General features: G+C 60.0%; 41 protein-coding genes and 1 pseudogene (1 of these 42 only partly in view). 12 read left to right on the forward strand and 30 right to left on the reverse strand.

Going from position 1 to position 57,671, the window contains the following annotated elements:
• Together AC0L17_RS16360 and AC0L17_RS16365 are read right to left on the reverse strand one after the other, a co-directional pair.
• A pseudogene (locus tag AC0L17_RS16360) lies at window positions 1-1,174 on the reverse strand (OmpA family protein); the annotation flags it as partial.
• Between the two features lie 7 nt (window positions 1,175-1,181).
• Window positions 1,182-1,844, reverse strand: coding sequence for a coiled-coil domain-containing protein (locus tag AC0L17_RS16365; RefSeq protein ID WP_091594751.1), 663 nt, complete (start codon window positions 1,842-1,844; stop codon window positions 1,182-1,184).
• Window positions 1,845-2,759: 915 nt separating this feature from the next.
• On the opposite strand from AC0L17_RS16365, the gene AC0L17_RS16370 reads away from it, so the two are divergent.
• The gene (locus tag AC0L17_RS16370; RefSeq protein ID WP_473516589.1) at window positions 2,760-5,726 is read left to right on the forward strand and encodes a trifunctional glycosyltransferase/class I SAM-dependent methyltransferase/polysaccharide deacetylase; all 2,967 of its coding nucleotides are present in this window, start codon (window positions 2,760-2,762) and stop codon (window positions 5,724-5,726) included.
• A 38-nt stretch (window positions 5,727-5,764) separates the two neighbouring features.
• On the opposite strand, the gene AC0L17_RS16375 is transcribed toward AC0L17_RS16370, so the two are convergent.
• The 5 genes from AC0L17_RS16375 to AC0L17_RS16395 form a co-directional block, all read right to left on the reverse strand.
• Window positions 5,765-6,445: a peroxiredoxin-like family protein gene (locus tag AC0L17_RS16375; protein WP_091594747.1), complete on the reverse strand. Its 681-nt coding sequence runs from the start codon at window positions 6,443-6,445 to the stop codon at window positions 5,765-5,767.
• Between the two features lie 19 nt (window positions 6,446-6,464).
• The gene (locus AC0L17_RS16380) at window positions 6,465-9,764 is read right to left on the reverse strand and encodes an ATP-binding protein (protein WP_473516649.1); all 3,300 of its coding nucleotides are present in this window, start codon (window positions 9,762-9,764) and stop codon (window positions 6,465-6,467) included.
• Between the two features lie 287 nt (window positions 9,765-10,051).
• Window positions 10,052-11,437, reverse strand: a complete 1,386-nt coding sequence (locus AC0L17_RS16385) for a hypothetical protein (RefSeq protein ID WP_473516590.1) — start codon at window positions 11,435-11,437, stop codon at window positions 10,052-10,054.
• A gap of 102 nt (window positions 11,438-11,539) precedes the next feature.
• Window positions 11,540-12,064, reverse strand: coding sequence for a GNAT family N-acetyltransferase (locus AC0L17_RS16390; protein WP_091594930.1), 525 nt, complete (start codon window positions 12,062-12,064; stop codon window positions 11,540-11,542).
• Between the two features lie 74 nt (window positions 12,065-12,138).
• Entirely contained in the window at window positions 12,139-12,963 is an 825-nt protein-coding gene (locus tag AC0L17_RS16395) for a hypothetical protein (RefSeq protein ID WP_473516591.1), read from the reverse strand.
• Between the two features lie 201 nt (window positions 12,964-13,164).
• Here AC0L17_RS16395 and AC0L17_RS16400 point away from each other — a divergent pair, with 201 nt between their 5' ends.
• Window positions 13,165-14,580, forward strand: coding sequence for a DUF5939 domain-containing protein (locus AC0L17_RS16400; RefSeq protein ID WP_473516592.1), 1,416 nt, complete (start codon window positions 13,165-13,167; stop codon window positions 14,578-14,580).
• A 51-nt stretch (window positions 14,581-14,631) separates the two neighbouring features.
• On the opposite strand, the gene AC0L17_RS16405 is transcribed toward AC0L17_RS16400, so the two are convergent.
• The 8 genes from AC0L17_RS16405 to AC0L17_RS16440 form a co-directional block, all read right to left on the reverse strand.
• On the reverse strand, window positions 14,632-15,111 hold the full coding sequence (locus tag AC0L17_RS16405; protein ID WP_473508182.1) for a class I SAM-dependent methyltransferase: 480 nt from the start codon (window positions 15,109-15,111) through the stop codon (window positions 14,632-14,634).
• A gap of 210 nt (window positions 15,112-15,321) precedes the next feature.
• Window positions 15,322-16,503, reverse strand: a complete 1,182-nt coding sequence (locus AC0L17_RS16410; protein WP_473516593.1) for an ABC transporter permease — start codon at window positions 16,501-16,503, stop codon at window positions 15,322-15,324.
• Entirely contained in the window at window positions 16,500-17,498 is a 999-nt protein-coding gene (locus AC0L17_RS16415; protein WP_023797971.1) for an ABC transporter permease, read from the reverse strand. The genes AC0L17_RS16410 and AC0L17_RS16415 overlap by 4 nt, the downstream gene beginning before the upstream one ends.
• 2 nt (window positions 17,499-17,500) lie before the next feature.
• Window positions 17,501-19,399, reverse strand: coding sequence for an ABC transporter substrate-binding protein (locus tag AC0L17_RS16420; protein WP_473516594.1), 1,899 nt, complete (start codon window positions 19,397-19,399; stop codon window positions 17,501-17,503).
• Entirely contained in the window at window positions 19,396-21,291 is a 1,896-nt protein-coding gene (locus AC0L17_RS16425) for an ABC transporter ATP-binding protein (RefSeq protein WP_473516595.1), read from the reverse strand. The genes AC0L17_RS16420 and AC0L17_RS16425 overlap by 4 nt, the downstream gene beginning before the upstream one ends.
• Window positions 21,292-21,456: 165 nt before the next feature.
• A complete protein-coding gene (locus AC0L17_RS16430) occupies window positions 21,457-22,797 on the reverse strand; it encodes an adenylate/guanylate cyclase domain-containing protein (protein ID WP_473516596.1) in 1,341 nt (446 codons plus the stop codon).
• Window positions 22,798-23,002: 205 nt separating this feature from the next.
• On the reverse strand, window positions 23,003-24,346 hold the full coding sequence (locus AC0L17_RS16435) for a nucleotide sugar dehydrogenase (protein WP_473516650.1): 1,344 nt from the start codon (window positions 24,344-24,346) through the stop codon (window positions 23,003-23,005).
• A gap of 111 nt (window positions 24,347-24,457) precedes the next feature.
• Entirely contained in the window at window positions 24,458-25,636 is a 1,179-nt protein-coding gene (locus AC0L17_RS16440) for a DUF3095 domain-containing protein (protein ID WP_473516597.1), read from the reverse strand.
• Between the two features lie 73 nt (window positions 25,637-25,709).
• On the opposite strand from AC0L17_RS16440, the gene AC0L17_RS16445 reads away from it, so the two are divergent.
• On the forward strand, window positions 25,710-26,798 hold the full coding sequence (locus AC0L17_RS16445; protein WP_473516599.1) for a glycosyltransferase family 4 protein: 1,089 nt from the start codon (window positions 25,710-25,712) through the stop codon (window positions 26,796-26,798).
• Window positions 26,795-27,559, forward strand: a complete 765-nt coding sequence (locus tag AC0L17_RS16450) for a polysaccharide deacetylase family protein (protein ID WP_473516601.1) — start codon at window positions 26,795-26,797, stop codon at window positions 27,557-27,559. Before AC0L17_RS16445 ends, AC0L17_RS16450 begins: the two co-directional genes overlap by 4 nt.
• 1 nt (window position 27,560) lies before the next feature.
• Here the strand turns inward: AC0L17_RS16450 and AC0L17_RS16455 are convergent, their stop codons facing one another.
• The 3 genes from AC0L17_RS16455 to AC0L17_RS16465 all read right to left on the reverse strand — a co-directional run bounded on the left by AC0L17_RS16455 (window position 27,561) and on the right by AC0L17_RS16465 (window position 32,017).
• A complete protein-coding gene (locus tag AC0L17_RS16455) occupies window positions 27,561-28,415 on the reverse strand; it encodes an MBL fold metallo-hydrolase (RefSeq protein ID WP_128168946.1) in 855 nt (284 codons plus the stop codon).
• Between the two features lie 135 nt (window positions 28,416-28,550).
• Window positions 28,551-29,000: a cyclic nucleotide-binding domain-containing protein gene (locus AC0L17_RS16460; protein ID WP_091594718.1), complete on the reverse strand. Its 450-nt coding sequence runs from the start codon at window positions 28,998-29,000 to the stop codon at window positions 28,551-28,553.
• A gap of 302 nt (window positions 29,001-29,302) precedes the next feature.
• On the reverse strand, window positions 29,303-32,017 hold the full coding sequence (locus AC0L17_RS16465; RefSeq protein WP_473516602.1) for an ABC transporter transmembrane domain-containing protein: 2,715 nt from the start codon (window positions 32,015-32,017) through the stop codon (window positions 29,303-29,305).
• A 29-nt stretch (window positions 32,018-32,046) separates the two neighbouring features.
• Between AC0L17_RS16465 and AC0L17_RS16470 the strand changes: the two genes are divergently transcribed.
• Together AC0L17_RS16470 and AC0L17_RS16475 are read left to right on the forward strand one after the other, a co-directional pair.
• On the forward strand, window positions 32,047-32,538 hold the full coding sequence (locus AC0L17_RS16470) for a hypothetical protein (RefSeq protein ID WP_473516603.1): 492 nt from the start codon (window positions 32,047-32,049) through the stop codon (window positions 32,536-32,538).
• Window positions 32,483-33,154 (forward strand): class I SAM-dependent methyltransferase, encoded by a 672-nt coding sequence (locus AC0L17_RS16475; RefSeq protein ID WP_128168964.1) that lies wholly within the window; start codon window positions 32,483-32,485, stop codon window positions 33,152-33,154. Before AC0L17_RS16470 ends, AC0L17_RS16475 begins: the two co-directional genes overlap by 56 nt.
• A gap of 142 nt (window positions 33,155-33,296) precedes the next feature.
• Here the strand turns inward: AC0L17_RS16475 and AC0L17_RS16480 are convergent, their stop codons facing one another.
• The 4 genes from AC0L17_RS16480 to AC0L17_RS16495 all read right to left on the reverse strand — a co-directional run bounded on the left by AC0L17_RS16480 (window position 33,297) and on the right by AC0L17_RS16495 (window position 38,216).
• Complete coding sequence (locus tag AC0L17_RS16480) at window positions 33,297-34,433, reverse strand: glycosyltransferase family protein (RefSeq protein ID WP_473516604.1); 1,137 nt, start codon at window positions 34,431-34,433, stop codon at window positions 33,297-33,299.
• Window positions 34,430-35,674, reverse strand: coding sequence for a glycosyltransferase (locus AC0L17_RS16485; protein WP_473516605.1), 1,245 nt, complete (start codon window positions 35,672-35,674; stop codon window positions 34,430-34,432). Before AC0L17_RS16485 ends, AC0L17_RS16480 begins: the two co-directional genes overlap by 4 nt.
• Window position 35,675: 1 nt before the next feature.
• Window positions 35,676-36,890, reverse strand: coding sequence for a glycosyltransferase family protein (locus AC0L17_RS16490; protein WP_473516606.1), 1,215 nt, complete (start codon window positions 36,888-36,890; stop codon window positions 35,676-35,678).
• A gap of 465 nt (window positions 36,891-37,355) precedes the next feature.
• A complete protein-coding gene (locus tag AC0L17_RS16495) occupies window positions 37,356-38,216 on the reverse strand; it encodes a helix-turn-helix domain-containing protein (RefSeq protein WP_473516607.1) in 861 nt (286 codons plus the stop codon).
• 236 nt (window positions 38,217-38,452) lie between these two features.
• On the opposite strand from AC0L17_RS16495, the gene melA (AC0L17_RS16500) reads away from it, so the two are divergent.
• The 6 genes from melA (AC0L17_RS16500) (at window position 38,453) to melA (AC0L17_RS16525) (ending at window position 47,526) form a co-directional block, all read left to right on the forward strand.
• Window positions 38,453-39,919: an alpha-galactosidase gene (melA, locus tag AC0L17_RS16500; RefSeq protein ID WP_473516608.1), complete on the forward strand. Its 1,467-nt coding sequence runs from the start codon at window positions 38,453-38,455 to the stop codon at window positions 39,917-39,919.
• 181 nt (window positions 39,920-40,100) lie between these two features.
• Window positions 40,101-42,185: an ABC transporter substrate-binding protein gene (locus AC0L17_RS16505; RefSeq protein WP_473516609.1), complete on the forward strand. Its 2,085-nt coding sequence runs from the start codon at window positions 40,101-40,103 to the stop codon at window positions 42,183-42,185.
• 122 nt (window positions 42,186-42,307) lie between these two features.
• Entirely contained in the window at window positions 42,308-43,321 is a 1,014-nt protein-coding gene (locus AC0L17_RS16510; RefSeq protein WP_236389258.1) for an ABC transporter permease, read from the forward strand.
• Window positions 43,318-44,445: an ABC transporter permease gene (locus tag AC0L17_RS16515; protein WP_287177770.1), complete on the forward strand. Its 1,128-nt coding sequence runs from the start codon at window positions 43,318-43,320 to the stop codon at window positions 44,443-44,445. The genes AC0L17_RS16510 and AC0L17_RS16515 overlap by 4 nt, the downstream gene beginning before the upstream one ends.
• A gap of 13 nt (window positions 44,446-44,458) precedes the next feature.
• Window positions 44,459-46,129, forward strand: coding sequence for an ABC transporter ATP-binding protein (locus tag AC0L17_RS16520; RefSeq protein ID WP_473516610.1), 1,671 nt, complete (start codon window positions 44,459-44,461; stop codon window positions 46,127-46,129).
• Window positions 46,130-46,152: 23 nt separating this feature from the next.
• Entirely contained in the window at window positions 46,153-47,526 is a 1,374-nt protein-coding gene (gene melA / locus AC0L17_RS16525; protein ID WP_473516611.1) for an alpha-galactosidase, read from the forward strand.
• Window positions 47,527-47,711: 185 nt separating this feature from the next.
• Here melA (AC0L17_RS16525) and AC0L17_RS16530 read toward each other — a convergent pair whose 3' ends face one another.
• From AC0L17_RS16530 to AC0L17_RS16565, 8 genes are all read right to left on the reverse strand, one after another.
• A complete protein-coding gene (locus AC0L17_RS16530) occupies window positions 47,712-48,050 on the reverse strand; it encodes a slr1659 superfamily regulator (RefSeq protein WP_023797948.1) in 339 nt (112 codons plus the stop codon).
• A gap of 20 nt (window positions 48,051-48,070) precedes the next feature.
• Window positions 48,071-48,634, reverse strand: coding sequence for a slr1658 superfamily regulator (locus tag AC0L17_RS16535; RefSeq protein WP_473508201.1), 564 nt, complete (start codon window positions 48,632-48,634; stop codon window positions 48,071-48,073).
• A 2-nt stretch (window positions 48,635-48,636) separates the two neighbouring features.
• Window positions 48,637-51,024: a SpoIIE family protein phosphatase gene (locus tag AC0L17_RS16540; protein ID WP_473516612.1), complete on the reverse strand. Its 2,388-nt coding sequence runs from the start codon at window positions 51,022-51,024 to the stop codon at window positions 48,637-48,639.
• Complete coding sequence (locus tag AC0L17_RS16545; RefSeq protein ID WP_091594694.1) at window positions 51,021-52,199, reverse strand: class I SAM-dependent methyltransferase; 1,179 nt, start codon at window positions 52,197-52,199, stop codon at window positions 51,021-51,023. Before AC0L17_RS16545 ends, AC0L17_RS16540 begins: the two co-directional genes overlap by 4 nt.
• Entirely contained in the window at window positions 52,196-52,717 is a 522-nt protein-coding gene (locus AC0L17_RS16550) for a ubiquinone biosynthesis methyltransferase UbiE (protein WP_473516613.1), read from the reverse strand. Before AC0L17_RS16550 ends, AC0L17_RS16545 begins: the two co-directional genes overlap by 4 nt.
• Window positions 52,718-52,846: 129 nt before the next feature.
• Window positions 52,847-54,541 carry a putative bifunctional diguanylate cyclase/phosphodiesterase gene (locus tag AC0L17_RS16555; protein WP_473516651.1) on the reverse strand — a complete coding sequence of 565 codons (1,695 nt, stop codon included), beginning with the start codon at window positions 54,539-54,541 and terminating at the stop codon, window positions 52,847-52,849.
• Between the two features lie 500 nt (window positions 54,542-55,041).
• A complete protein-coding gene (locus AC0L17_RS16560; RefSeq protein WP_473516614.1) occupies window positions 55,042-56,097 on the reverse strand; it encodes a lipocalin-like domain-containing protein in 1,056 nt (351 codons plus the stop codon).
• Window positions 56,087-57,671, reverse strand: the 3' portion of a protein-coding gene (locus AC0L17_RS16565) for an ABC transporter permease (protein WP_473516615.1). Its footprint extends 824 nt past the window's final position; the window shows 1,585 of its 2,409 coding nt (coding positions 825-2,409); its start codon lies beyond the right edge, outside the window — the gene reads right to left on this strand; it ends in the stop codon at window positions 56,087-56,089. Before AC0L17_RS16565 ends, AC0L17_RS16560 begins: the two co-directional genes overlap by 11 nt.

A 57,671-nucleotide genomic window follows, 5' to 3' on the forward strand; every position in this document is an offset into this window, starting at 1 on the left:
CAAGCGGGTCTCTCAGGCCGGCAATATAGAATTGGCCATCGCGCATCTTTTGTTCGGCAACGATGATGCCCGGCTGGGTACTCAGCCGCGACACATAGGCCTGCCAGCGCTGCCCGGATTGCCAGGAAAGAAAGAACCAACCGCCTGCCGGAATCAAAACCAGCAGGACTGCAGCCACCACCAGCCACGGAAATCCCTGGTTTGAGTCCTCCTGCTTCAGTTCAACGCAGGATTGCAACTGCGTCTCTATGCCGGTCAACTGCGAACTGTCGCCGTCAAACTGCTCTAAAGCCTGGGAGTATTCATCATGGATGCGAAACAACACATCGCGAACGATTTCATGTAATTCCTCTGGCGGATTTCCCCGGATCACCGCGACCAAGGTCGCAAACGGTCCAACTTCCGACCAGAGACGAAGCTCCCCGAAACGGATAGTGTCCAGGCCGCTCTGTTCTTTCTCGTTAAATGAGTCCTTCACAAAATCTTGAATTGCACTAAGCATCGAAGAAATGAGTTGAGGATCTTCGCTCGTTGCGTTAGCGGCAGTTACATGCGCTATTAAAATCCCGGAATTGCGGTTGATAAGAAAGACATGCTCTACACGGTAGACAAGAGAATGCTTAAGAACAACTTCTGAGAAGCTTGCACCCGTTCTCCAAGCTTCAAATCTCCACTTCAGCCCGTGCCAGGTAAATATATGTCTTAAAGTTTCATTCAGCGACTGAAAGGTCTGATCGATCTTTTCCCCGATCGACTTGCGAATTGCCGGCAGAAACACCGGGTATAATATATCCGTAAGCGTACGCGGGCTCTTCTGGATGGACCGTTGCACGGCCCTCTCGACAGCTGGCGTAAGGGCCTCGCCGAGTTGCGCATGAGGCGCACGTGCGGCTGCATTGGGGAGAACACCCCCCACTGCAGACGCAAGCTGCTCAGGTTCGTCGAGCAGGTGCGCAACTCGTGAAAGCTCCGAAATTTCGCGGCCGACCAGCAACTGGCGCAGCGTTTCCATGCGAGGATCGGCGGTTGGAACTCCGTAGAGACGCGCACGATAGTCCGGATCGACGTTCCGAGCAATTTCGACCAAAAGATTAGCCAGAGCCTCGCGATCAATCTCTGGATCGTTCGAAGCTGCTCTTTGAGGAAGGCTGATTGGGTCGACGGTCGACGTCAAGTTCCGATCAACTCACTTTCCAGCTGCGTTCCGAATTGTGCTTGCTGCCGACGGGATCCTGATTTAGACATTTTGCAACCTCGACAAACAGGCCGGCCAAAAGATTTCGGTCGGTCTTGACGTTGCTGAGATCGGAAAACATTTTCTCAATCAGCATCTGAATGCTTTCATTCTTTTGCTTGATTTCCTCACGCAGCAATTGATCGCTTCGATTTATCCGGTCCGCCACTTCGCGCTCAAGCTCGCTCAATTGATCCGACAACGCGCGCACCTGCTTTTCAAGCGCCTGATTTTGCTCGCGAAGATTCCGGTCAATCTCCTTGTCGGCCTCGGCTCGTGCATCTTTTTCGTTCCGCAATTGCGCCGCGAGCGATTCGACCTGCTTTTTTGCATTTGACTCGTACATTTCAAGATTGCGCTTGGCCTCGGATTCGACATCCTTGAAGCGCTGCAAGAACCGTTCTTCAAGCTTGGAAAAACGGCGGTCGTAGTCCTGCATCTGGTTGCCGAACAGCAGATCACGTATCTTGTCGACACCTACAGCGTCGCCGGAGACGCCGGCCTCGCGGGCCTGGACCCCCATGAAGGCCAGCCCGTTTCCATCTGCATTACCTATCAGATTTTCGTCCGCTTTACTTGCTGAAGCGGTACTCGAAGATTCCTTAGCCATCCTTATGCCCCTTCATTTGAACACCTGCCACAGTGCAAAACTCAAAAACGCCCAAACATGTCAGCAAAATAGCCGGCTCGCAAGCCGGAATCTTCTTGCCTTAAGCCAATTCGTGGGTCCCTTTTACATCTCTTGACTAGCGGCAAATGAACGGGTTCCGAGTTACGTCGCTCGCACATCTCTTCGTGATAGCAGGCATAACCGGCTAATCTAATCGACCATTTGACGAAATCTACTATAGAAATGAGTAATACAATGTCAATCTATAGCTACTGGGAACTCAATTAAGTAGCGCATATTCATTAGAAGTATCTAAAATAGCCGGTCTGGCGGTGCACATACTGTCTCGCACCCGGCTGTATACTGCGACGATCAGCTTCCGATGCGGGCCCAACGGTAGAAGGAACGTCTTGCTTCGCACGGAGAATGGCTGTTCGAGAATGCACCTCGGAATCGAGGCGTTTCGGTCGATAGGAGGGGAGCAATAGTCCCAATCACTGCAGTCATTCACACCAACGCTTCAGTGGGCTTGCATCTATTGCGTCCCGATTGCAAAAGACGTCAGGTTGCCATAGCTATCGCACGATGCCAGGGACCGCAGCTTGTGGTCATGGCGCCGACTCCGGGGATCGACGACATGAGTATGCGGCATGCTTGGCCTTGACGTCCCTCTGCGACAGCTGGCGCCCAAGCTCGGCGGCACGGATGCGAATGCTGCGCCCGGCTTCCAACATCGGTAGCACGACAGGAGCAAGCTCGCTCTGCAGCCAAATGGCGGCGTCGCGGCGGCTCGGAAGCGTTCGCAGGAGACTGTTTGGACGCAGTGTCGCTGAGGACCATTTCCTTTGGCAGGAAATCGCCGGCTATGTTTCGGGACTCTTATTCTACCTTCGAACCAGGCGCGGGTAAGACGGCGTGGCGCATAATCCCTTGGTTTCAATCGTGGTTCCTGCGCACAACGCGGAGGTAACGCTGGCGCGCGCACTCGATTGCCTTGTCGATCAGGAAATAGTGGATTGGGAGGCGATCGTCGTCGACGACGTCTCCACGGACGCCACCGCCGCGATCATCGCCGGCTATGTGGAGCACGATGCCCGGTTTCGGACGTTGAGCGCTTCTGCGTATAGCGCCGCCGGCGCGCGCAATAGCGGGATTTCGACAGCGCGCGGACGCTGGCTCATGTTCCTGGATGCGGACGATTGGGTGGACGCCGGCTTCCTTGCGAAAATGCTGGCCGCACTTGAAGCCGCGCCCGATGCGGTCACCGCCTATTGCGGTTCCCGGCGCGTGATGCCCGATGGCGAACTCACCCCGTCGAGCATCCCGACGGAGGTTGCGATCCAGCCCTTCGAAACATTCGCGCGCCGTTGCCCCATCCGCACTCACGCGTTGCTCGTCGACCGGAAGACAATTGTCGAGTTGGGCGGCTTCGATGTTTCGTTGCGCACCTGCGAGGACTGGGATCTGTGGCAGCGCCTGGCACGTCTAGGCAAACGTTGGGTGATGGTCGACGAACCGCTCGCTTTCTATCGGACCAGTCCCAACTCGCTCACCCGCAATTCGACGCAGATGCTGGCCGATGCGGAAATCGTGATCGCCCGCGGCTTTTCTCCTGATCCCAGGGTCAAAAAGCCAGCATCGGCTCACGCCAATGGTGCGATCGAAACGAACGGCCGCACCGCTTCCGAAGCACTCGCGTGGTTCGCGTTGTGGAACGCCGCGTCGGATTGCGGCAGCGGCCGCCGCTCGATCAGCCCGCAGACCCTGCGCGCGCTCCCGGCAGGACGTAAGTGGGCGCGTGAGATCGCCAAGGTGGCCTGCGATGGCCTTATGGTAGGAAGCCTATCGGTGCCAGCGCAATTGGCTGCCAGATGGGACAGGTTCGGCGGCTCCCTCACCGAGTTGATCACCGAACTCGGCAAGGTCTGGGACGATCCCGCCGCGGGTCGCCGCGTCCAGTATCACCTTGAGGAAATGCTTCTCGACTTCGACGATCTTGCCGCGCCGCGCCGGCTGGCGCGGACGCTTGGAATTCGCGTCGATATTCGAAATCCGACCTCGATCGAACTTCCGGAAGGAATCGATCAAATTTATGCCTATCTGATGATGGATGGCCAGATCGAGGCTGTCGTGCAGTTCGGCGTACTCGGGAAAGTGACAAGGCGCCATTGGATTGAATTGATCCAGAATGTCGTGGCCGCTGAGCGGCTTGTAGACAGTGCGGCAAGCTTTGCGAGACGATCACCTGTACCGCAACAGGCCGCCGGCGCCGACACGTCAAACACGCTCGCAGCCGAGGCATTGTCAGCCACAGCTGAACGCGGACCCGATCCGGACAGCCACTTTGGCAAACTCGCGCGGTTGGCCGCGGAAGCGCGGAGGCTGGTTCGGTCGAGCGCCGAAGCTGCGGCGCCTCCTGCGGCGCCGCGCCGCGCACGGCCCAGGCACGACATGGATCGCACGTCGTTCTGGAATGGCTATTTCGCGACCGAGGATCCCTGGAACTACGGTTCCTCCTATGAGCAGGAAAAATATGAGCGGCAGCTCGAAATTCTGCCTGCCGGCCCGATCGGACGAGCGCTTGAGCTGGCCTGCGCGGAGGGGCACTTCACGCGGCAGCTGGCGCCGCGAGTGAGCCATTTGACCGCAACCGACATCTCCGCCGTAGCTATCGGGCGAGCGCGCGCGCGATGCAGCGATCAGCCGAATGTCGAGTTCGGCGTATTGGACTTTTGCGCGGACACGCTGCCTGGTGAGATGGACCTGATCGTCTGTTCGGAAGTGCTCTACTATCTGGATGATCTCGCCGAGCTGCGGCGCTTCGCCAAAAAAATCGTTGAGGCATTGGCGCCTGGCGGCAGTTTCATCAACGCACACGCATTCGTCTTACGTGACAATGTTGAAAGGACCGGCTTCGACTGGAACACATTCGGTGCACAAGCGATCTCAGAGACGCTGGCAGGGACCGAAGGTCTCGTCCTCGATCAATCGATCCAGACCGAGCTCTATCGCGTAGACCGCTTCCGCCGCCAGTCACCGGACGAGGCGGCGACGGAACCGATGATTGATCATGCGCCAATCCGCGCGCGCCTCGAAATCGGGGTCGCGCGAAATATCGTCTGGGGCGGGGCGCGGGCCCTGCGCCGCGACGTTGCGCGTAGCGAGCGGCGGCAGCGTATACCTGTCCTCATGTATCACAGCGTCGCCGACGAAGGTCCGGCCGCGCTCGCCCGTTTTCGGCTCGCGCCCGCCGCATTCCATGGCCAGATGGCATGGCTGCGCGCCAATGGCTTTCACGCCATCATGTCCGAGCAGCTGGAACGGTTCATCGCCAACCGTCAACCTGTCGCCGGCCGCCCAGTGCTCATCACCTTCGACGACGGCTTCCAGAACTTTGCCGACCATGCCTGGCCGATCTTGCGCGCCAACGACCTGACCGCGGAAGTGTTCCTGGTGACGGACCTGGTGGGGGAAAGTGCACTGTGGGACGCCGTCAGCGGCCCGCCGACGCCGCTTATGGACGCCGGCACGGTGCGACGTCTCGCCGCCGAAGGTGCGTTCTTCGGAAGCCATCTGGCGACGCATCGCGCGATCGATGGTCTGTTGAGTTCTGACTTGGCCGCCGAGCTCCTGCGCTCTCGCATGTTCATCGAACGGTGGACCGGTCGGCCAACCACGGCGTTCGCGGCACCCTTCTCTGTCACCGACCGACGGCTTGGCCGGCTGGCCAAGGAGTGCGGCTATCGGATCGGCTTCGGCGGCAGACACGGGCCGGCGGACCTCGATTGCGATCCCATCGACCTTCCGCGCATCGAAATTCGCGGGGATCGCTCACTCGATGACTTTGTTGCCAGGGTCGAGGCGGTGCTCGAAGAGCGGTGAACTTGTCAGTGTCCCGCCCGTTTACCTCGTTCGCTAGTCTATTGGGCGACTTGGGAAACGGCTGACATCAGCTCCTGCGGGTTTGGCGCCCCAAACATGTATCGCCCACCCTCTGGAATCTCGGTGAAGCTCCAGCGGACGATCCCCTGCCGGTCCAGCAGGAACTGACCGACCAGTTGTCCGTGTCCGGTTGCGATCATCTGCTCGTCGGCTTCGGTCAGTTCGTAATGGTCCCTCTTGTTGAGGAGTTCGCTGGCCGCAATAGGATCCATAGGACCAGGCAACTCGCCTGGTATGTCGACCCGCATATCCTTTGCCGCTGCCATCGAGACCTTGTACGGCCAGTTCGTCTCGTTTTCGGTGAATTCGAGATTGGGCAGTCCAAAAGCACGATGTGATGCGCGTTCAGGGTCGGAAGCCGCAAGCAGATTCGGCATCGGGTGGTAGCGGAAATAGAGACGCGCCCGTTCGATCGGCGTGTTGACCACCGTCAGGCTCTCCACGCCCTTTTCGCGCAGCTCCGGATCAAGCCGCGCCTGGGCGGCGATATGGCGCCGGCAAAACGCACAATGCAGACCTCGAAACAGGCCGACCAGCACCGGCTTTTGTCCGCGAAAGTCGTCAAGCGCGATCTTGCCTTCCTGGGTAATGGCGTCGAGTACCACGTTCGGCGCACGGTCGCCCGGTTGAAGCGGTACCAAGTCGCTACGCGCGGACATTTCCAACCTCCGACCCCGGTTAATCGAGAAAAGGCAGCACCACAAGCGCTTCCGGGTCGAGCCCGTGCTGGGCGCATATACCCTGCGCCAAGGAAAAGTAGCGTTCGGCCTCGGCCAGATTGTCGAGGTCGAGATTGAGCGTTGCGAGACCATCATAGCACGGAAACAGCAGTTGGGGTTCGCCCGTTTCGCGGGCTACGTCCAGTGCTTCGTGGAACAAGCCAACCGCTAGTTCCGGATGGCCGTTGCACTGGTGGATCTGCCCAAGCACGATCAACGGCACCGGCAGGTGCTCGCGCTGGTCGAGCGCCCGGTCGATCTCGATGGCCTTCTCGGCAGCAGGCACGCCCTCCGTTGGACAGCGATCCGTGAAAGTACAACAAGCGACCGCCAGATTGGCGAGGAGGCGCGCCTGGAAACCCAAATCACCAATATGGCGCGCCACTTCAAGACCGCGCCGACAGACCTCCATCGCCTGTGCCGGATCGATGGTCGTGTAAAGCACGCCCAGATTGGTGTAGCCGCGGCAGGCCGCGCCCAGCAGACCGGCGGCTTCGGCCAATTCAATGCTACGCTCAACCTGACGCACGGCTTCACGGTTTCGCCCAAGGCGAGCCAGCGCGACAGCCTTGGTATTAAGTGCCTCGGCGGTCACAAGGGTGGCATCACACCCTACCTCGGAAACATGCTCTGTCGTCAGAGAGCGTACGCAATCCAGCGCCGCGTCTGCCCATTTTGCCGCGAGAGCGTGATCTCCGCTACGGAACGCCTGTCGGCCACGTTCTTGCCAGAGATGCGCCTGCTCGATCGGAGCATCCGCTCCATCGAGGAGCGCTGCCGCTTCAGCATAGCGGGATTCTGCGTTGTCCCGCTTGCCGACGTCCCAGAGCAGCCGACCCATCTTTCGCAAAACGCGCGCCGACGCGGCACGATTGGCTGACTCGCGGTATGCCTGCAACACCGTTTCGTAGTGGCGGTGCGCGATCTCGCGGCGGCCCATCGGGCCGCTCAAATCGGCAATGCGCTCTGCAATTTCCAGTTTGAGCGGTGTTTGCCCGATCGCGCTCAACGCAGTCAGTGCTCGCTCGTAGAAACGAAGTGCGTCGTCGTTGGCGTATATCATGCGAGCGCGATCGCCCGCCGCCTGCAGGTAATGCGCGCCTCTCTCCCGCTCGGCGCTCTGTGCGAAATGATGACCGAGCACGGTCAAATCCTCGAGCCGTTCCGGCTTGTCGCCGCACAATTGCTCCAAGGCAGCACCGACCCGCCCGTGGATGTCGGTCCGGCGTTGCAGGAGCATGTTCTGGTAGATCACATCCTGCAGCAATGTTTGCGTAAAGCGGTAGCTTTGCGACGAGACCGAGCCTGATCCGGCAACTTCCTCGATGATTTCCGCATCGCAAAGCAGTTCGCAGCCGGCTTCCAGCCGGCCGGGGTCGGACGTCACGGCTTTCAGAACTGTGGCATCGAAGCGCGGGCCGATGACCGCGGCTTCCTGGGCCAACCGGCGCACCTCTTGGGGCAGCCGGTCGACGCGAGCAAGCAACATCGCCTGGATAGTGGCGGGAATGCCGGTTGCGACTTCGCCTGCCGCAGTCCGCCATCGCTGGCCCTCGCGCATCAGTACGCCGCGATCGATAAGGCCGCGGACGATCTCCTCTACAAAGAGGGGGTTGCCACCCGCGCGCTCGAGGATCTGGTCGAGAAGCCCTCCTGCGGAGTTTACCCAGCTTTCGCCGAAAAGCGCCGCCAGCAGGCTGCGACCTTCATCATTGTTGAGCGGCGAAAGCCTGAGCGCTGTGTGACTGACCCGGCTTGAGCCGAGCTGGTCGTTGTCCGGCGCCGGACGATGCGTGACCAGCAACATCAAGCGCGTCCGTTCCAACCTGTCCATCACGAAACGTAGTGCCTCGAGCGACACGGCGTCGGCCCAGTGCAGGTCTTCGACGACAATCAACAGCGGCGACAACGCAAGCCGCCGTTCGATGATTGTGCGGACTGCGTAGAGAATTTGCCGCCGCAGCTGCTCGGGCTCGACATGCTGCAAGGTGGCATCGGGGTCGCCAAGGCCGAGCACATGGTAGAGCAAAGGCATCAGCCGCTTCGCCTCCTCGCCCTCCAGGCCGAGATTCGCAAGCAACCCTGCGAGCTTCCCCCGCATTTCGTCCCCATTGTCGTTCTGCATCATCCCGGCAGCGCTGCGCACCACTGCGCCCAAGGCGCCAAATGATTGTTCGCCCAGCGGTGAGCACGTGGCCAGCCGCACGGCGACGTTGCGAAAACGATCCTCGTCGCCGACGCGGGCGACGAACTCCTTCACTAGCCGCGATTTCCCGATACCGGCTTCTCCGACCAGGCGGACAAGTTGGGCCGAGCCGCCGCACGCCTGGTCAAGGCTGGCCAGCATTCTATTGAGTTCGGCACCACGACCTATCATCGGCGCACTGAGGCCGAGCACCTCGAGCCCACGTGCTGCACGCGGCGCCGCAAGCGGTGCATCCAGCCGATGGACGAGCACACTGCCAGCCTTGCCGCGAAGCACGACATCACCCAGCGACTCGTAAGAGAAGGCATGCCGGGTCAGCCTGTGAGTGAGCTCGCCTACCAGCACCTCACCCGGTGCGGCCAGCGATTGCAGGCGTTGCGCCGTATTCACTGTGTCGCCGGTCACCGAATAGGATTTGGCCGTGCCGACGCCAAATCCGCCAGTGACGACCGGACCAGTGTTTATGCCGATATGGAGTGACAGAGGCGAGCCGGAGTGGGAGGTGCCTTCGCCGAGCCGCGCCGTCCGGGCGATCATGTCGAGAGCGGCGCGAAGCGCACGTTCCGGATCGTCCTCATGCGCGACCGGCGCACCGAACAAAGCGAGCAGTGCATCGCCGATGAATTTGTCGACGAAACCGCCAAAGTTTCGCACGGCCGCCGTCAATTCCTTAAATAGTTCGTTCTGCAGCGCTTGCATGACCTCGGGGTCGAGCTGCTCGCTGAGTGTTGTGAAGCCGCAAAGGTCGGCGAACAGGACCGTTACCGTCCGGCGATCGGCGTCAGAGACGGGATACAGCCCATCTTCGCTTTCGATGTTCGGAAGCAGCGACGGAGTTCGAGAAGGCTGCACAATGGTCCGGCTTGGCGTCGGAGCAGGCCGTTCGACGGCTTTTGCGGGCGCCCCGACGCTTGCCCCACATTTCGGACAGAACTCGAAATCAGGTGCGCAGCGGTAGCCGCAACTGGCGCATGGCACGGGCTGGCGCCTGCCACACCTCGGACAGAAAGCGTAACCGCCCTCAACCTCGAAACCGCAGCCCGAGCAGTCCATCGAACAAGACCTCACTAGGGGCCGTGACGGCGTGATCTCGCCACGCACTTCACGGCCAAGGTTCACAAGAATGAACCGATAGTCGTCGACCAGCAAGCGGCAGCGCAAATGGGCATCGAGCGATCCGTGTGGGTCCGGTGGCATAGCGCTGCCGATCGAGGCGGAAGCCGTCGTCAAAATCCTGAAAGGCATCAGCGTCAAGGAAGCGGCCGGATCAGACGCCAGAGGCTCACTGATAGATCGCCGTCGCTTGCGGTTGCGCACCAGAAAATCAACCTGAAGTAGGCTCAGTTCGCATTGATCTCTGCCTGGCCGATCTTGCGCCATCGGGCGTTTTCGCGAACCAGCTTCAGGTCGTCGGTCGCCTCGGCAAACGTCCGCAAACGGTATTGCCGGAGCAGGTCCGGGAAGACCGCCCCTTCCGGCAGGCCGGCAAGCTGCTCGCGGACCGAGATCTTTTCGTCGATGACCCGCATGCCCCAGGCATTTTCCCGAACCTGCAACTCCGCAGCCAGATCGCGCTCTTCCGGCGCGTTTTCATCTAGCGCAGCCAGCAGGATCGAGTGGAAAAGCGCTACATAACCAATCTGTCTCAGGCCGCCCACAACCCGCACGCGCGGCAATATGGCAAGGACTAGGAACATCAGGAACAAGTTCGGCAGCAGCATGCCGTCCAGCAGCGCCTGCCTGAGATGCGGTCGCTCGAACGGGATGGAAAGACCATGCGGCCTGCCAGGCTCGATCAGGTGCCCGTTATCGAGGACGAGCTTGCGCACGCGCTCATCGCGGATACCCCAGAAATAGGCCGTGGCATTGGGCAGGAACCTGCCAAATGGGCTCGATGCGGCTGCTTGCAAGGCACGTTCGAGACGCTGGCGCCTTGCGGGCTCAAGGAGCAGCCTGGAAACAAGGCTGCCGTCATTTTCCAGATGCCGCGCCATGGCAGCCGCGGCGAGCCGATCATCGATGAAAACCGGCTGGGCCATGCCGGAACGATCCCAATCGGCGACCAGATCCTCGTTGAGGGCTGTCAGCGCATCGGCGGCGGTTCCAAACACCTTGTCCTGGCTGGCAAGCAGTGTGCCCAGCCAGCGGCTGGCATCCGTTTCGTCGCCCACCGCTTCGAGCGCGCGCTTGTTGAGGGTGACGGGACCGGCCACGCAGGCGCTTTTGCGGCATAGTTTGTGGCGCCCCATGCCAAACAGGTTGACCTTGTCGTCACCGACATCGAGCCATCCCGGCCCCTCCCGGCCAATTGTCTCCATGGTCATCGTCGTTCCCATGAAGCTGAAGAAGGCCGACAGCCCGTTTCCGACCGCGCCGAGCCAGGCAAGCAGGAGGGCATCGAAGGTGATCCGGTCCATCAGAAGCAGGCAGTGCAGGCCGGACTGAATCACCGGTCTGGACTCGAACTCGTCGAGGACCTTGCCGATCTCTTCAGGCTGCATGATCACACCAAGGCGCTGATGCAGGACTTCGCGCAGGATCGAGCGGGCAGCGATCGCCGGGCCCGATGCAGGCCTTGCCACCGGCCGCCACAGATGGCGGGCGTAGTCGGAAACCGGTGCATTCCAGTTCTGCTCGATGTCGCGCACGACTTCCGGGCAGAGCAGCGACAGCACTGCCAGAATTTCCGCCGGAGGCGTAGGGGATGGGTCAAAGACGGCGGTCATTGGTCCCGTCTAGCCGCTTGCCGGGCAAACGCCAAGGGAGACCAGACTTGCTGGATGCGACCAAATGGTGTGAGACGAAATTGACAGGCCAAATAGCGGATCTCAGAACCGCAGCCGGGCCATGCTCAGGAGGTCATGGTACTGGCCGTCGGTAAAACCGGCCTTCACATGTCGGCCTTCGACCTTGAAGCCGTGTCTTGTGTAGAGACGGATGGCCGGTTCGTTGTCGGCATAGACGGTCAATTCGACCCGCTTCAGGGCGCGCCAGTTGTCGGCCACGTCAAGCAGCGCGCCAAGTATGGCAGAGCCGATACCCTTGCCGACAAAGGCATCGTCAAGCCCGATATTGATCTCGCCGATATGCGAACGGCGCGGCGAACCCTGCACGACCAGGCTGCCATGGCCGACGACCTTGCCGTCCAACTCGGCAACGATCCAGGTGGTTTCCTGGCCGGACTTGGCGATGCGCCGCTCCACCTGCTCCACCATCTCGAAGGGCATCCTGAGCGTGCCCCAGCGGAAGCCCGGCATGTTGAAGATAGCGCAAAGCGCCTCCGCATCGCTTAGCCGGACGGACCGGAGCTGCGGCTGGATTTTCTTTGGGGATGGCGAGGTCATGCTGGTCATGGCTTTCCCGGCGAAGGCAATCGGCCCGCCACGATGCACCGGACGTCACCTGAAAATCCAGCCGTCTCTGCAACCTATGATGCCGGTTGCGAGCTAAAATACCGGGAGGCGGCGTAGAGTTTGAAGACGCCGCTGATGCCGATCCAGCCGAAAAGGGCGAGCCAGCACAATGTTCCGGTCGCTGTCCAGTCGATCCGGTGCACCGCAGCGTCGGTGATGATGATGCCAAGGATGGCAAGCAGGCCAACCAGAAACTGCGCCAAGCCGAGCACCAGCAGTTCCTCGCGCGGCGCGCTTCTCCAGACGAGATATATACCGCCCGCACCGGCCAGGAAGATGGCGCTGTAGACCTGAGCGTGGAAGGCATCGATCGGCCATGGCCAGATGCTGCCGAATGTCAGGGGAAACAGCAACAGGCCGACGCCATAGAGCCCAAGGATCGCCGATTCCACCGGCATGTAGCCGCGCCATACGGGGGTTAAGGTCACGCCTTTTGCAGAAGGACGGGCCTTGGCCCTCCACAGGAACAGCCCGGATACCGCGACCGAAGCGAGATAGACCAAAAACCAGAGCCAGGGCGCTTTGCGCTCGAAGTTGAAATAGCCGAGATTGATGAACGAAGCCAGCGACACGATGACGGTGAAGATGAAGGCCATGACGAGCACGAGCCGGCCGGGTGACCAGCGATTCCAGACCAGCAGCGCCGCCATCACGACCATTTCGGCGGTGTAGAAGCCGCCGAGGAAGCGGGCATTGAATGGCGTGACGGCCCAAGGCCAGCGCGGCTTGACCAGCACAGGCGCGAAAAACAGGCCGGCGCCGACGATCAGGACGATGATGACCACCACGGAGAAAAGGCGCAGGGCCGCGGGAAATGGCGGGTTGTTGGATGTCGGCATGGGAGAAGACCCCAAAGATAAATGCCCCGCCATCCTAGTGCCGCTTGCGGCCAGTGAAAATCCGCCGAATGGAAATTGAACTGTTACCAGGCCTATCCATTCGAATGGCCGTACGGTCCGTTTCGAAGTAAGATGGAGCGCTCGGACCAAAGACCGGTCCGGTCAACACGCCTCGATGGCGCATTTTCCGGAGCCTGCACGATGAACGAAGCTCAGGATCTGTTCTCGCTTCTGCGGCAATCGACCGATGTCGATCCGCAGGCAATCGACGCGATCAGGCGAACCATCGCGGAGGGCAAGGACCGCGAACTTTGCCGCATCAATGCGCCAGCCTTCGCCAGCAAGCATGGCCTCGACGAGGAACGCGCCATAGGCGCCTTTCTCCATGCGGCGCGGGTGGGCATCTTCGACATTTCCTGGAATGTCCTATGCCCCGGCTGTGGCGGCGTGCTCGACTCCAACGCCACGCTGAAAACCCTGCAGAAGGACGAATACACCTGCGCGCTGTGCTCCGAGGGCTATTCGCCGACCCTCGACGAGATGGTCGAGGTGACATTCACCGTCAGTCCTCGCGTGCGCAGGATTGCCGCCCACAATCCACACGAACTGCCGTTGGTGGAATATTTCCGCCAGATCTACTGGGCGTCCGGCGTCGATCTGCCGGAAGAGGATTTCGCGAAAAAGATCGAAGCGTTCTCGCTGGAGGATATCGAGCTTGCCCCCGGCGAAAAGGCGGTTCTGCCCATACAGCTTCCGTCTGAATTCGTCATCGTCTTCGAGCCGGTCACCCATTCAGCACAGTTCATCGACGTGAAGGGCGAACCAACAAAAGAGCGCCGAAGCCTCTCTTTGGTCTTCGACCGCGACCATGTCCAGAACCAGACGCTGGAGATGCAACCCGGCCCGTTGCGCATTTCGCTGGAGAACAGGACCGACACCCGCGTGCTGCCGACGGTCTTCATCGCCGGCCAGGAATTGCATGATCTCTTGGGTAAACGCCGGCCCTTCCTGACCGCCAAGCGCCTGCTCACCAACCAGACGTTCCGCGATCTCTATCGCACGGATACGCTCGACATCGACCAGCGCCTGAAAATCACCAGCCTGACCTTCCTGTTCACCGACCTGCGCGGATCGACCGAGCTTTACGAGCGGGTGGGCGATCTTTCGGCCTTCGATCTCGTGCGCGTGCATTTCCAGGTTCTGCACGAGATCGTCGCGGCGGAGGCAGGCGCGGTGGTGAAGACGATCGGTGATGCGGTGATGGCGACCTTCGCGACGCCCGATCGTGCGATTGCTGCGGCCCTCAGGATGCGCGATGCCATGCGTGAGCTCAACGACAAGAGCGGGCGCGAGGATCTGCTGCTCAAGATCGGAGTCCATGCCGGCCCGTGCATCGCCGTGTCCATGAACGAGCGACAGGACTATTTCGGCCAGACGGTCAACATTGCTTCGCGGGTCCAGAACCTTGCCAATGCACAGGCGATCTTCGCCACTCGTGCCGTGGTCGGCGACAATCTCACCGCCGATCTGTTGAACAGGAACGCGCTGACGCCCGTGCCCCACGAGGTCTCGCTGCGCGGCATCGAGCGGGAGATAGCAGTATTTATGATCCCCTGAAGATTTGGCCCCGAAGATTTGGCCGCCAAATGTTTGGGTCGTCTCGGCCCCTCACACGCGCCTGCAGACAAAATAACGATCGGCGGGCACCGAAGGCGGCGGCTGGAGGCGTTGCAACAGCGGGTGCTCGAGGGGCGTGCCGCTGACCGCGAAGCCGCCGACGCGAAGCAGGCGCGCGATCAGATCGGGAAGCCAGGTAGAGGTCACTGCGTCGCGATCGTCATAGCCGGTGCCGATGTCAGCATGAACAAGAGCCGCGTCGATGCCAATGAACCTCTTCGCCGTCTCGCGTATTTCGCCGAGCACGAAGTCTTCAGCGTTGGGAATTGAGCTGGCGTGTGCGCTAAGTTCGCGGTCGAACACCACGATCCGGCGTCCGGGCAGGCGCTCGCGCAGATGGTGGAACGTCCGGCCGTTGCCGAGGCCGAACTCGAGCACCAGCCCTTCCATCTTCGCCACCTCGGGGCAAACTTGATCGAGAATGTCGCGCTGTGCGGTCATCCTGCTGATGAAATTCTCAAGGCGAGTCATATGCGTTTGTGTGTCCTGAAACCAGCTCAAGAGATGGGCAATGCCCGCGACCAGAACGGTTCACAGGTGAAACCCGAGGGCGACGTGTTAAACCCCGATTGCGTCTCGGCACCTATAGAGGCGAACGATGAACGCTGCAATAACCGAACAGGCTGCCGACAGGATCATACCGGGTGGAGTCGGCGGCCGACGCGCGGCGGAATAGCGATCTCACTTATAGGGGTCTGCGGCGTCCCGCAGGCCGTCGCCGAGGAAGTTGAACGCCAGGATGACGAGAATGACGGGAAGCATCGGCAAAAGCAGCCATGGATAGAACGCGATGACGCTGACGCTGCGCGCCTCGGTGAGCAGGATGCCCCAGCTGGTTATCGGCGCCCTCAGGCCGAGCCCGAGGAAGCTCAGCGCCGTCTCGCCCAGGATCATGCCGGGTATGGAGATCGTCGCCGTCGCGATCAGATGCGACATGAAGCCGGGAATGAGATGCCGCCCGATGATGCGGCTGCTTCTGGCGCCCATCAATTGCGCGGCCAGAACGTAATCCTCCTCGCGCAAGGCTAGAAGCTTGGAACGCACGGCCCGCGCCAGTCCGGTCCAGTCGAGCAGCCCGAGAATGACGGTGATGCCGAAATAGATCAGGATCGGACTCCAGGTTATCGGCATGATCGCCGCCAGAGCCAGCCATAGCGGGATGCTGGGGATCGACTGCAGAACTTCGATTATTCGTTGAACGATCAGGTCGAATATACCGCCGTGATAGCCGGCCAGTCCGCCGATCACAATGCCGAGCAGGAAGCTGAAACTGATGCCGACGAGGCCGATTGTCAGTGAAATGCGTGCGCCATAGATGATGCGCGAGAGCACATCGCGCCCCAGCCTGTCGGTGCCGGCCAGAAAGAGCTGGCCGTTTTCGGCAGGGCAGACAAGATGCCTGTTACCTTCGATTAGGCCCCAGAACCGGTAACTGTCGCCCTTGCAGAAGAAACGGATCCGCTGAACATCATCTTGATTCTCGATGTAGTTCCGCTTGAGCGTGTCCATATCCAGCGTCATCTGGCGGCCATAAACGAACGGCCCGACGAACTGGCCGTTGTGGAACAGGTGCACCCGCTGCGGCGGCGAATAGATGTAATCCATGTTTCGCGTGTGCAGATTGTAGGGCGCCAGGAACTCGCAGATCAGTATTCCGAAATAAAGCGCTGCCAGGAATATGCCTGAAATAACGGCAAGCCGGTGCTCCCGGAATTTCCACCACATCAGCCGCAACTGCGACGCCTGAAAGACCTTCGACTGCTCCGGCGTCATCGCCTCGACCGACTCCAGGTCAAAGGGCGCGGTGGAAACGTAGTGTTGCAGCGGAGCACCCGGAGCGGGCAGCGGCGAATGCGTGCTCATTTGGTGCTACCGCCCTGCAAACGAATTCTTGGATCAAGCAGCGCCAGCGCCAGGTCGGAAATCAGGACACCGATGACCGTCAGGAAGGCGAGGAACATGAGGAACGACCCTGCCAGGTACATGTCCTGGCTTTGCAGCGCCTTGATCAGCATCGGCCCGGTCGTTTCCAAAGACAGCACGATCGCCGTGATTTCGGCGCCGGAGATGATGGCCGGCAGGATAGAGCCGATGTCGGAAATGAAGAAATTGAGCGCCATGCGCAGCGGGTATTTGACCAGCGCCTTGAACGGATGAAGTCCCTTGGCGCGCGCGGTCACGACATATTGCTTGTGTAGCTCGTCGAGGAGATTGGCGCGCAGCCGCCGGATCATGCTTGCCGTGCCCCCGGTGCCGATGATCAAGACCGGAATCCAGAGATGGGCGAGGATCGACTTCGCCTTGGCCCAGCTCATCGGCTCGCCGAGATATTGCTGGTCCATGAGATGGCCGATGGATGTGCCGAACCAGATGTTGGCGAAATACATCAGGATCAGCGCCAGCATGAAGTTCGGAATGGCAAGGCCGAGAAGGCCGAAGAGAGTCAGGCCATAGTCGCCCCAGCTGTATTGATGCGTGGCGGAGTACATGCCGATCGGAAAGGCGATGAGCCAGGTAAAGATGATCGTGACGAAGGAAACCAGCACGGTCAGCCACATTCGGTCCCCGACGACGTCGCGGACCGGCAGCTCATATTCGAAGGAATAGCCAAAATCGCCGCGCAGCATCCCGCCGACCCAGTAGAAGTAGCGAATGACCGGTGGCTGGTCGAAACCATAGTCCTTGCGCATCATCTCGATGCGATCGGAATCCACCGCTTCGCCCTGAGCCCGAAGCTCGGCAACATAGCTGTCGAAATAGTCGCCAGGGGGAAGTTCGATGATCGTGAACACCAGTGCCGATATGACCAGCAGCGTTGGAACCATCACGGCAATGCGCCAGACAAAATATCGAAGCACGCTCAGGACTCTCCAAGCCAGAATGTATCCGGCATGTAGACGCCGAAATAGGCGGTCGGGTCGTAGCCGTAGAGCGCCTTGTCAGGCAGATTGCGCAGCCGCGAGGACACCAGAACCGGCTGATGCGTTCCGTTCACGGTGCCGATCGAAAACACCTGATCGGTGTAGATCGACAGCATTGAATTCCAGATTTCGGCACGCTCCGTGGCTTCGGTCGATGCCTTCCAGCGCTTGAGCAAAGCCATCAGCTCGACCACAGGCGGAAGATCGGGCGCCTCACCGAGCTTGCCATGAGACAAGTGGTGAGCACCCCAGAGCGGCCATTGCAGCTGGTCGTCCATAGTTGGGGCCAACTGGTACGGGTTCATGTCGGCGGTCGGCACGCCATTGTCGATGCCCGACCACATCGACATCATGATCTGGCCGCCAAGCGCGCGGCTGCGGAAGATATCGCGCTGCGAAGTCCGGATGAACAGGGCGATCCCGATCTTGCGCCAGTGATCGGTGATGAGTTCGAGCGCGTCGGTTTCCAGCGTGCTTTCGCCGGCCGTTTCCACTATGATCTGCGCAGGGCGTCCATCGGGAAGTATCCGCATGCCTTCATCGTCACGCGTCTGAAGCCCGGCCTCGTCGAGCAGGGCATTGGCCTGGTCGGGATCATGGGCGACCCAGGCTTTCGCGAATTCCGGCCGGTAGAGCGGGCTCTCCGGCAGGACCGTATCGGCACTTTCCTGCCCCAGTCCGTAGAACACGGCCAAATTGATCTCGCGCCTATCCACAGCGAGCGAAAGGGCGCGGCGCACGCGAACGTCACGAAGAAGGCCACGCCACACCTGGTCGGCACAATTCAGATTGGGCAGCAGCGCCAGCCGCGAACCCTGTGTGCGTTTCCAGAGATGCATCTTCACCGGGTAGCGCTTCTCCGCATCCTTCAGGAAGGAGTAGTCGGTGAAGTCAATTCCGATGCTTTGCAGGTCGCTCTCGCCCGCACCGGTCTTGGCGGAAATGATCGCCGGCGAGCTGACATTCATGACGAACCGGTCAACATAGGGCATTTGCCGGCCATTCTCGTCCACTCGATGAAAGAACGGGTTGCGCTCGAAGACGAATTGCTCGGCCGGGGGCTTGGTCCGGTTCCGCCATGGATCGAGCGTCGGCAGTTCCGGGTTCTCCGGGCGATACTGCCGCGACATGCGGATATGCAGGAGCGTCCATTTCTTGGCCCGGTTCTCCTTCATCAGGCCGGCGAGCCGAAATGGATCCTGGTATTTCTTGTGGAACTGCTTGAGATAGGTGGCCGGCAGAACCAGCGATAGCGGCGAAGCAGCAGCAAGCTTGGGCAGGAAGTCGGGATTGGGCGCATCCCAACTATAGCGGACCGTCGACGGATCGACGATCTCGAAGCGTGGCGGCTTGGCGTTCGCCAGCAGGGCAGGGGCAAGCCCGCCTTGCGAAAGCTCATCGTTCAGCCAGACATCTTCCCAGCAATAGCGAAAATCCTCCGGCGTCAGCAGGCTACCGTCAGACCATTTATGGCCTTCCCGAATCTTGAAAGTGAAGATGCGATCATCCGCTACGTCGAAACTTTCGAGAATGTCGGCTTGCAAGTTGAGCTTTTCGTCATAGCCGACCAGGCGAGCATACCCGTAGATCGTCATCATCCGGATATCTTTCTGGCTGCCGATGATCGTGCGCAGCGTGCCGCCATACTGGCCGGGCTGCCGGCCCATCGCGGCGAGGTTCAACGCGCGCGGGCTCTTGGGCAAGCGTTCGGCGAGTGCCGGCAGCGCCTTGGCCTTCAGCTGCGGCTGAAGAAATTCCGGCTCCAGATCGCCGGCGCGCGACGTGCCCGGCAGAAATGCCGAAGCCATAAGTCCAAGGACGGTGCGCCGGCTGATCAATGGCGTAACTCGCTGACATCGGCCGTACGCCGGGCCAGCACGAGGTGGCCGCCGCCAAGGTCGAGCGGCGACAGCATATCCTTGTCGCTCTCGTCGCGGAATTGCGGTCCCCATGCGCTGGTGTCGGAAGCGCCGTCGAGCTTCAGCGTTTTGAAGTCCATCGGCCTGTCGAGATCGGGGAAAGGTACTGCGGCGACCAGTGAGCGCGTGTAGGGGTGGACCGGTTTCCTAAGCAGAATTTCGCGCGGCGCGAGCTCGACGATACGGCCGCCGCACATCACCGCGATGCGGTCTGCCATGTAGTCCACCACCGCCAGGTTGTGGGATATGAACAGGTAGGTCAGGCCCAGTTCCTTCTGCAGGTCCTTCAGAAGGTTCAGGATCTGCGCCTGGACGGAGACATCGAGTGCCGAAACCGGCTCGTCGCAGATCAGGAGTTCAGGCCCCAGCGCCAACGCGCGCGCGATGCCGATACGCTGACGCTGCCCGCCGGAGAAACTGTGCGGATAACGCTTTATGAAGCGCGGATCGAGCCCGATTGCCTGCATCAGGCTCTTGACCGTGACGAGTCGGGACGCGGCATTGCCACGTTGATGGATTTCCAGCGGCTCGCTCAAGATGTTCTCCACCGTCATGCGAGGTGAAAGCGACGAAACCGGGTCCTGGAAGACCATCTGGATTTTCGCGCGCAGCATGCGCAGGGCGTCTCCCTCGGCTTCCAGGACGTCGATCGGACCATCGCTGCCGTTGAAAATCACAGAGCCGTCGCTTGGTGTGACAGCCCGCATGAGGACTTTGCTGACGGTGGTTTTGCCGGAGCCGCTTTCGCCGACAAGACCCAGACACTCACCCCGCCTGATATCGAAGCTCACGCCGTCGACAGCGCGAACAGAGGTTTGATGATCTCCGCCGAACCATCCGGACTTGCGGATGGTGAAGGTCTTTGTCAGATCCCTGACCGACAGCAGGATGTCGTCCGGCCCCTTCGATGCCGGCGCCGTCTGCTTGCCGAGCAGGTTCCCGACATTCACCGGCACCTCGCGGAGCGCCTTTAGCCTTTCGCCAGGCTTCAGGTCGAAATGCGGAACGGCTGCCATCAGGCCCTTCAGGTAAGGGTGGCCTGGCCGGCGGAATATCGCCTCGACAGGTCCCGCTTCCATGATCTCGCCATGGTACATGACCACCACCTCGTCGGCGACATTGGCGACCACGCCAAGGTCGTGCGTGATCAGCAGCATCGCCATGTTCAGCTTGGCCTGAAGCCCGCGCAGCAATTGCAGGATTTGCGCCTGGATGGTGACGTCCAACGCCGTTGTCGGCTCGTCGGCGATCAACAGGGCGGGCCGGCAGATAAGCGCCATGGCGATCATGGCGCGTTGACGCAATCCTCCCGAAAGTTCAAACGGATACATGTCATAGGCGCGCTTGGGGTTGGGAAAGCCGACAAGGTCGAGCATTTCCTCGGCCCGCGCCTTGCGCTCCGCCCGCGCCATGGGCGTATGAATCTGCAGGGATTCGCTGACCTGATTGCCGACCGTGTGCAGCGGCGACAGTGATGTCATCGGCTCCTGAAAGATCTTGCCGATGCGGCTGCCTCTCAACGCCCGGATTTCGGGTCCGTCACGCGGCATCTGCAGGATATCCTGCGTCGTGCCGGGCTTTTCAGGATCGGAAAACAGGATACGGCCGCGAACATGGGCTGTGTTCGGCAAAATGCCCATCACTGCCTGGCTGAGAACCGATTTTCCGGAACCGGACTCGCCTACAAGCGCAGTGACCTTGCCGGGCAAGACGCGAAGATTTGCACGTCTGACGGCATGCAACGGTCCGCCGATAATGGCAAAAGAGATGCCAACATCCTCGATCCGCAGCAGATCAACACCCGAATTCATTCTCACACCAGCCCCACTCTGGCAGCCCGCCGGGCGGCGGGCCCAGAAAGCGAGACTAACGCATTGGCAGCGCAGAGCAACTTGGATTCGAAATCGGTCGCCAGTTCCCTGGCGGAACCGGCGACCGGACTGCGCACCAAAGGCGTTCGGATCAGATCGTGGCGGTTACTGGAGCTTCCTCCGGTCGGCCGCCGACAGCCGCGCTGCATCGCGATGAAGCAGCATGACCTGCTCGGCGTCGGATATTCGGTCGTGAATCGGCTCCAGCGCACCGTCTTCATCGAGTGCGAGAGCACCCGACAGATCGGGTGAAAGCACCGTCAGCTTCTGTTTGACGCCCGCCAGTTCCTCGTTGCCGAGCGTCAGCCAGCTGTTGGCGCCGCAATAGCTGGCGAAGTCTTTGCTGGCGAGAACGCTGTGCGGATATTTCTTGGTCAGGGTCTGGAGGCGCTGGACCTCGTTTACAGCCGAGCCGAAGACAGAGAATGTGAGCCGGTCCGTAAGTCCGACATTGCCGAACATCACATTGCCGACATGCAGGCCGATGCCAAAGTTTATGTCGCCCAATCCCTGCTCCTTTCTGCGCAGATTGAGATCTTTCATGCGCGCCGTGGCCTTGTGCGCTGCCGCAAGAGCAGCCTGGCAGGCGATCTCGGACTGCGAGCGGTGCCTTTCGCAAGGGAAGACGGCAATGAAGCCATCCCCCAGGAAACTCATGATCTGCCCGCCTTTGCGATTGAAAGGTGCAGCAATGGCATCGAAGAACTGGTTCAGCGTATCGATGTAGATTTCGCGGCCGGAAGTTTCGGCAAGCCTTGTCGAGCCGCGCATATCGGCCATGACCAGTGCGGCCCGGATTGTGTCGCCCTCGCCGCGCTTGATCTGGCCGTCCAGCACGCGCCTGCCGGCGTCGCCGCCGAGATACGTGGTCATCATGTTGTCGGCCAGCTTGGTGAGCACCGCCATCTTCGTTGCGATAGCGAGATGGTTCTGGATGCGCAGCAGCGCTGAAATCATGCTGTCGCTGAAGCCTGCAGCGCTGTCGGTCGACCAGGACCCGAGCATGCCCTGACTGGTATTGCCGTTGAAGGGATGCACGAATGCCATGTAGTCGGTCACGCCCATAAGCCTGAGGTCATCGAAAACAGGAAATTCCGACGGTACCGACGGGTCGAGCCGGCGCCGCAGATGGTCGAGCTTGTTGCTGAGCAGATGGTAGTATGGGCTGGTCAGGAATCTGTCAGAATGAGCGCCGTCCTCTTTGCGGAAGCCTTCCACTTCCATGCCCTGGCCGCGAAGCCAGGTGAATCCAAGCGCGTCATAAAGCGGATGAAGCATCGAAAAGCTCAAATGCACCCGCTTCAGCGGCAGGCCGGCAGCAGCCAGCCGTTCACAAAAACCCTTTACCAATGTTTCCAGGGCGTCGCCCGCCAGCGCCGATTGGGTGAGCCAATCGGCAACCTTGTCCATGAGAATGCTGGAAATTTCTGCTTGCGCTGTGCTCATGCTGTCTTGAGACCCGTCGAAGACGAGCCATTCTCCTTTGATCCGCCCCAACACGCTCCGCTAACGACCCCAGGGATAAGACCCTCGAAGTCAATGAAGCCGGCTTTGGGCAAAAGCCGGCGAGGGGCATTATGTGGCGAGGCTGCCGGGGGAGTGCAATCACGATCCTGACATCAGGCAAAAAAACTCGCCGGCTCAGACGCGGTCAGGCCTTCACCACCGTCTCTCGGGCCAGCCCGAGGCGGCCAAAAACATTGCGTGTGTCGACGATCAGAAGAGCGTGATCAGCGATCGCCTGATAGTCGATCGCGTCGTGGTCGGTTGCAACGACGACAGCATCGAAATCCTTCAATACCGCCTCGGTCAATTCGACCGAGCGCTGCCCCTTGATCGCCATATGCTCCCGTGTGGCCGGGATCTCGGTAACATGCGGATCGTGGAATTCCGCCTTGCCGCCCCATTCCTCGATGAGTTCAATGAGCCGCAACGAGGGGCTTTCGCGGATATCGGGCACATTCTTCTTGTAGGCGAGCCCGATGATGAGAATGCGCGAGCGGCTGAGCGCCTTGCCGCAGCGCTGGTCCAGCGCCTTCGCCAGTTCATCGACCACATGACGCGGCATGGCCGTGTTGATCTCTGCCGCCAGCTCGATGAAGCGGGTCGGCATTTCGTATTCGCGCGCCTTCCACGTCAGGTAGAAGGGATCGATCGGAACGCAGTGCCCGCCGAGTCCGGGGCCAGGATAAAAAGGCATGTAGCCGAAGGGCTTGCTCTTTGCCGCCTCGATCACCTCCCAGATGTCGATACCCATCGCACCGAGCACGACCTTCAACTCGTTGACCAGGGCTATGTTGACCGAGCGGAAGATGTTTTCCGTCAGCTTGACCGCCTCGGCGGTCGCCGTGGTGGAAACCGGAACGACGGTTTTGACCACGCCCTGGTAGAAAGCCTGCACGAGTATCGCCGCTTCAATGCCGTCGCCTGCCACGACCTTGGGGATTGTCGCGACTTCAAAGCTGCGGTTGCCGGGATCCTCGCGTTCGGGCGAGAAACCGAGGAAGAAGTCTATCTTGGACTGCAAGCCGGTTTCTTCCAGTATCGGCTTGATCACGTCGTCGGTGGTGCCGGGATAGGTGGTCGATTCCAGCACGATCAGCTGGCCGGGACGCAGATGCTTCGCGACGGTGCCTGCCGTGTTCCTGACAAAGGAGAGGTCCGGCTCACGGTTTTTCGTCAGCGGTGTCGGAACGCAGATGATGATGACATCGCAGACGGCCAGTTCGGCAAAATCCGCAGTGCCGCGGAACCGTCCGCTCGCCACCTGGCCGGCAAGGGCTGTCGACGTCACCGCCTCAATGTAGGATTGGCCGTTGTTCAGGCTCTCGACCTTCTGGGCTTCGATGTCGAAGCCGGAAACCGGGAAGCCGGCGCGTGCGATCGCAACTGCCAGCGGCAACCCGACATAGCCCAGCCCGATCACGCCGACTTGCGCGGTGCGCGTCGAAATCAGGTTTAGAAGACGGTCATATGTCGATCGTGAGGCGTCCAAAAATCTGCTTTCCGTCAATTCGGACAGGCCGACCGCGCCCATGGCGAGGCTCACCTGGTTCCCCAAGAACCCCGAGGCATATTGCGGAAAATCGATTTCCGCAAGCTGCCGTCAGGCCGGCACCTTCGCCTTCAGGCTTGCGGCGGCCATCGCATAGCCGCCGGCGGCGCCATCGATGAAATGAACGTGATCGCGCTGCAGCGGCGAGGCGACGAGGCATGTCATCAAGGCCGATTTCTGGCGGTGCAGGCCATAGTTGCAGATGCCCGCCTCTTCCGCCTGTTTCAGCCGGTTCTCGATCCGTTGCAACACATCCGCGTCAACGTCGATAGTCATCTTCAAGCCGTCGTCGAACTTCCGGAAATCCGAATTGCTGGCCACGTCGCGTTTGTAGATCTTCGGATCGAAGCTGCCGATCGTCCAGCCATATCTATCGGTGACAGCCGTAAGCGTCAGCTGGAACAATATCCACAGCTTCGACAGCCACCGCCATCCTGCCGGCGCCATGGCCCGCGCCTCGATATCGAGGCCGGCGGGCGAAAAACTGTAGGCCGGACCGTTCGCCGGCAACGGGTGGCCATCGCGTTCCTGCCCCCCGGCAAGGGCGATGATGTCGGAAGCCAAAGACTGAAAACCGCGCAAGTCGCGCGACGGCCCCGGGACGGCTATGATCGAGACGATTTCGCCATGCCGGGCGTCGATCGGGTTCCAGCGGCAGGAGAGGCCGGTAAGATCCGGCCGTGTGCCGGCTGGCGCAGGATCGATGCGGTAGCGCCCCGCTTTCATCTCGGCTTCCGCCCAACTGCCGCCACCGCCCGCAAACATGGCATAGAAGACCGCTTCGGAGGCCCGGAACCTCGCCACGCGAACGTCGAGGCCTTGCGCTCTTATATCCTCTATCGGCACGATTGCGGCACGCAAGGTCAGGTCCAGTTCGTCCGCCACCCATCTCTGGACAGCGGCCAGCGCGCTGCGGGTGATCTCCAGTGCCGAGCCGGGAAACGCCACGAGCGCGCCGTCGCCGCCGAAGACAAAGGGAAGATCCCGCCGACCCAGCGCATTGAGCAGCGCCGAGATAACGCTGGCGCCGGCCATATTGACGGTTTTATAGCGCCCAGCGTCGATCGCCTTGGTCGAGCCGACGATGTCGGCGGTGGCCAGCGCCCAGCCATCCGGGAGAGGCCGATAGTTATCGATATCGGCAACGCTTTCGAACCTTGCGAAGACCGGCAAAGAAGCGACAAACGGATCGGACGCTGCAGCTGTTTCCATGAGCATCAGATACCACATTCCACTGCTTGAAAGTGAGTCGATCATGCTTCGAAATTGACTTGCGCAGGCTTTCCGATGATAGGGTCCGACGATGCGAATTGCCTTCTACGCGCCGCTGAAGTCGCCCAATCATCCCGTTGCCTCCGGCGACCGCCAGATGGCACGGACGCTGGTCAAGGCGCTGGAGCATGCGGGGCATAGCGTCGAACTGGCATCCGAATTGCGCTTCTATCTACGCGAACCGGTTCCGAAAAGTTTCGATGCGCTCAAGATCGAAGCCCGAGAGGAAGCCGCGCGGCTAAAAAAGCTTTGGGATCGTGACGGCAAGCCCGATCTTTGGTTCTCCTATCATCCCTATTACAAGGCGCCCGACCTGATCGGACCCGAACTGGCGTCGGCCTTTGCTATCCCCTGTGTGACAGCGGAAGCCTCCTATTCGAGGCGGCGCAACGCCGGTTTGTGGGCCGACACGCAAGCGTTGGTGGCGCGAGCCGTCGAACAGGCAGCGCTGAACATCTGCTTCACGCAAAGGGATCGTCAGGGACTGGCGGATGCGATTCCCGACGCCGCTCTCGGTATGCTCTCGCCCTTCATCGACACATCGGCATTCCGGGAAATGCCGACACGGGGTTGTCCGACGCGCCTCGTTACCGTCGCCATGATGCGCCCGGGCGACAAAGTCGAAAGCTATCGCATGCTGGCGCAGGCGCTCGGTCCGATCGGCCACCTGCCCTGGACCATGTCGGTCGTCGGGGATGGGCCTGCCCGTGACGAGGTCAAAGCGCAATTCGCCGGCTTGCCCGCCGACCGTATCGTATGGCTTGGCGCGATTGAGCCAGCCGCCGTGGCGGATGTCCTCTACAGTGGGGGAATTTACGTCTGGCCGGGTTACGGCGAGGCCTATGGCGTTGCCTATCTTGAAGCACAGGCCGCCGGCCTTCCGGTGGTGGCTCAGGACATCGCCGGCGTGCCGGAGGTCGTGCGGGATGGCCAGACCGGGTTTCTCACCCCGCCGGGCGATGTGGCGGCGTTCGCTGCTGCCATTGAAAGGCTTCTCGCCCGCAACGACGAAAGAACCATCATGGCCGCGGAAGCCAGACGTTTCATCCTCGAAGAACGCTCCCTCGGTGTTGCGGCGGGGCGTCTGGCCGAACTTCTTGCGAAGATCCCGGTCTCATGACATCCGATCGGATCTGGCAGCCCTTGGTGGAAGAACTGGCGTGCCGGCAACGGGCGGACCGAAAGGCAGAGTTCTGGCTGCGTGACGATGACGCCGTGGATCCGACGCCTGCGCTCGATCGGCTGCTCGACCTCACCGGTGAATTCGCGGTTCCGGTCACTCTTGCCGTCATTCCGGCCCTGACTGATGAGAAGCTTGTCGTCCGGCTTGACGAGGCGCCGCATGCCGCGGTCGCCATCCATGGCTGGGCGCACCGAAATCATGCGCCCGAGGACCAGAAAAAGCAGGAGCTCGGCGCGCATCGGCCACGCGAGTCGGTGCTCGATGACCTGGCTCGCGGGCTGTCGCACGTAACCGGCCTGCACGGCTCACGTGCCGTTCCGATGCTGGTGCCACCCTGGAACAGGATCGACGCCGGCTTGGTACCCAACCTTGGATCGATAGGATTTGCGGCATTGTCGGTCTATGGGCCGCCGAAGCCGGCTCCACTGGCGGTCATCAACAGCAATGTCGACATCATGGATTGGCATGGCACGCGCGGCTGCCGAGATCATGGCCTATTGGTTCAGGCTATCATCGCGCAATTGCAGCGTGCAATCGGCGGCGGCGAACCGGTCGGCCTGCTCACCCACCATCTCGTACATGATGAATCGGCCTGGCTGTTCCTCGAACGGCTGTTCACAGTCACCTCACAGACTGAAGCCTGCGCATGGCTTCCGATCGGGACATTGATCGGGCGCAGCGCCGGTAGAGGAAAATAGCTCAGCGCTTTTTGTGCAACGAGCCCGGAAATTCGAGCGTCTGGCCATCCCGAGCGGCAAAAGCGCCGGCAAACCTGTCTTTGGCCAGTTGCTCGATCTCGTCCAGTTGCTCGTCGGTGCGTGTCGGATCGTGGTGAAACAGCGCAAGCCGCCGCGCACCGGCCGCCTCACAGAGCTTGACGCCCTGTTGCCAGGTCGAGTGCCCGTTACCGCGGCGGCGTTTCATTTCCTGGTCGGTGTAGGTGCAATCGTAAATGACGAGGTCGGCATCTTCGATCAGGGCGAGCACCGCCTGATCGAGTTTGTCCGGCTCGTGCTCAGTGTCTGTGATCACCGCCACGACCCGGCCGCCCCATTCGACCCGGTAGCCTATGCAGCCGCCCGGATGGATAAGACTGCCGGTTCGGACCACCACCCCTTCGCGCGGGCGAAGCACGTCTCCGGATACGAAATCGCGGCAGTCGAGGCTTGCCTTGCAGATCTCCAGTTTCACCGGAAACCACGGCGGCCGCATGAACTCATCGACCATCTGCCGGGTCGTCATGCGTCCTGCAAGATGCCCGGACCAAAGCGTAAGCTTGACGCTCCGGTCATAGATCGGCGCAAAAAACGGCAGCCCGATGATGTGATCGTAATGGCAATGGGTGAAAAACAGGTCGAAATCGGTCACGCCTGACGCCCGAAGCGCGGCGCCGGCAGGCCGTAGGCCAGAGCCCGCGTCGAACAGAAGCGTATGCTTGCCGCATCGCATCTCAATGCAGCTCGTGTTGCCGCCATAGCGAGAGAATTCTGGCCCTGATACCGGAGTGCTGCCGCGCACGCCCCAAAACCTGACCAGGAAAACTTCGTAGTCCATGCTACCCCTTCCCAGTCCCCGTCGCCCATCGTAGCCAAACAACTGCTGCTAGGCGAGACAGGTTTTCTCCGGGGTAACCTTCTCAGCAAGAGGCCAGTGCCATCGCGACGGCGAGGATCGAGCGCACGTCATCCGTTATTTGGTGCTTCGTGCGTCGATCAGATCCGCGGTCGTATGGCTTAGGCGATCGGCAAGAACCCGCAATATCTCGATGGTCATTTCCGGGAACTCCCTCATAAGCCTCAGGAAATGATCCTTGCGGATCCTCAAGACTTCCAGCGGACTTGCCGCTCTGACGGTGGCGGTGCGAGAGCTGTTGCACAATATGGCGATCTCGCCAACAATCGAATTTGGCTCCAGTTCGGCAACTTTTATCGGTCCGCTGTCGGAATCGACCAGAATATCCGCCCTGCCTGAAAGGATGACATAGGCGGCGTCTCCCTCGTCGCCCTGCCGGAAAAGGATCTGGCCGGCGCTGTAGCTCACACGATCGGATGTGAACGCAAGCAGCTTGAGCTTTGTCGGGTCGATGGCAGAGAACAAGGGAACGCGTTGCAGCATTGCAACTTCATCCTTGAGCAGCATTGTCGCAAACCTTCCCAAAATTCGCGTTTGCCAGACTAGAGCAATGGACGCCCAGATGGAATGAATTCTGTTTCCGGGATGGCGAGACGAACCGCGCGAAAGGTGGCGAGCCCGATGTCGTGCGATCGGGCGATGCCACCTGGCAATGGCGTCCGCCAACCGGAAACTCGAAGAGCCGGATGAATCTGCGGCAAACCCTTCGGGTTTCGGCGGGATGTGGCCTCGCTGCGCCCATCGTCGAATCCCTTGACCTTGCAGTAAATTCCCACCGGCAGAATGATCCCATCTGAATGTCCGCTGCTCTATGACAACAGTCCCTTGAATGTACCGTTCCCTGCCAAAAGTGTCTCGGGTGTTCCGTCTTCCACCAATTTACCCGAATCGAAGACGATAACGCGATCGAACATCATCGCCATCGCCGGATTCGTCACGACCCACACAATTGCCGGCGAATGGCCGTCGCGCCTGGCTTCCTCGAGCACGTTCCGCAGCACCTTGTCCTGCATGCGCTGGTCGAGCGCCGACAGCGGCCGGTTGAGAATGAGAAAATCAGGACGCTTGAGCAGGGCCCGGGCAACATCGAGTTTCTGTCGCTGCCCGCTGGTCAGCCGCCTGCCGCTGGAGCCGACGTTGAAGTCCAGGCCGACATCCAGAAGTTCGGCATAAAGCCCAAGTTCGTCAAGAATGTCATAGACGATGGAGCGTATGCGATCCGGCGCGTCGGGATGGTTGTTGCCCACACGCCCGAACAGGACATTATCCATGACGGTGGCCGCGGCAATGTATTTGGCAGGATCATACCGTTCGATGGCATTCTGCAGCTCGGGCGGCAGGTTTTCATAGAACAGGTTGCGTGCAGCGACGATCTTGCTCATCAGTTCGTCGCTCAGCAGGCCGAAGCGGTGCCGGGGCTCGATATAGGCAAAGCTCAAGGTGACGATCATGGCGCGGTCGCTCTCCGAAACCGCCTCGTGGGGACGGTTCTTGAGCCGTTGCAGCAAGGTTTCGTAGGTGGGTATCTCCTCGGCGCTCATGAAGGCAAGTTGCTGGAAGAACGGGTGATCGGGCGGCAGGTCGGCAAACAGCTCGATCGCCTGTTCGGCGATCTCCATGCCCATTTCGTAGAGCGTGCGGTCGAGGCCGGCTTGCCTCAGCACAGAAGCAAAATAGGGATTGGCCGCCAGAGCCCTGTCGGCCAGTTCGGGGCCGGCGGCAGCGCCGAAGAGCAGGTTTTGGCCGATCGTTGCTTCCTTGTTGTAGGCGCCCGGTTCGAAAGGAACCACCAGTCCGCTCAGCCCTTCGTGTTCCAGCCGGGTTCGCAGCGCCGCACGCAGTTCGACGATCCGCCGGGCAAGCTCGCTGTGACGCGTGAGATCGGCCGAAGAGCGCAAGCCAAGATCCAGGATATCGCGCGATAGAACAACCGCGTCGAGTACCCGGCGCACGGCTTCAAAGAGGTCGTGCGGGCCGGTAGCGCCGGCGGAAACATAGTTGATCCAGTCGCTGTGGATATCAAGATCCGGATTGCCCGACAGGCGCGCCTCATGCATGTTCCAGCGGTGCTGGTCTGCCGCAGCATCGTCATAAGGCACCGATGTCAGCGGCGCATGCTTCAGCCCGTAGAGCAGGTTATCGCGTAGGCTTGCCTGGAACAGGAAAACATCCGACGAGGCATAGGACATGCGCCGGCCGGTCACTGCTTCGGGGAGTTCAAGCAAATCGTCGGCGCCCGAAGCGACCCTTCCGCTGTCCGGCCAGTTCAGCCTTGCGAAGGCTTCTGCAAGCGCCTCGGCTCCACCTGTTGCGGTACTGAGCAGCGCCACCGTCTCACCCGGCTTGATCTTGAGGGAGACACGGTCGAGGAGCATTGCACCGCCATCATCTGCTATCGACAGACCGATCGCCGACAGGGGCTTGGTCATCGGATCGGGATCGTCGATCGTCAATGCCCCGATCCTCGGCGCAATGAGCCGATCGACGGTGAATTGTTCAACGACCTGCTGATATTTGACCTGGACATCCTGCCGCGCCTGATCCCAGTCGATCAGTTCCTTCATCGGTCCGGGCAGGTCCTTGTAGGCGCCGATCACGGCCACGAGCTGACCGACGTCCAGCCGCCCCTGGATGACTAGATACCCGCCGATCATGTAAAACAGAAAGGGCGTGAGCTGCGCGAGAAAATTGTTCAGAAACTTCACCATGAATTTCCATTGGTAAAGATCGAAGCGGATCTTGAAGATGAGCCCGAGCCGGGCAGCTATGTCGGCGCGCTCGTAGTTTGATGTGTCGTGGACGTGAACCGCGCCGATGCCGTCGACGATTTCGCCAACCCGGCCCGAAAGCGCGCGCGCCGTCAACTGCCGTTCGCGCCCGAGCACGATCAGCCGCCGCCGCATTCGCGGGATGAGCACGATCTGGACCGCCACGATCCCGGCCGCGATCATTCCGAGCCAGAAATTCTGGACCACGATGAACAGCATGGCCGTCAGCGCCTGGCCGCCGAGCAGCACCGGCTGCACGAAGGCATCGCCGATGAAGCCGCCCAGCGGCTCCACCTCGTCCTTCACCATCGTCGCCACTTCGGCGGATTTCACCCGCTTGAAGTAAAACGGCGGAAACCGCAGCACACGATCGACCAGATCGAAGCGGATACGCCGCAGCATGCGTTCGCCGAGGCGGCCCTTGTAGGTGTTGATATAGAATTTGAACAGGCCGTTGATGACGACCAGCAAGAGGAACACAAGGCTCAGCGCAAACAGCGTCGCCACGCGGTCGAGCTGAAAACCGGAGAAGAACTGGACCTCTCCGATGAACGGCAGGTTATAGTGCAGCCTCATGAATGGCTGGGTCGCGCCCGGTTGCTCGAACCCGCTACCTTGGATCGGGCCGTTGATGATCAGCTTCGGCAGGTCGAAGGACATGAAATACGGGATCATCGAAAGCACGACGATCATCAATATCCAGAGCTGCTGCTTCTTGGTGTGCGTCCAGATATAGCGGGCTAGGCTGGGTTCCATATGCGGCTGTGGACCCTTCAGTTGGAACGATGCAGGATGTAAAAGCACCTGCTGGCGAATGGCGTATCGGCAATTTCTTCGTCGCCAAAGACAAGCTCGAAGCTGCAGCGCACGGAGATTGTCCTGCGCTCAACGATGGAAGGAACATGCGAGGCGGCGCGATCCAGTTCCGGCGCATGGTCGATGACAACGACATCGGCATTGCTGATCATCGAAGAATGCGGCTGGCCAAACGGTTCGCGGCTTCGGTAGGGTTTCGGCGAATAGAAGAGCAGCACGAGGCAGCAGCTGCGCGGCTGGTGCTGGCGAATGGACGCCGCTGGTCCGGACAGATGCAACAGGCTCTCTCCGGCACCGGGCAATGGCGAAGCGGCTTGCAGCATAATCACGTCCGCGAATCAACAGCCTTCCGGGAGGCAAGATTGCGTTGTGTCGCCCGAAATCCCAACCTACAAGACGAATATGATGGATGTCACGCAACCACGCAATGCCGGCATGGACTGGCACGAGCAAGCCTTTGACCTGACGCGGGGAATTGCTGCCTATGTCAACTGCCCCCTGGTGGCAGCGCTGGCGCGCGTCATCACCAGGCATCCGAACGCCGATATCGCCAACGCCTTCAACCACAAGCAGGTCGCCTGCAAGATGTGGGCGCTCGACAGGCTGTTCGAAAGCTGCGGCGGCCGGTTCGGGCGCATATGGGTTCTGGGTGGATGGTACGGCGTATTGCCGGCTATGCTTTTTAACGACGCTCGCTTCGATATCGCGGCGGTCGATAGCATCGACATCGATCCCGAAGTCGCGCCGGTCGCCCGGACCCTCAACCGGGAAGCCGGTGACCGGTTTCGGGCGCTGACGGCAGATATGTACGCACTCGACTATGCGGCCGGGCGGCCCGACCTGATGGTCAATACGAGCTGCGAACACATAGCCGATCTGCGCGCCTGGCTTGCCCTGCTTCCGCGGGGCACGACTGTACTGCTGCAATCGAACGATTATTTCAGCGAGCCGACGCACATCAACTGCGTGGCTTCGCTTGCAGCCTTCGAAGCAATGGCGGCGTTACGGGAGGTGCGGTTCTCCGGCGAACTGCCGACAAAAAATTATACGCGCTTTATGCTGATTGGAACTGTTTGACGCATTTCGCCCGGTTTGGGACAACGACATGCATAAACGAGGAGTTGAAGCGCGTCGCACGAACCTCGCCAGACGCGACGCGTTAGCATCTATCGTCTGTTTGATCATGAACTTTTTCGAAACCGGGCCCCATTTTTGGGGACTATGTTCGATACCTCTGGCGCAGAATTTGCGCCGAGCGATGCGCGCCTTCCAGATCGAGACGATGCGCGGCTGGCGTCGGTCCCGCAAGCGCCTGTTCGATCGCTTGCGCCAAACCTTCAGGCGTTAGGTCCTTCTCCATCAGCACCGTTGAAAGACCGAGTTCTTCGAGCCTCAGGGTGCGAACCGTCTGTTCGGTTTCCCCGCCGGCTGCAAATGGAACGAGCAGAGAGCGACAACCCGCGCGCAGGACATCGCAGACCGTGTTGTAACCCGCCTGCGAGACCGACAGGCGGGCGCCGGTCAGCAGGCTGGCGAAATCCTCGCGGAACCGGAAGATGGACAGGACCGGCGAGGCATCGCGTGTGATCGCGTCAAACTCGTCTTTCGGCAGGTTGGGGCCGGTGATCAAACACCATTTCCAAGTGTTGCTGGCATGCCGCGCCGCTGCGATCGTGGAGCTGACAAGGCTCTTTCCGGCAGCCCCGCCGCCAACCGACACCAGAACGTCGAACCGCGCGGAGGCCGCGGGCGATGGCGGCGCGGCAACGAGTCCTGTGTAGGTGACCTCGGCCATGATCGCCCCAGCCAGTGGAAATGTCTTGTCGATGGTTGCGAAAGCCGGATCGCCGTGGACCATGACAAGGTCGAAATGCCTGTTGATCAGATCGACCGTTTCCTCGTTTCGGCCCGGCTTAACGCGCTGCTGAAGGATATCACGGACCGACGTCGCCAGCAGCGGTCTGGGCGACGTCGCGTCGATGGCCTCGATCAGCGGCAGGAGTTCGAAACGCATCTGCCGGCGTCCAAATGGAAACGCCTCGATAATGACGATATCAGGCCTGCAATCCCGGAAGGCCTGCAGCAGCATCTCTGAACGCCATCTCTTGAAATCATCGTCGATGGGTTTGCCCTGCAGGTCGACAAGTCCGGAAAATCCTTCATCACCGGAGGTGACAGGTGGCAGGGCTACAGATTTCACACCCACTCCCGGAAACCCCGCGATCGGCGCTCCGCCGGTCACGACGGTTACGTCAAACCCGTCATCGACCAGAGCCGCCGCAATGCGGCTGGCGCGCGCGAGATGGCCGATGCCGAGCAGGTGCTGGACATAGAAGAAAGCGCGCAGCCGCTTCATTCGGCGGCCCGCCACTCCCGCTCGAACAGTTCCTTGAGCTGTCCAATGCTTGCCAAATGATCGAAATTACCGCGCACGCGCCGCTCTGCGGCGTCGCCGAGGCGGGCGCGCAGCACGGGATCACGGATCAGGCGCTCCAGCGCCTGCGCCAGGGCAATTGGGTTTTCCGTCGGAACCAGCAGCCCGGTTTCATCCGGCGATAGAAGCTCCGGCACGCCGGAAATATCGGTCGACACGCAGGCAAGCCGCTGGCTAGTCGCCTCCACCAGAACATTCGGCAGACCGTCCCGGTCGCCATTTGCGGTGATCCTGCAGGCCAGGGCGAAGATGTCGGCGCAGCGGTAGTGCTCAAGCACCTCCTCCTGCGCCAGCGCGCCTTTCCAAAAGACGCGGCCATCCAGGCCGAGCTTTCGCGCCAGCGCCTTGAACCGTTCCAGTTCCTCGCCGCCGCCGATATGCTCGAAACGCCACGCCAAATCACCAGGCAAGAGGGCAAGGGCCTCCAGCAACGTATCGTAACCTTTCTTTTCAACGGCGCGCCCGACACTCAGAATGAGAACCGGTTGGTCCGGCGCCGAGCCGTCATGCTGTTTTCGCGCCTCGCCGAAACTGCCGAAGCGATCAAGGTCGAGCCCATGATAGCTCAGATGCACAGACGCGTTGCCGTTAGCGAGTTTTTTCAGACGGTCGAAGCCGGATTTCGTGCAAGTGACCGTCCAGCGGGCCGAGGAAAGCTTGCCAGCCAGATCCCAGTCCGCCGAAGTCCAGATGTCCTTGGCATGAGCCGAGCAGCTCCAGGGCAGGCCACGAAGCTGGCTGGCATAGCGCGTCACCGATGCCGGTGTGTGCGCGAAATGTGCGTGCAGCCAGCCCGCGTCTTCCGGCCATTCGGCCGCCAGCACGAGCGCTTGCCCGAAGCGGCGCGCGCGATTGCGCGTAAAGTCGCGGCCGAGGTCGATAGCCAGCGATCCGAGCGCGCGCCAGAAGCCCGGCCGAAGCAGACAAGCAAACAGCGAGCGAACCACGCGCAGCGGCTCTTCATGCAGATATTCCGGCAGATAATGGACGGGCGCTTTGATCTCGTCATGCACGGGGTGGCGTTTTGCGTCGGTCGGCCGCCTGAGGGCGAAGAGTATCAGGTCGAACCCCGCACGCTCCAGACCGAGCAGTTCCTGCGCGATGAAGGTTTCCGACAGCCGCGGATAGCCCTTCAGAACCACGACGATCTTGCGATGTTGCAACTCAGATCATGCCTTCAATGACCGAAAGGTGATGGCCGCCCCGCCGGTCGAGCAGTTCCGAGACGATTTCAGAAATGTGAGGCAGCCCTTCCAGCGTCAGATGCGGATGGCTCTGCGATGGGCCGGGCCGGGCCGGCAGCACCTCCAGCGCATTGGCAAACCGCTGGGAATCCTCGGCTTCTTCCGGCAAAAGCATCTCAATGAGGCCGAGTTCGGCTGCGCGCCGTGCTCGAATCAGTTGTTCCTCGCGGGGCTTGACGCGCGGCACGATCAGCGCCGGCTTGTCGAAAGACAGTATCTCGCAATAGGTGTTGTAACCTCCCATCGCCACGACCGCCTTGGCGCCGGCAATGAGATCTTCCATGCGGTTGTCGAACTCGATGATCTTGACATAGGGGATCTTGGCCCCCTTCTTGAGCAGCTTGTTGCGCTTGCGCGCCGGCATGTAAGGCCCAAGCACGATCAGCGCCCTATGCTGCAATTGCGGATCCTGCTGATAGGCATCGATGACACTGTGGATCAGGTCGCCGCCGTCACCGCCGCCACCGGTGGTAACGAGGATATAATCGCCGTCGGGCCGGTGGCCGGGCAACTCGTTCTTCTGCAGGCTCCGTTGCAGGAAACCGACGAACTTCATCTTTGCCCTGACAGCCGGCGGCACGTCCAAACCGATCAGCGGATCGTAGAAATCCGGCGGACCATAGACCCAGACCTTGTCGTAGAACAGGCCTATCTTGCGCATCACATCCCTGTGTGCCCACTCTGCTTCGAGCAGATGCGGCGCGTCCATCACCTCGCGCAGGCCAAGCACGAGCGTGGTGCCCCGCGTCTTGAGGTAGGACAGCGTGTCCTCGATCTCACCGCGCAGGCCGAGCGGTTCCTTGTCGACGATGAAAATATCCGGCCGGAAGGTCTCGGCTGTGTGGCGGATGATCGACTGGCGCATCCTTAGCGTCTCATGCAGATCGATATCCTTTTCCAGCGAGGTGTATTCGCCGTTGCGCAACTTGATGACGCTGGGGATCTTCACGAAGTCGACACGGGCGCGGTAGTCGAAGGCGCCAGCGATAGTCGCACCCGAAATGATAAGCACCTGAAGTCCGCGGAAATCCTCGACCAGCGAATGCGCGATCGTCCGGCAGCGCTGCAAGTGGCCGAGCCCGAACGTGTCGTGGCTGTACATGAGAATTCGAGCATTTTGTACGTGCTGGGTCATTGTTGAACGTCTTTTGGAATTCTCGCCTGAGGACCGTGGACGACCCCGCACGAAACCATCCTCGCGGGTCTGCCGACCTGTTTTGGAACATGACGGCGCAATTATCAATTACCCAAGAGGGTCCATATGCAGAAGCCAGGAAGCTGCGTCTGCTCAGCAGCCACGCTGGTCCAGAGAACCTGCATCATTTTCTGGTCTTGATCATCTCGGATTGGCAGCGAAGATTCGGATAAGGCGGCGTTGGCAGAAATAGACGTTTCCAAGGTTGAGGTCGAGAGTTCGAATCGCTTCATCCGCTCCAAGTTCTTTCAAGGGAATCAAGCTATTGAGAGGCGCCTTTCGGGACGCTTTTTGCTTACAAGGCCAGCTTTGCCGCCTCCTGAAAGCCGATGTCCGAGTGACCAGGTTGACGGTCTCTCTCGCGCTAAAAGCAGCCATCAAAGGGTGACAGGTCAGCGCTATTTGTCATCTGTCCAAAATCTGCCCCTGCTGATAACCGGCGCTTGCATACATGCCAGTGGTTCTGAATTCTGTCGGACTGACGCCGAAGCCACGTCGGAATACCTTGGCGAAGTAGTTGGGATCTTCGAAGCCGCACATGCCGGAAATATCCTTCACCGGAAGGTCGGCGGACATGGTCAGTAGCTTTGCGGCGCGGTCGAGGCGTCTGTTGAGGACGAACTCAGCCGGAGGAATACCTTCATGCGCCGCGAACACACGTGAGAAATGGGCGCGACTGAGACCGGAAAGCCGCGCCAGCTCATCGACCGGCAACGGCAGATGCAGATGCGCACCGATATAGTCAGTCACCTGACGCACTACCGAATTCTCCGCCACGTCATTTCCGTGTAGTTGGAACACGTCGTCATAGAGTGCCATGGCCGCCTCGTAGGAAATTGCCGAGGCGCGTGCCGGCGTTGAGCCGTCGCCTTTGACCAGCCGGTAGGCGCAGTCGGCCAGATTATCGACGGTGGCTGCCCGAAGGCTGAACACCGGTCCTTTCGTTGCCAGGACTTCTCTGTGGATGCGCAACGCTTCCGCCCCATGCATCGATATCCAGAAAAACTCCCAGCGCCCGCCTTTTTCAACCCAGTAGCGGTGCGAATGCGGAACAACCAACAGCATCGTCTCGCCCGGAGCGATGCGGTAGGACCTGGTTCCGTAACGCAGGTTTCCAGTGCCGCTGATGGTGTGCTGCATCACTGTGAACGGCGTCTGCCCGCGCCTGCGGCCATCCCAGCTGTAGCCGGCATCCGTTCTCACGTCGTAGCCGGTGCTCGTCGGCATGGTGTGCAATCGCTGCCGAGCGCGCGGCAGGGAAATCATCTTCATCACCGGTCCGAGGTCGACGAGTTTTTGCAGCACAAAATTACCCTACAAAGCACATCTACGCCCTACCGGAGGGGCGTGATCTTACGCATATTGACCAAAAACAAAAGAGATGCGGATGAAATCCCGGTTGCACGCCGCTTGGTTGCGTGTCTTCCGAATAATACGCCTGGACTGGATTTCCACGAACCGATTTTACCTATCGGTCCAATCCGCTTGCGGAGAAGGTTCGAATGAGCAGATTTAAGATCGCAATCATTGGCGCGGGCAGCGTCGGTTTCACCAAAAAGCTGTTCACGGACATTTTGTGTGTGCCGGAGCTGCGCGACATCGAGTTCGCACTGACCGACATCAGCGAGCACAATCTCAAGATGATCGAGTCAATTCTCCTGCGGATCGTCAAGTCGAGCCAGCTTCCTGCACGGGTGACCGCGACGACGGACCGCCGCAAGGCGATCGAGGGCGCGCGCTACATCATTAGCTGTGTGCGCGTCGGAGGTCTCGCCGCCTATGCCGACGATATCCGCATCCCCTTGAAATATGGCGTCGACCAGTGCGTCGGCGATACGATCTGCGCCGGTGGCATTCTCTACGGCCAGCGCAACATCCCGGTCATTCTGGATTTCTGCAAGGACATTCGCGAACTGGCCGAGCCAGGCGCGAAATTCCTGAACTATGCCAACCCGATGGCGATGAACACCTGGGCGGCGATCGAATTCGGCAAGGTCGATACGGTCGGTCTCTGCCATGGGGTCCAGCATGGGGCCGAGCAGATTGCCGAGATCCTCGGCGCCGGGGAAGGCGAGCTCGACTATGTCTGCTCCGGCATCAACCACCAGACCTGGTTCGTCGACGTTCGCGTCAAGGGCCGCAAGATCGGCAGGGATGAGCTCGTCGCCGCCTTCGAGGCGCATCCGGTCTTCTCGCGGCAGGAGAAACTCAGGATCGACGTGTTGAAGCGCTTCGGCGTCTATTCGACCGAAAGTAACGGCCACCTGTCGGAATATCTGCCCTGGTACCGCAAACGGCCTGAGGAGACCGCCAAGTGGATCGACATGTCGGACTGGATCCACGGCGAAACCGGCGGTTATCTGCGCTATTCGACCGAAACCCGGAACTGGTTCGAAACCGAGTTCCCGCAATTCCTCGAAGATGCGGGAAAGCCCTTCGATCCCGGGCGCCGCTCGAACGAGCACGCCAGCCACATACTGGAGGCGCTCGAGACCGGTCGGGTCTATCGCGGGCACTTCAACGTCAAGAACGAAGGCGTGATCACCAATCTTCCGTCCGATGCAATCATCGAATCGCCTGGTTTCGTCGATCGCTTCGGCATCAACATGGTGGCCGGCATCACGCTTCCGGAAGCCTGCGCCGCGACCTGCATTTCGTCGATTAATGTCCAGCGCATGTCCGTCCACGCGGCAATCTCCGGCGACATCGACCTCCTGAAACTGGCCGTGCTGCACGATCCGCTGGTTGGCGCCATCTGCACGCCGGAAGAGGTCTGGCAGATGGTCGACGAGATGGTTGTGGCGCAAGCGCAATGGCTGCCGCAATTCGCCCATGCGATCGACAGCGCCAAGGAGCGGCTGAGCCGCGCGACGGTAAAAACGCGGGAATGGAAGGGCGTCGCCCGCCGCGAGGTTCGCTCGATCGAAGAGATCAGGGCCGAAAAGGACGTATTGCGCGCGGCCGGCTGAGACATTGGTTGCGATAAGCCAATGTTCCGGAAAACCGGGCGGCCAGGATCGTGCCTCGGCGAATGCGCCCGGGCAGCACGGCACTGTCATCCGAGAAGCGGAATACCGCTTCGTTCGATGCTTGTAGGAGGAGAGCCATGCCATCGCGGCAGGCCCGAAGCATAAGGGAGAAATCAGGACAATGAACATTTTTGGCCGCATGAAAACCGCCGCCGCGCTCCTGTTTGGTGTGTCGGCGTTCGTGATCCAGGCCGTGGCCTCCGAGCCGACGATCGTGCCGGAACAGCCGCCGTTTCCGGCGCAAGGCGAGATCAATTACGTGCCGCGCGATTCAATTCTGGAATTCAAGGCGCTATCCGAATATCGCGAGCCGGAGTGGGTCACCGAAAAATTCGTCAAGACCGGGAAACTGCCTCCGTTGGCCGATCGGCTGCCGAAGGAGCCGATGGTCTTCAAGACAGGCAACATGCCCGACGGGATAGGCGTCTATGGCGACACGATGCGCCACGTCGTCGGCGGCCGGCCGGAAGGCTGGAACTACAGTGCCGGGCAGACGCAAGGCTGGGGCGGCATTGATATTGCGATGTTCGAATGCCTGACGCGCACCGCGCCGCTCTTCCAGGTCGATGCCAAAGACGTCGAGCCGCTGCCCAATCTTGCCCGGAGCTGGGAGTGGTCGGAAGACGGCCACACACTGACGATGAAGTTGATCGAAGGCGCAAAGTGGTCCGACGGAGATCCCTTCGACGCCGATGACGTGATGTTCTATTGGGACGACAATGTCGTCGATCCGAACGTCTCGCCGCTGAACGGTGCAACACCGGAAACGTTCGGAGAAGGCACCACCCTGAAGGCGGTAGACAAATATACGATCGAATGGACTTTTAAGGACGCGTTCCCGCGCCGGCATCTCTATGCGATGGCCTATGGAACCTTCTGCCCTGGCCCCTCGCACATTTTGAAGACCAAGCATCCGAAATATGCAGGCACCACCTACGACGAGTACAAGAACGGCTTTCCGCCGGAATACTTGAATATGCCCGTCATGGGCGCCTGGGTGCCTATCGAATACCGTTCGGACGACGTCATCGTGCTTCGCCGCAATCCTTACTATTGGAAGGTGGACGAAGAGGGAAATCAGCTGCCCTATCTCAACGAACTGCACTACAAGCTTTCGACTTGGGCCGATCGCGACGTGCAGGCGATCGCCGGGTCCGGCGATATCTCGAACCTGGAGCAACCTGAAAATTTCGTGGAATCGCTGAAGCGCGCCGCACAGGAAACGGCTCCCGCGCGGCTGGCCTTTGGCGCCCGGCTGATCGGCTACAATCTGCGCATGAACTTTTCAGCCAATGGCTGGGGCGAGCCGGACGAGCGGGCGCAGGCCGTACGCGAGCTCAACCGCAACGTCGATTTCCGTAAGGCCGTGACCATGGCCATCGATCGCAAGAAACTCGGCGAATCCCTCGTCAAAGGACCCTTCACCGCGATCTATCCCGGCGGCATTTCCTCTGGCACGAGCTTTTACGACCGCGCCTCGACGGTGTACTACCCGTTCGATCTGGAAGGCGCCAAGGCGCTGCTGGAGAAGGTCGGGTTGAAGGACACGGACGGCAACGGCGCCGTCAACTTCCCGGCCGGTACAGCTGGCGGCTCGGACGTACAGATCGTGCTTCTGGTGAATTCCGACTACAGCACCGATCGCAACCTCGCGGAAGGTCTGGTCGGCCAGATGGAACAGCTTGGCCTCAAGGTCGTGCTCAACACAATCGATGGCGCGAAGCGCGACGCAACCCAGTATGCCGGGCGCTTCGACTGGCTTGTTCGCCGCAACGAGCAGGAACAGACCTCAGTTGTGCAGAACACGACCCAGCTTGCCCCGACCGGTCCGCGCACGAGTTGGCATCACAGGGCAGGAACGGACGGCACGGTCGATCTGATGCCGTTCGAACAGGAACTCGTGGACGTCGTCAACAAGTTCATCTCCAGCAACGACAATGACGAGCGGGCTGATCTGATGAAGCAGTTCCAGAAGGTCTCGACGACGAATCTCGATACGATCGGCCTGACAGAATATCCGGGTGCGCTCATCATCAACAAGCGCTTCTCCAACATTCCGGAAGGCGTGCCGATCTTCATGTTCAATTGGGCGGAGGACACGATCATCCGTGAACGGGTCTTCGTCGCTGCCGACAAGCAGGGCGACTACGAGCTGTTCCCCGAGCAGCTTCCGGGCAAGCCCGGTGAAGGCGGTCCGATCAACTGACCGCAGTCGATTTCCCCTCCGGCGAGCATCCGCCGGAGGGGAGGTTGCGAATTGAACCGTGGAGATACCGCGCCTCGTGAAGGAGCAGATCGCCACGAGCCACAAGAGAAGCAAACACGATCATGTTCAGATTTCTGCTTGTGCGTATCGCCTCGGCGATTCCTGTCCTCTTCGTCCTGAGCGTCGTGACGTTCGCGATCATCCAGGCCCCGCCGGGCGACTACAGCGACTATGTGCGCTCGCAACTGATCAACCAGGGTGGCGCATCCTTCGAAAAGGCCGACGCCCAGGCGCAGGCCTACAAGATCGCGCATGGCCTCGATAAGCCCTTGCCCCTCCAGTACGTCAACTGGATCACCGGCATCGTCACCCGCGGCGATTTCGGCCACAGTCTCTTCTACAACAAGCCTGTCGCCGATGTGGTCGGCGAACGTTTGCCCCGTACGCTGGCGCTGGCGCTCGTCTGCCATATCCTGGCTTCGGTGATCGGCATCACCTTCGGCGTTTTGGCGGCAACCCGGCAATATTCCTGGGTGGACAGCGTGCTGTCGGGGATCTCGTTTCTCGGCATGACGGTACCGCGATTCTTGATGGCGCTGATCATCGTCTATATCCTGGTGTTCCACTTCAATGTCACTGAGATCAACAGTTTCCATTCCGCCCGCTACGGCGGGGCGCCCTGGTCGTGGGGCAAGTTCGTCGATCTGGTCAAGCATGTCTGGCCGGTCATCGCGATCGCCACTTTGGGCGGGCTCGCCTACAACATGCGCGTCATGCGGGGCAATCTTCTCGATACGCTGAACGCCCAATATGTCGAAACGGCTCGGGCCAAGGGCTTGAGCGAGGGCACGGTGGTCATGCGCCACGCTGTGCCGAACGCGCTGCATCCGCTCGTCATGTATCAGGGCGTCGTGCTGCCCTACATGCTGACCGGCGAGATCGAAACCGCGATCATCTTCGCCCTGCCGACGGTCGGCCCGGCCATCGTCGGCTCGATGTGGATCGGCGACGTCTATGTCACGGCGACCTTCATGTTGGTTCTGTCGGTGACCCTGATCGTCGGCAATATCATCGCCGACATGCTGCTTGCAGCGCTCGACCCGCGGGTTCGCCTTGGGGGAGGGACCGACGCATGAAAGCCGACGTCCAATCCATAATCTGCGCCTCCGTGCCGCCGGCCAAAGGCAATGGCAACGAAACCTATACCGCGCTTGTCTGGCGCCGTCTCAAGCGATCCTGGACCGGCATGATAGGGCTGATCCTTGTCTGCCTCCTGATGATCATGACGATATTCGCGGAGTTCTTCGCACCCGTCGATCCGAAGCTGACCGGCGTCGGTTTCGCGCCGCCTCAGACAATCAGCATGACGGATCGGGGCGGGAACTTCGTCTTTCCGCCGCGCAGCTATCCGATTCGTGAAACAGATGAATTCGACCCCGTCACATTCCAGCCGATCGTAGGCCCCGACTACGAAAACCCGCAGACGCTCGGCTTTTTCGTCAAAGGGTTCGGATACAGGCTTTTCGGACTGATCCCGGCGCAGCGGCATTTCTTCGGCGCCACCGACGGAAGCCCGGTCAATTTCCTCGGCACCGACAAATTCGGCCGCGATGTGCTGTCGCGCATCATCTACGGCTCGCGCATTTCGCTGATGATCGCCCTGACCGTGGTGTTCATCATCACGGTAGTCGGCACGACGGTCGGCATGGTGTCCGGATATTTCGGCGGAAGGTTCGACGCATGGGTACAGCGCTTCGTCGAACTGGTGCTCGCCTTTCCGCAACTGCCGCTTTATCTCGCGCTCACCTCGCTGATTCCGGTGACGGCGCCGACCAATGTCTTCCTCGCCTTCGTCATCTTCGTCATGTCGGCGCTCGGCTGGGCACAGCTGTCGCGCGAGGTCCGCGGCAAGACGCTGGCGCTGGCGCGGATCGACTATGTGCGGGCGGCGATGGCGATCGGCGCAACCGACCGCCGGATCATCTTTCAGCATATTTTCCCCAACGTCATGAGCCACGTCATCGTCGCCGTCACGCTGGCGATCCCCAATGTCGTGCTGCTTGAATCCTTCCTCGGCTTCCTCGGTTTCGCGGTGAAGCCGCCGCTGATCTCCTGGGGGCTGATGCTGCAGGATACCGCGACATACTCCGTCATTGGGTCCTATCCCTGGATCCTTGCCCCCGTGGGTTTCGTGCTGGTCACCGTCTTTGCGTTCAATGCGCTGGGCGATGGTCTTCGCGACGCCGTCGATCCCTATTGAGAAGGCCGGCACCATGGCTCTGACGGAAAAGACCTCGATGGCGCCGGACGAACGTCACGATCATGCGGTGAGGACCGGCAGTCCGATCATCGACGCCCGCAATGTCGCGGTGACCTTCAAGGTAGAAGGCGGAACCGTCGACGCGGTCAAGGATGTCTCGTTTCAGCTCTATCGCGGCGAGACCATCGCTGTGGTGGGAGAATCCGGCTCCGGCAAGTCGGTGACGGCGCGCACGGTCATGGGCCTGCTCACCAAGCGCGCCACCGTGGCCGTGCACTCGCGGATCGAATATGATGGGAAGAATGTGCTGAAATTCTCCGACCGACAGCGCCGGGCACTGCGCGGCGACCGCATTTCGATGATATTCCAGGAGCCGATGAGCTCGCTCAATCCGGTCTACACGGTCGGCGCACAGATCATCGAGGCGATCCGCGTTCATCAGAAGATGAGCCGCAGGCAAGCAGCGGAGCGTACGCTGGAGCTGTTGCGGCAGGTGCAGATTCCGGACCCGGAAAGCCGCTTCAACCAATATCCGCACCAGCTTTCAGGCGGTCAGCGCCAGCGCGTCATGATCGCCATGGCGCTCGCCAATAATCCGGACGTACTCATCGCCGACGAACCCACGACGGCACTCGACGTCACCGTGCAGGCGCAGATCCTCAACCTCATCCGTGATCTGCAGCAGAAGCTCGGTATGGCGGTAATCCTGATCACTCACGATCTGACGGTCGTTCGCCAGTTTTCCGACTACGTCTATGTCATGAGCCAGGGCGAGGTGAAGGAGCACAACACCACTGAAGCGCTCTTCAAGAACCCGCAGCATCCCTATACGCGCCATCTTCTGGCGTCCGAACCAAAGGGCATGGCCAATCCGACGCCGGTGGACTCAGCCGTCATTCTCGAGGGCAGCAATGTGCGGGTGTCGTTCATGCTGAAGCATGGCGGGTTCTTCAAGCCGCGGCTCAAGGAACTCGTCGCCGTCGACAGCCTCAGCCTAAAGCTTCACCGGTACGAAACGCTGGGGCTGGTCGGCGAATCCGGGTCCGGCAAGACAACGTTCGGGCAGGCGCTGGTGAAGCTCCTGACGGCCGACGGCGGCGAAATCTTCTTCGACGGCGAACCGATCCACGCAAGGACACGTGACCAGATGCGGCCGCTCAGATCGCGGATGCAGGTCGTCTTTCAGGATCCGTTCTCCTCGCTCAATCCGCGCATGTCGGTCGGCCAGATCATCGAGGAGGGGCTGATCGTCAATCGGCTCGGCGACAACAAAAGTGATCGGTTGCAGCGCGTGGAGCAGGCGCTTGTCAGCGCTGGGCTTCCGCACAACATCCTGTCGCGCTTTCCGCACGAGTTTTCCGGCGGACAGCGCCAGCGCATCGCTATTGCGCGGGCAATCGCACTCGAGCCGGAATTCATCCTGCTCGACGAGCCGACATCGGCGCTCGATCTCTCCGTTCAAGCCCAGATCATCGACCTCCTGCGCAGACTGCAGGACGAGCGCGGCCTGAGCTATCTATTCATTTCCCACGATCTCAAGGTCGTACGCGCGCTCTGTCATCGGGTCGTGGTGATGCAGCACGGCAAAATCGTCGAGGAGGGACCCGTCGACGAGGTTCTTTCCCATCCGAGGACCGCCTACACCGAACGGCTCGTCAAGGCGGCGTTCGAGGTAGCCGCATAAATCGCAGACAAGAGGCGCAATTCATGACGAGACAACCCAAAATCACGTTCATCGGGGCCGGTTCCACCGTCTTCATGAAGAATGTCATCGGCGATGTGCTGCAGCGGCCGTCTCTTTCGGGCGCTACCATCGCGCTGATGGACGTCTGTCCGCAGCGCCTCGAAGAAAGCGAGATTGTCGCCGGAAAGCTGGTCAAGACGCTTGGCTCTGCGGCGACCATCGAGACCCATTCCAGCCAGCGCAAGGCCCTGGAAGGCGCGGACTTCGTCGTCGTTGCCTTCCAGATCGGCGGCTACGAGCCCTGCACGGTCACTGATTTCGAGGTGCCGAAGAAATACGGCCTGCGCCAGACGATCGCCGATACGCTCGGCGTTGGCGGCATCATGCGGGGTTTGCGCACCGTGCCGCATCTCTGGAAAATCTGCGAAGACATGATGGCAATCTGCCCCGACGCCATCCTCCTGCAATACGTCAACCCGATGGCGATCAACACCTGGGCGATTGCGGAAAAGTATCCGCTCATCAAGCAGGTCGGTCTCTGCCATTCGGTGCAGGGAACGGCTTTCGAACTCGCCCGAGATCTCGAAATCCCGCTCGATGAAATCCGTTACCGTGCCGCCGGCATCAACCACATGGCCTTCTACCTGAAATTCGAGCATCGGCAGGCCGATGGCAGCTACCGCGACCTTTATCCGGATCTCGTGCGCGGCTACCGCGACGGGCGATTTCCGAAACCCAGCCACTGGAATCCGCGCTGCCCGAACAAGGTGCGTTACGAGGTGCTGACCCGCCTCGGCTATTTCGTCACCGAAAGCTCGGAGCATTTCGCCGAATACACGCCCTATTTCATCAAGGACGGCAGGCCCGATCTGATCGAGAAGTTCGGCATTCCGCTCGATGAATATCCCAAACGCTGCATCGAGCAGATCGAGCGATGGAAAGGGCAGGCGGCCGCCTACCGGAGCGCCGAGAACATCGAGATCGAGGAGAGCCACGAATATGCTTCCTCGATCATGAACTCGGTCTGGACCGGCGAGCCCTCAGTTATTTACGGCAATGTCCGCAACAATGGCTGCATCACCTCGCTGCCGGAAAATTGCGCGGCCGAAGTGCCGTGCCTGGTCGACGCGTCCGGCATCCAGCCGGCCTTCATCGGCACCTTGCCGCCGCAACTGACGGCGCTCATCCGCACCAATGTCAATGTGCAGGAACTGACTGTCGCGGCCTTGATGACGGAAAACCGCGAGCATCTTTATCACGCGGCGATGATGGATCCGCATACCGCCGCCGAGCTCGATCTCGACCAGATCTGGTCGCTGGTCGACGACCTGCTCGCCGCGCACGGCGACTGGATTCCGGAGTGGGCGCGGATCTCGAAAAACGTGCAGGCAGCGTAAGGACGGAACGGTCCTGGTTTCCCTGACCGGCCTTTCGGCCGCCGTCTCGGAAGCGGCATTCAGCCGGATGCCAAGCGTATGAACCCGCTCCCGTCATTTGCACACGGATTCGATTCTCATCTCAAAAGGCAGACGTCCGGAAAGTGTAGCCGAATGGGTCTTTGGACGCCTGGATAAACCGCCTGTCAGCCAACGAAGAGTACCATCGCAGGATGCAGTTTTTTGAGATTTGGCAGCGATTTCGACTGCCAAGGTATTTCCGAGCTTCCCCGGACAATGAGTTGGATCTCTGGATGCTTTCTGACCTCTATGGTAAATTTGGCCAATAAATTGATGCCCGACGAGTTAAGGAACTCCAAGTCTGATACATGTATCGTTATAGTAGTAGGATTGGAGGTAAGGACATTCATCATTAGCTGCAAAATGGGCGCATAGGCCTCAGAACTGGACAACCTCATTACGCCGTCAAAATAAACATCGCTTCCTTCGTTCCACACGCGATAATTTGTCGTTGTTATGTCCACGATTTTGTCTTCATTTCGTTTTAGTTATAAGTTTCTGATGATACCACAATTGAAGCATATGTTTCCAGGCGAACCTGATCCCTTTCGTCGGCGGGGCTGAAGACCCAAGCCAGGCTCGCGCCATAGTCGCTCATCAACGTCAGCAATCCAAGACCGGAATTTGTTGTCTGAGGGTCCGCGGCATTCTCTTCGATTCGCTGGATCAGGAGATCACCCGGATCGCCGGCTGTGATCTCCGACAGAAGATTTTGAAATTTAGCGGTCGTTTCGACGTCAACAACATTCGAAACCTTGATTTTAAAACTTTCCGATTCTATGGCCGCCTCGATCGTGATCTCGCCTGGCGCACGAAACTTGACCGCATTTTCAATCAGTTCGTTGACTAGATAGCCAATGCTGTGTCGCACTTCCCTGTAGTCGTTGCGAGAAGACTGGAAGCGCAGGGCAAAAACGTCCGCGATGAAGTCCGAAGTAGTTGCGCAATGATGCCAACTCAGGTCGAGAGGTCCATCGAACAATCGCACGCGGCTGACGCTCTCTCTCATTCCAATTGCAAAGTCGGCTGTTCCGAACAGTGTTGTCATTCCTACTTGTGCCTCATGATCACGAGCGTGATGTCGTCGTGGATTTTCTGTGTTCCGATATGGGCCATCAGGTCCTCAATAATTCCAGTTTTGATCTCCTCGGCGCTCCTGCGATGATAGTGGCGCGCACTGTTGGAGAGGCGTATCAAACCGAACAATTTTCCCTCCGGATCTTCCGCCTCGGTCACACCATCCGTGTGGAGCACGATCACATCGCCGCTGTTGAACGGAATGTCGCGCGTTGCGATAAACGGCAAGATGTTGCGTTCGAGGCCGATCGGCAGACCAAGATTGGCGGTATCGATACGCTCGATCTCTCCATTTGCACGAACGACGAGAACCTCCTCATGCTGCCCTGACAGGGTCACCCTCCCATTCTCAAAGTCAAGAAAGGCCAGCGAGAGATGCTTGTCGGTGTTGGTCCGTTCGATATTTTTATAGATGGCTCTGTTCAGTCGATCGAGAAACTGACGTGGATTGTCCTCGCCAGTCTCCTGCAGTGCGCGTGCAACGGATTGAACCATCAGCATCAGCACACCGCTTTCGAGCCCGTGGCCTGTGACATCGCCGATCCCGATCTTGACCCGCGATCCCTCTTGCAAGACGTCGTAGTAGTCGCCGCCGACCTCGTCGGCCGGCCGCATATAAGCGGCGATTTCGACCCCGTGGATGGCTTCGAGTTCGCTGGCTCTCGGCAGAACCATCATCTGGATATGTTTGGCAACTGCAAGCTCTGCACCAAGGCGCAGGTTCTCATCTCGCAATTTGCTGTTGAGGGCGGAAATCTCCTGATTTGCGTCTTCAAGCTCCTTCGTTCTTTCATCGACGATTTGCTCGAGATTTTCCGTATGGAAGCTGATCTCCTCCGCCATCCGGTTGAACGCGACCCCCACCTCTCCCACTTCGTCATGCGTCGGAATGCTTACTCGAACTGAATAGTCTTTTGCCTGGAGCCGCTTTGCGGCTGCTGCAAGCGCGCTGAGACCTGCGGTGATCCGCTTTGAGATTCCGAAGACAGCCGCAAAGACAATCAGGAGCGAAATGATAATTGCGATGATCTGGGAGACCAGGATCCGGTTGGTCGCGCTGGAAATGCTCTGTTGCGCTGCAAGCAGGGAAGCATAGATTTCCCGCTCCGGGACGACGAAGCCGAGCATCTGGTTTTCGGCTGTGATAGACCCCGTGCTATTCCAGAGATTGACTGCCTCCAGTCGGCGAAGCGCGACGATGTGAGGTTCGGCTTCGCCATCTTCCTCCAAAATCGAAATATGCTTGATGACCGTCTTGTCGTCGGCAGGAAGTTCGAGCGCCGCAACGGCCGAATGCGTACTCTTTTTGAGCGAGCGATCGAGTCCGGTAACGCCTTGACCCGCCGCACCGCTTGCAATCTTGAGCCCGAGCGTTTTCTCGCCTTCGGGCTTGATCGCGAGCACATTGCCATTCGACATGGTGAGAAAACCGAAGCCCGTCTCAGCGACCTTCACGCTTTCGACAATTTCAGCGAGCTGATCGAGCGTTACGTCGGAAGCGACCATGCCGGCGACATCCTTGCGGTCCTTCGTCCAGAGCGGATGGAAGAAACTCACTATGAGCTTGCCGGTAATCGCATCGATATATGGGGCAGTCGCCGTGATGTCATCGCCTTTTACGGGGCGCGAATTCGGGTCCCTGATCCACCCCTGCCAGCGCTCATAGACGCCAGGAAAGAAGAAATCCCAGAAATTTGCGTTGTTGTGGCCCGGATAGAGCTTGTCGAAGGTTTGCGCCTGATCGGAGTAAGGAGTCGTGCGCATGATAGGTGCTGCCTTCGGTCCAACGTAATAGACCTGCAACTTCCTGGCGCCTGTTGCCATTTGGCTTGGGCCAAAAATGTCGAACGCCGCACTCTCCTGAATTTTGTGGAGAATTTCGGGCTTCGGTCGGCCATCGGGGGAGAGAAGATATCCCCAGATACTCAAGACCGAAGGCGACCCTTGGGGGCTCTGCATCCAGTTTCCCTTGGGGTCATGTATAAGCGGCGCATTGAAATAGGAGTCCGTCGCCAGCGCGTTGCCGATTGCCTCCTTCGCCTCTGGATGATCGATCAGTCTCTGCATGGAGCCTGCAAGTGCGGTAACCTCGGAGTGCATTTGGTCGAACAGGAGATCGGCGCGCAGAGCAGTCGTCTCGATATAATTCTGGAGGTATTCCTGGCTCGCCTTGGTGAGGCCGCTCTCGATCTGATACGTCGCGTCGCGGGAAAGCCGGTTGACGTTCCACAGGGCGACGCTCCCACCGACCAGGAGGTCGAAGAGCACCGCCCCGCCTACGACGATTATGAATTTCGCGCGGAAGCTGTTAGGCCGGAAAATGGACCAGGGTTTGGGGGAAATGGCATGCGACTCGCTCACAGTGGCTTACGTCCCGATGCAACCCAGATTGGCCAGCCGGCGTATCCCTTGGGGTGGAGCGCAGCGAAAATGTGATCCTGGAAACCCTGTCGGAACCGTCTGATGAACGCCGGCGGGTCACCTCGCTTTGTCGCCATCTCGCCTGCATAGACGTTCTCCCATGCCGCGACGACATCTGCGAAGTCCTGCGGATCGCCGTCGTGGTTGGTGACCACGAAAGACTCGACTCGAATGTCTTCGAACCCCGCCTCGACCAGGTATCGACGGCTTTTGGGGCCAAGCTCGATATCCATCTGGAAGTGCGCCCAAAGCTTGGCGACTTCATTATAGGTCCACTGGATGCTATCGGCGCGCGGTTCGCCCAGACAATGCGAGTTCTTTTCATTCGTGATGTAGACGCGTCCGCCCGGCTTGCAGATGCGAAAGAGTTCCTTGAGAATCAGTTCGGGCTTGTTGAACACCTGCAGGGAGTGTCGGCATGTGACCAAGTCAAACTGATCTTGGTCGAGCAGCATTTCTGACGCGTCTCCATAGGTGTATTCAATTCCTCCGATATCGAACGCCGCAGCCACGCTTCGCGCATAAGCAAGGCTTGATCTGGAATGGTCGAGAGCGACAATCCGTGATGGCTGAAATTCTTTCTGCACGAGTACGGCGAAATCACCAATTCCGCAACAGATGTCGGCCATGATGATACCGGGTTGCATGCCGTGTCGCGGCAAGATTGTGCGCTCGTGGCGCCAAGTCATCTTCGTCTGTGTGCGGAGGATCGGAATGAACCCGCCTTCTTCGAGGAAGCTCTGTCCCGGATAGAAATCACTGTCATACTCTTGAACCGTGATGTTCGCTTCGATTCCGTTCAGGCGCCCGAATTTTCTGGTCGTCCACCCGACAACGCTTGACGTTACGAGTACGAACCTGAGATCTGGTCGAGCGCGACAGGCGTCAATAATGACCCGCGAGAAAGCATGAAATGCGGTGTTGTTCATTTGCGTCAATCGTTTGACGTTTACGTACAGGGTGCCGCGTACACGAGCGATTGATTCCTTCAACAGGGCAATGCTGGGCGCAAGCTCATCGATCGACTGGGGCCGCAGTATTCCCGATATCGAGAACTCCTGATCGTTTACATCGTATTGCGCTCTGAAACGCGGGAAAAGGTTGTACGCGCTCAACTTGGCATGCCCTCAAGCGGAAGATCGACGACAAGAGTGATGATATCTGCGCCGACTTGGTCGACTCGAACGGTCGCGTTGTAGTCGATGGCGAGTTCCAAGAGAACGACTTCACGACTGGGCGCGAGGTCTCCGGACACTGAGTTGAGATAGCGCTCCATTGCCTCGGATCCCGTAATTTGAAACACCGCTTCTTCAAAGAATTGTCGTTCTTCGGGCATGCAAGGGAATGTCAGTTCGATCCTGTCCGTCTCACCCCGGCGGGACACCCTGCAGGCTATTTCACCGCTGTAATGCCGCGTACGAAAGGCGACCTCCAATAATTCGTTCAACGCAGAGGAAAAGAGGTTTGAATGCCGTACGGAGTCAGGTCTGTTATGGCTGATCATTCGCGCCGAGTAGGTCGAGAGTTGATCGCAGAGTATCCAATCAGACATAAAAGTTTTGACGTCCAAATCGATCTGGATCATTGTCTCAAAGACTGCTTCGCCATCTTCGTCATGAGAAGCAATATTCATCGGCGTTCCTCACTCGTTTCTGGCTGCATTTTAGTCAAGCGGTGCGACGAACCCTTCCCGGACGGCAGTTGACCTGTCTCTGGAAATCCATATCGCTCTGCCTCGCTTCCCTCAGTTTCGTCCACGCCGCTATGCATGGGGCCGGACGCTGGATCGCCAGATTTCGTCCCCACTTTCGCGTATTAGTTCCTTGGAAGATCGCCTGATGAAATCGCGCGTCGCCTCGGCTCCGAGTGGCCGTCCCAGGAAGTCGCCCTGGAGGTAATCACAGTCTTCCCTGATCAGCCACTGTGCCTGTCCCGGCGTTTCAACTCCCTCCGCGGTGACGCTTATCCCCAAGCCGTGCGCCATGCCTATGATCGATCGCACGATCGTCTGACTTTTTCGATCGGTTTCTAAGTCTTTTATGAAGTATCGGTCTATCTTCAATGTGTCGAACGGGAAGTTCTTAAGGTAACTCAACGAGGAGTAGTAGGTGCCGAAATCGTCTAGCGCGATCCTTATCCCGAGGACATTCAGGGTATTCAGTGTGTCAATGTTGTCGACGGTTTGCTCGAGAAGAACGGTTTCGGTAATCTCGAGCTCAAGCCGGTCGGCGCGGATTCCGACTGCGTCGACGATCTGAGCAACCGTGTCCGTGAGCGAACCGCTCAGGAACTGCGCCGGCGACAGGTTCACGGCGACCGTCAGTGAAGACGGCCATCTCGTCGCTTGGCGGCAGGCTTCTTCGATCACCCATCGTCCAATCTCGTCCATGAGACCGTCGGCTTCGGCGATCGGTATGAACACGCTCGGAGGAATGGTCCCGACTTCGGGATGCCGCCATCGCAGCAGCGCTTCGAAGCCCACGACCGACGCGGGAGCCCGAATGAGCGGTTGATATTCAAGATAAAGCTCGTTCCGGTCCAGCGCCATTCGAAGACTGCGCCTCAGGTTTTCACGCTGTTCGAGCAGGAGCTGCATCGAGCGATTGAAAATTCGCGCACAGCCGCGTCCGTCTCTTTTGGCTGCATAAAGGGCGATATCCGCGGCCTTCATCAACTGCTCGCACTCGGTCGCGTGTCCCGGTCCGAATGCAATTCCGATGCTCGCGCCGACGAAGACGGGGATGTCGTTGATCATGAACGGCGCCTTGAATGCTTCAATTAATGCCCCCGCGAGGCGTTCCGCTTCGGCGGGCTGTCCCGTACGCGATTGAATGACGGCGAACTCGTCTCCAGCTAACCGGTATGCGAGTTCGCCGTCCTGCAGCGTGTCCCGGATCCGGCCTGCTGCCAGTTGAAGCAACGTATCGCCCGTGCCATGGCCGAGTGTGTCATTGACCGCTTTGAAACCGTCAAGGTCGATTTGCAGCAGGGCAGTGGCATTTGGCTCATCGACCACCGACAGAGCTTGTTGCAGGTTTTCGCTGAACCCCCGCCGGTTCTGCAATCCGGTTAATGCGTCGTGCGTCGCCTGATGAAGGAGCATCATACGCTCTTGCTCTTCCGGTGAGCCCCGCCCGCCCCGCTCCCTTTCTCTGGATTCAATGATTCCAATTCCATTCGCAGCGCCGAAAACGACAGCGGAACGGGGCGCCTCCCCCAGCGATCGCTGGAGATTGACATTTATTGGAGTACCGCCGCGCAGCACGCGAACAAATTTTTCGATGAGCTCAGTGTCGACGTTCGGATAAATCTCCCACAGAGCGTCGCCCGCAACTGGCGGGCGGCTGTGGATGCTTTTGAGGTTGGTTGCGTAGTGCGTCAGGCGGAAGTCCTGATCATAGAACGACACACCATCAGTCGTGTTCGCCAAAAAGTCCAGGAGACGCGCTTCGCTGATGGAGGACGGATGACTTGGTGAAAGCTCCTCCCTGTTCGCTCCGGCACCCAGTGCTTTCGGACGTAAGAGCCACTTCCAAAGGCGGTACAAGATCCGCATCTCCCTCATCCCTACGGTGAAGCTAGCAAACCATAAGGCTAGTTGCAAACCTATAGGTTGCGGCGGTGCTTGCGGGCAAGTCATAGAAACGCCATTGGCGGAACCGTTGGCGGAAACGCAAAGATTGTGCCCGCGGATGGGCCGGACCGAAGATCCAAAAGGCTCCCCAGCTCGGAGAATGATGGACATTCGGAGAGCAGATTCAATGGGAAGGTTGTTTCCGCTCTCCCCAGCTTTCGGCCGCAAATCCCGCAAACGCTGGGCTTCCGGGAGCCATGAAGGGGCCGGAGAATTGTTGGGCAATTTTGAAGGTGGTAGCGGGAGAGCGCTGGAAACTAACCTTCTCCATTTTCGGCAATTCGCCAGCCGTCGCGATCTCGCGATTGAGCAGCGTCCTCCAGTCACTCATAGCCTGTCATCTCGAGATAGCCGCGTCCGGCATGGGTGCCCTCAAATCGGATCGGGCCTTCCCAATAGGGAAAGCGTGTGTCCATCCAGGCTTCTGGGTTTAGCGTCCGGATGGTCACATCCACCCCTTTTTCCGACAATTGCACCCTCCAGCGGATCGGCACGCTACGTCCCGCGACTGCCGCCGTTTCGAGCGGCGTCACCCTTAGCGCGCCGGGGGCCTGCGGCTGCGGCCTGCCGTCGGCCTTGATCCATGTGGCCGATGTAAAGCCCGCGCCTCTGTCGCGCAGGCGAAAGCCCATCATCTTTTCGCCGCTGTCGAAATGCAGCGAGAACCAGTCCCACCCGGTTTGATCCTCAGCCAGCGGCTGCGAGGACCATTCGTGGTCCAACCACGCCTGACCGGTCACCGCAATCGCGCCTGCCGGAAGGGTCAGCGTGCCGGTCACGTGGTAGAATGGTTGCGAGTAATAATAGCTCGCCTGCCCCTTCTCGGATTTCACCGAATAGCCCTGCACTCCCTGCGGCACCAGAGGGCCTTTGGCGTCCAACGCCAGTTCGTAGGAAAACGCCTGTCCTGTCGCACGCAGATCGAGCGCCGACAACGCATCCGCCTCTGGCAGGGCCCGGCCTGCCATCTGCCAGTTGTCAATCCAGGCCGCAAAGGGCGCAGCCGTAACCCCCGCCTGGCCGATGCCGCCCCGTGCCATCCGTTCGTCCACGAATTGGTGCGTTTGCGTCGTCAGCCCCGCATGACCCATCCAAAGCTGCGGACTGGACCAGCCGGACCGCTCCACCGGGGCCAGGGCGGATCGGAAAAGAGTCCATTGCACGCCATAGTCCGCTCCATCCGCAGCTTGCAGGTTGGCCGTCAAATACCACCATTCGATCCGGTAACCGGGGTGCGGGCCGTGGTCTGCCGGAAAGTTGAATGCAGTCCCCGGCTGCGGCACTGAAAACCCGTCAGCCTCTGTGCCAAGCCCAGCAAAACCTTGGCCAAAGGCAGGTGCGGCCAAGCACATATAGATCAGCAATGCTCTAACGCTCATGTGCAAATACCTTCAGCAAATCCGATGGCGAAAGACGCGCCAGCCGCCAGGCAGGCACGGCGGCTGCAAGTCCGGCCGCCAGCAGCGCGAGCGCCGCCAGCCGCGCCCAGTCACCGGGAAAAAGGTGCATCGGCAGACGCCAGCCAAAAGCCTCCACATTCACCACCGCCAGCAGAACAAAGGCGAGCCCGATACCTACAGGCAGAGCGGCCAGCATGGTCAAGGCTGCCAACGACAAGCCGCGCCAAAGCTCCAGCCATACGAGATGGCGGCGGGGCAGACCCATGGCCCAGACCGGCGCCAGTTGCGGTAGGCGCATCCCCGACAAGGTCATGAGGCTCGCAAACATCGCCAGCCCCGCGACTCCCAGCGTCAGCACATTCAGCGCGGCTGTCACTCTGAATGTGCGCTCAAACACTTTGAGCGAAAAGACCTTGATCCCGGCCTGGTCAATCACGTTCTGCGCGGGCAGGCCGAATTCCGCCCGCAAACCCGCAGCCAGTGCTTCGACCTTGCCGGGGGCAATCCGAATGGCATAGCGCAGGCGGGAGACGTCAGGATAGTGCTGGAGCAGTGTGTCGATCCCGATGATCACTTGGCCGTTCGGGTTGCCATAGTCGGCATAGACGCCGACGATGCTGGCCCGCCAGCCACCAGGCAGCGTGATCTGGTCCCCCAAGCCCAACTCCTGGCGCCGCGCCAGTTGTTCGTTGATCAGGGCGCCGTCGCCTGTGGCGATCCGGTCCCACACCTCCGGCACTGCAGAGAGGATCGGCCAGTTGTCGCGATAGGTGGCATGATCGGCCACGCCGTATATTGCCGCGGGCTGGCCTGCGACCCGGCCCTCAATGCTCCAGATCGGCAGGACCGCGTCGCTGCGCTGGGCCAGCCAGTCGCGTATCGCCGTGGCCTCTGCTTCGGTGCGGGCGGTCACGTAAAGCTCTGAGGCGAGACGCTGATCGAGCCAGCCGGTGAAGGTCAGCCGAAAGCTCGACACCATCGTGCTGACGCCCACATTGACGGCCAGCGCAAGCAGCAGTGCCATTAGCGCCAATGACAGGCCGGGAAGCTGTTGACGCGTGTCGGCCCAAAACCATTCGGCCAATGGTCCACGCGCCAAGCGGCCGCCAAGGTGCAATATCCCCGTCAGCACGAGCGGCAGCGCCAGTGCCGCCCCCAACAGCAGTGCCGCCAGAAGCGCAAAGCCCGCCTCGAGGCCGGATCCGAAGTGTGCAATTCCCGCCGCCGTCAGCAGGAGCACCATCGCAGCCACGCCTTGCGCGCGCAGTGCCCGCTCCGAAGCCCGCGCCCAGGCCCGAGGCTGGGCCGGTGCAAGTAGTGGCAGGTGCCATAGCCGCCAGAGGCTTTGTGCGGCCGCCACCAGCGTGCCGATTACCGCGATGGCCAGCCCCGCTGCCCACACTGCGGGGCGGATCAACAGCGTTCCCGGCACATCGGCCCCGTAAAGCCCGCGCAGGGTGGCGGCGACGTCGGGCAAAAGGGCCGAGGCGACTACATAGCCAAGTGCCACGCCTACCAGCCCCGCGAGGAGGGCGAAGGTCAGCAGCTCGGCG

It is taken from the genome of Mesorhizobium sp. WSM4829 (assembly GCF_055811475.1).

Bases quoted from the DNA above. Each gene is read 5' to 3' on its own strand.
- AC0L17_RS16470 (WP_473516603.1), top strand. From the start codon at position 32,047: ATGCAGGATGTAAAAGCACCTGCTGGCGAATGGCGTATCGGCAATTTC.
- AC0L17_RS16405 (WP_473508182.1), bottom strand. From the start codon at position 15,111: ATGACTCGCCTTGAGAATTTCATCAGCAGGATGACCGCACAGCGCGAC.
- melA (WP_473516611.1), top strand. From the start codon at position 46,153: ATGACGAGACAACCCAAAATCACGTTCATCGGGGCCGGTTCCACCGTC.
- melA (WP_473516608.1), top strand. From the start codon at position 38,453: ATGAGCAGATTTAAGATCGCAATCATTGGCGCGGGCAGCGTCGGTTTC.
- AC0L17_RS16490 (WP_473516606.1), bottom strand. From the start codon at position 36,890: ATGACCCAGCACGTACAAAATGCTCGAATTCTCATGTACAGCCACGAC.
- AC0L17_RS16430 (WP_473516596.1), bottom strand. From the start codon at position 22,797: ATGAGCACAGCGCAAGCAGAAATTTCCAGCATTCTCATGGACAAGGTT.
- AC0L17_RS16495 (WP_473516607.1), bottom strand. From the start codon at position 38,216: ATGATTTCCCTGCCGCGCGCTCGGCAGCGATTGCACACCATGCCGACG.
- AC0L17_RS16385 (WP_473516590.1), bottom strand. From the start codon at position 11,437: ATGACCGCCGTCTTTGACCCATCCCCTACGCCTCCGGCGGAAATTCTG.
- AC0L17_RS16450 (WP_473516601.1), top strand. From the start codon at position 26,795: ATGACATCCGATCGGATCTGGCAGCCCTTGGTGGAAGAACTGGCGTGC.
- AC0L17_RS16425 (WP_473516595.1), bottom strand. From the start codon at position 21,291: ATGAATTCGGGTGTTGATCTGCTGCGGATCGAGGATGTTGGCATCTCT.
- AC0L17_RS16400 (WP_473516592.1), top strand. From the start codon at position 13,165: ATGAACGAAGCTCAGGATCTGTTCTCGCTTCTGCGGCAATCGACCGAT.
- AC0L17_RS16440 (WP_473516597.1), bottom strand. From the start codon at position 25,636: ATGTGGTATCTGATGCTCATGGAAACAGCTGCAGCGTCCGATCCGTTT.
- AC0L17_RS16520 (WP_473516610.1), top strand. From the start codon at position 44,459: ATGGCTCTGACGGAAAAGACCTCGATGGCGCCGGACGAACGTCACGAT.
- AC0L17_RS16550 (WP_473516613.1), bottom strand. From the start codon at position 52,717: ATGAATATTGCTTCTCATGACGAAGATGGCGAAGCAGTCTTTGAGACA.
- AC0L17_RS16410 (WP_473516593.1), bottom strand. From the start codon at position 16,503: ATGAGCACGCATTCGCCGCTGCCCGCTCCGGGTGCTCCGCTGCAACAC.
- AC0L17_RS16560 (WP_473516614.1), bottom strand. From the start codon at position 56,097: ATGAGCGTTAGAGCATTGCTGATCTATATGTGCTTGGCCGCACCTGCC.
- AC0L17_RS16395 (WP_473516591.1), bottom strand. From the start codon at position 12,963: ATGCCGACATCCAACAACCCGCCATTTCCCGCGGCCCTGCGCCTTTTC.
- AC0L17_RS16375 (WP_091594747.1), bottom strand. From the start codon at position 6,445: ATGTCCGCGCGTAGCGACTTGGTACCGCTTCAACCGGGCGACCGTGCG.
- AC0L17_RS16365 (WP_091594751.1), bottom strand. From the start codon at position 1,844: ATGGCTAAGGAATCTTCGAGTACCGCTTCAGCAAGTAAAGCGGACGAA.
- AC0L17_RS16505 (WP_473516609.1), top strand. From the start codon at position 40,101: ATGAACATTTTTGGCCGCATGAAAACCGCCGCCGCGCTCCTGTTTGGT.
- AC0L17_RS16480 (WP_473516604.1), bottom strand. From the start codon at position 34,433: ATGAAGCGGCTGCGCGCTTTCTTCTATGTCCAGCACCTGCTCGGCATC.
- AC0L17_RS16510 (WP_236389258.1), top strand. From the start codon at position 42,308: ATGTTCAGATTTCTGCTTGTGCGTATCGCCTCGGCGATTCCTGTCCTC.
- AC0L17_RS16515 (WP_287177770.1), top strand. From the start codon at position 43,318: ATGAAAGCCGACGTCCAATCCATAATCTGCGCCTCCGTGCCGCCGGCC.
- AC0L17_RS16390 (WP_091594930.1), bottom strand. From the start codon at position 12,064: ATGACCAGCATGACCTCGCCATCCCCAAAGAAAATCCAGCCGCAGCTC.
- AC0L17_RS16465 (WP_473516602.1), bottom strand. From the start codon at position 32,017: ATGGAACCCAGCCTAGCCCGCTATATCTGGACGCACACCAAGAAGCAG.
- AC0L17_RS16455 (WP_128168946.1), bottom strand. From the start codon at position 28,415: ATGGACTACGAAGTTTTCCTGGTCAGGTTTTGGGGCGTGCGCGGCAGC.
- AC0L17_RS16445 (WP_473516599.1), top strand. From the start codon at position 25,710: ATGCGAATTGCCTTCTACGCGCCGCTGAAGTCGCCCAATCATCCCGTT.
- AC0L17_RS16535 (WP_473508201.1), bottom strand. From the start codon at position 48,634: ATGACAACACTGTTCGGAACAGCCGACTTTGCAATTGGAATGAGAGAG.
- AC0L17_RS16380 (WP_473516649.1), bottom strand. From the start codon at position 9,764: ATGGACTGCTCGGGCTGCGGTTTCGAGGTTGAGGGCGGTTACGCTTTC.
- AC0L17_RS16460 (WP_091594718.1), bottom strand. From the start codon at position 29,000: ATGCTGCTCAAGGATGAAGTTGCAATGCTGCAACGCGTTCCCTTGTTC.
- AC0L17_RS16475 (WP_128168964.1), top strand. From the start codon at position 32,483: ATGGATGTCACGCAACCACGCAATGCCGGCATGGACTGGCACGAGCAA.